Raw genomic sequence first — 57671 nt, 5'->3', positions numbered from 1 at the left:
TACAGGGGTAGCTAGTGCGGCCAAAGGAGGTGATTTTTTCTCAGGAGACAGCTACAGCATGATGGAGCTAGGGAACGGGACTTTTGCAGTCTCCTTAAGCGATGGCATGGGAAACGGAGAGCGCGCGCAGCAAGAGAGCAGTGCAGCACTTAACATTTTGGAGGAATTACTGCAATCGGGTATGGACGAAAAATTGGCGATCAAGTCGGTTAACTCTGTCCTGATGCTGCGATCACCTGAGGAAATGTATGCTACGGTCGATATGGCGCTGATTGATCAGTATACGGCCCAGACAACCTTTATGAAAATTGGGTCTACGCCAAGCTTTATTAAAAGAGGAGAGGAGGTCATTCCCGTATCTGCCAGCAATTTGCCGATTGGCATTATACAGGATATTGAAATTGATTTGGTATCCCTGCAGCTCCAGCCGGGTGATATTCTCATTATGATTACAGACGGTATATACGACTCACCGGGTTATGCGGTTAATAAGGAAATATGGATGAAACGCATGATTCAGGAAATTGAAAGCGAAGATCCTCAGCAGTTGGCCGACTGTTTACTAGAAAGGGTTATTCGATACCAACAAAATCAAATCTATGACGATATGACAGTAGTCGTTAGTAAAATAGATCACTTCCGCCCAGAATGGGCAACTCTCCATGTACCTGGCATGAGGTGGTTGGAACGTCCACGGACGGTGAGCTAATCCGACATTGCCCGGGAAATTCCTTATTCGTTTTTTAAAAATCCGCATCCTTCGTTTGAATTGTTCCGGATTAGGCAAAGATAGAATCTATCGGAATAGATTAAGAGGAAGCGGAGGTCAAAAAACGATGAAGCAAATTTTGATCATTACAGACGGGTGCTCAAATGTAGGTGTTAGTCCAGTCATGGCGGCTGCCCAAGCTCTACGGGAAGGTATTACAGTGAATGTCGCCGGAGTCATAGATTATGGAACTATTGGCGAGCTTGGCAGCGCGGAGATTCAAGAAATTGCTAAAGCAGGGGGAGGGTTTAGCCAAATCGTTGGGACGAAGCAGTTGGCACAGACCATGCAGATGATGACGCGCAAAACGGTGGTTCAAACCATTCAGCAGGCGGTTAATAGAGAGTTAACGCACATTTTGGGCGAGGGTGGCGCCAAACATATCGGTGAACTTCCTCCGGCAAAACGAGCCCAAGTAGTTGAGGTGATGGACGAGCTGACAGAAACAAGCACCCTGGAGATTGCCTTGCTCATTGATGCAAGTGCGAGCATGAAGCCCAAGCTGCCTGCTGTAGAGGACAGCATTCGCGATTTGCTGCTCAGCTTGCAGTCGAGAAGCGGACACAGCCGTCTATCGGTATTTCATTTTCCGGGCGGCAAAATGGGAGAAGACGCAGTCATGGATATCGGTTGGACCTCTGAGCTTAACCAGATCAAATCGATATTTGGACGCTTGCGGATGAAAGGGGCGACGCCGACAGGTCCTGCCATTTTACAAGTGATTGATTATTACCGATATGTTACACTAGGGGAACAGAAAGATCTGGAAGAATCCTATGGCAAAGGAGAAGGGATGCTCGGTGACTACGTCGTCTGATCCCGTTCTTGCACCCGGAACGGTCATCAAGGGCAAGTGGAAGCGGAGCAGCTATGTCATCCAGCGCTTGCTGGGCCGGGGAGCGAACGGAACTGTATATTTGGTAAAAGAAGCACAGGCCGATCGGCAATTTGCTCTGAAAATGGGGAAGAACACGCTTGATCTGCAATCGGAGATTAATGTGCTGACCACATTGCAGTCTCAGGGCACTCAGGCCGCCCTCCAGCGAAATGGAAATCCTTCCTTTTTGTTTGAGGTGGATGATGTAGTGTTACGCAGCGGAGAGATACCCTTTTATGTTATGCGGTACGTTAAGGGTGATCCACTTCATCGCTTTGTGGCAGCCAAAGGGCCGGAATGGTATGGCGTGGCTGGAACCGGTATACTGAATCGTCTGGCGGATCTCCATCAGGCAGGGTGGGTGTTTGGCGACCTGAAGCCGCAGAATATTTTGGTCAATGCCTATGGAGAGGCTGAATTAATTGACTACGGTGGGGTGTCTCTTGCTGGCCGGAGTGTTAAACAATTTACAGAATGGTATGACAGGGGATTTTGGAATGCTGGCAGCCGAAATGCCGATTCCCAGTATGACCTGTTTGCCTTCGCTCTTCTAACGATTCATATATTGGAGAGCGAATCGTTAAAGGCGGCTGCCAGCAGGCTGCCACAGTTGCGTAATACGGCAGAATTGACGGTCATCATTCGCCGCAGCCGTGTATTACGCCCCTATGCCGAATGGCTACTGGGTGCAGTGCGTGGAGAATATTCCGATACTCGTGCAGCGGCCCGATCTTGGTCACGTTTGGCTTCCGCACATGTCAGGCAATCGTCGGTCAAAAGAGGGAATCCACGCTGGCTGGGATATGCTTTCACGGTATCGCTTTTGCTGCTTGCCGGAGCGCTCTGGATTGCGTTAAGGTAGCAGCATGACTTACATAAGATAACAGATGATCATCATTTTTACGGTCGGAAGAAAAGAGGGTCGGGAATGGGAACAACAAAACCGACCGGTGTTGTACAGGAAGTGCTCGCCTTGGCGCGAGATCATTCACTGTGGAGCCCCGGAGACTGCATTGTGGTTGCTGTATCCGGTGGGCCGGATTCGGTGGCCCTTTTGCACATTTTACATGAAATATCCGTTATACATATGCCTTTACAACTCGTCTGCGCTCACGTTCATCATGGATTCAGACCAGAGGAATCGGATGCGGAGGCTGAAGTGGTACGCAATATTGCCCGAAAGCTTGAACTTCCATTTGAAATGACTCGGGTCGATGTACCCGCTTATATGAAGGAGAGTGGTAAGGGACCACAGGAAGCAGCACGCGAGCTGCGCTACAGCTTTTTACATGATATGGCTACAAAGTGGGAAGCACAGCATATTGCAATGGCTCACCATGGCGACGATCAAGCCGAAACGGTTCTCTTGCACTTGCTGCGTGGTAGCGGCCCAGCAGGTTTGGCGGGTATGCGTTTGGCACGCAATGAAAAAAATGTGCAACTCATTCGCCCGCTGCTACGTATGTACAAGGCTGACCTGATTGAGTTTTGTAACTTGTATGGTCTTTCCTACGTGATAGACAGCACTAATTTATCGTCCAAATACCGCCGTAACGCCATCCGCATGGATGTGCTTCCTTTTTTGGGGCAATATAATGAGCGACTGACACCATCTCTGAACCGGCTGGCCGAAACGATGGCTGACGAAAATGACTTTATGGAGGCATCTACGCTGTCAGTATACGAGAAAATGGTGAGCTTGGATAATGGCAGGTACATGTTTCCCATCGCTTCATACCGTAAGCTACCCGTTGCTTTACAACGGAGGTTGATTAAACTAATATTAAATTATCTGCCTTCGGACAGTGAAAATTTTGATTTTCGTAAAATTGAGACCGTTCGACTAAGACTTCTCCAAGAGGCATCGTCTACATGGAGTTTGGATTTGGGAGGCGGTGCGGTTGGAGTCCGCGAATATGACCAAGCGGTTTTGTTTGACCGTACGCAAGTCGTTATGGGCGAATGGTGCTATGGACTAAGTGTATTGCCTATTTCCGGTGAGCTAGAGTTGCCTGAGGCAGGTGGTATACTTCGGTGGCGAAGGGCTTCCTATTTGGATGGGGATCATCCGGCCAATAAGGAGGAAGCGTGGTTCGACGCAGATCAATTGAGTCTGCCTTTGACTGTACGCTCGCGATTACCTGGAGATACCATGTATGTAATGGGATTAAACGGAAGAAAAAAGGTTAAAGATATTTTTATTAATGAAAAAATACCTCCTTCAATGCGTTCCGTTATTCCCATCGTCTGCGACCACTCTGGAGCTATTCTCTGGATTCCGGGCGTACGACGTTCTGTACATGCCGCGGTGCAAGAGCACACGTCTTCGGTTATATATATGTCATGGCAAAGACGAGAGAGTCCGGGGCACCGGTAATTGCACAGGAACGGCTTTCATAGTATAAACTTAGGAGGTTTACACCGTTGCAAAATGATATTCAGGAAATATTGATCAGCGAAGAAGAAATTCAGAGTAAAATTAAGGAATTGGGTGCACAGCTCAGCGTAAAATATGAAGGGAAAAATCCATTGGTGATTTGCGTACTGAAAGGTGCGTTTATCTTTATGGCTGATTTGGTTAAATCCATTACAGTGCCATTGGAGCTTGATTTCATGGCTGTATCAAGTTATGGAGCGTCCACAAAATCCTCAGGTATCATCAAAATCATTAAGGATTTGGACGCATCTGTGGAAGGACGCGACGTTCTGATTGTCGAAGATATTATCGACAGCGGCCTGACGCTGACACATTTGATTGAACTGCTCAAGAATCGTAATGCCAATTCGGTATGTGTCGTAACCTTGTTCGACAAGCCTGCACGCCGGACGGTTAATCTTGAAGCAGATTATACTGGATTTACGCTTCCAGATGCGTTTGTTGTCGGCTATGGTCTGGACTATGCCGAGCACTACCGGAACCTCCCATACATAGGGATTTTGAAGCCGGAAATCTATACCAGCTAATCTCAGCCTCCAGTCCTAGGACTAAATAAGGCCCTTTGTTGAGAAGGACTTACAGGCTATGGTAAAATAACTTAAGTGTCTCGAGAGGAGGTAGGGGATGAATCGGTTCATCCGGAATTCTGGTTTTTATTTGATTCTTTTTTTAGTTGTGGTGGGTATCGTTCAGTTTGTTAGTAACAGTAACGAAGCCTCCGATCTCCCTAGATATGACCAATTACGGCAAGAGGTTAAAGCTAATAACATCTCTAAAGTAACGGTCCAATTTGACGGTTACGCCTATCTTGTAACCGGTGCATATAAGAAGCAGCCGGCTAATGCTAAATCGACCAATTTTTCCGTATATGTTCCACCAACGGATCAAGCACTAAGTGAACTGGTAAATGCCAGCGAAACGAACGGGTTTGAATATGTACAGAAGAAAATGGAAGGCGAAAGCATCTGGCTGACGTTTTTGACTTCTATCATTCCTTTGGTGATCATGTTCCTGTTGTTCTTCTTCCTGTTTAATCAGGCACAGGGCGGTGGCGGCAAAGTTATGAACTTCGGCAAGAGCAAAGCCCGTCTGTATAACGAAGAGAAGAAGAAGGTTACGTTCGAGGACGTGGCAGGGGCTGACGAAGAGAAGCAGGAGCTTGTCGAAGTCGTAGAATTCTTGAAGGACCCACGCAAGTTTGCAGCTGTGGGCGCTCGTATTCCGAAAGGTGTTCTGTTAGTGGGCCCTCCAGGTACGGGTAAAACACTCTTGGCAAGAGCTGTTGCAGGCGAGGCTGGAGTACCGTTTTTCAGTATCTCAGGTTCTGATTTTGTAGAAATGTTCGTCGGGGTCGGTGCTTCCCGTGTTCGTGATTTGTTCGAGAACGCTAAGAAGAACGCACCTTGTATCATTTTCATTGATGAGATTGATGCCGTTGGACGTCAACGTGGCGCTGGATTGGGTGGCGGACATGATGAACGTGAGCAGACGCTCAACCAATTGCTCGTAGAGATGGATGGATTCGGCGCAAACGAAGGTATTATCATCGTAGCTGCTACAAACCGTCCGGATATTCTCGACCCGGCGTTGCTTCGTCCAGGACGTTTTGACCGTCAAATTACGGTTGACCGTCCAGATGTTAAAGGCCGTGAAGCAGTATTGTATGTACATGCTCGCAACAAGCCGTTAACGAAGGATGTTAAATTGGACGTAATTGCGAAACGTACAACAGGCTTTACAGGCGCTGATCTCGAAAATCTGTTGAACGAAGCTGCCTTGTTGGCGGCTCGTCGTAACCGCAGGGATATTTCGATGCGAGAAGTAGATGAAGCAATCGACCGTGTTATCGTAGGTACAGAAAAACGCAGCCGCGTAATCAGTGACCGCGAGAAACGAATTGTTGCTTATCATGAAGCAGGCCATACGATTATTGGTTTCTTCTTGGAAAATGCCGACATGGTTCACAAGGTAACGATTATTCCACGTGGACGTGCAGGCGGATATGTCATCATGCTTCCGAAGGAAGACCGCATGCTGACAACTAAGCAGGAATTGCTGGACAAAATCACTGGATTGTTGGGTGGACGCGTATCCGAGGAACTGTTCATTGGTGAGATCGGAACAGGAGCCTATAGCGACTTCCAACAAGCAACAAGCATCGCACGTAGCATGATCGTAGAATATGGTATGAGTGAGAAACTTGGTCCGATGCAGTTCGGTACTTCACAAGGCCAAGTATTCCTTGGACGCGATATCGGTCATGAGCAGAACTACAGTGATCAGATCGCTTATCAGATTGACCAGGAGATGAATCGTTTCATCACTGAATCTTATGAGCGTGCTAGAGAACTCCTGACCAAGTATTCCAAAGAGGTTCATTTGATTGCTCAAACCTTGCTGGTAGAAGAAACCTTGGAACTTGAACAAATCAAACGTTTGATTGAGACAGGTTCTTTGGATGGTGGCACGACTGAAGGAGAAGGAACACCGGAAAACGGTGAGCCTGTGATCGACAACATTGGAGACGTCCGTGTACGTATTCAAGGTAAGGATGAAGAGCCTAAGAATACAACAGATCAACCGAATGATATCCCTAATCTGCAAAAGCCAGAGGATGATAACAATTCGGGCAACTCCGGTGGTACTCCACCGACAACAACCTAATCATTCAATGGATAGTTGAATAAGCTTATATGCAAGCTCCGGGGAACCAGGTATTATTGGTTTTCCGGAGCTTTTTAAATGGAAGATTATTGCTAACGTGATTTGACAGACACCGGAACGTTGTGTACATTTATTGTTAAATAAACGGCTGTCGTCTTCTTAGCTTATAAAAGCCAACAGCTGCTGCAATCGACTTTCTATTATTTTGAACATATACGTGAGCGCATACTGTAGAACCTATGGTGTGCGCTATTCTTCTGTGAAATCAGGTGAAGTCATGATTCCAAGATATCTAGTTGATTTTGATGTAGCGGAATTGACCCGATTGGAAGCCGACGTGTTAATTATCGGCTCGGGCATTGCGGGCTTATATACAGCCATTAAGGCTGCAGAGAATCGGAAAGTGTTGCTGATCACCAAGAAGACTTTGATGGAAAGCAACACACGTTATGCTCAAGGCGGCATTGCTGCTGTCACATCGGATGAGGATACACCTGCTTATCATATGCAGGACACCCTGATTGCTGGTGCAGGTTTGTGCGAACCAGAGGCGGTCAGAACGCTTGTCCATGAAGGTCCAGGTGGTATTCAAGAGTTAATACGTATGGGAACGGCTTTTGATCGTGTGGATGGTGAACTAGCATTGACACGGGAAGGAGCGCATAGCCATCGGCGTATTTTGCATGCGAATGGGGACGCTACGGGTTATGAAATTGTTCGTGCGTTGTCAAAGCAGGTTGCTGCTCATCCCGGTATCGAAGTGTGGGAAGAGTGCATGGTCGTCGACCTGCTGACTGAGCATGGTGAGTGTATTGGGGCCCTCGTCCAAAAGCCAGGTGGGGAAAGGTCGTATATCACTGCTAATGCAACGATTTTGTGCTCAGGAGGTAGCGGGCAATTATACCGTTATACGACTAACCCGGATATTGCAACCGGGGATGGTATTGCTATGGCGTATCGTGCTGGGGCGATTGTCCGGGATATGGAATTCATACAGTTTCATCCTACGGCGTTGTGCCATCCGGGCGCTCCAAGGTTTCTAATTTCCGAAGCTGTACGGGGAGAAGGAGCCGTGTTACGCAATATTCACGGAGAACGCTTCATGGACAAGTATGATTCACGGCAGGAGCTTGCACCCAGAGATATCGTAGCTCGTGCTATCATTCATGAGATGGAACGCACCCAAGCTGCGTTTGTATACTTGGATATTACGCATGAGCCGCCTGAGCGGGTGAAGCGACGTTTTCCAACCATTTATCGGACATGTCTGTCATTTGGTTTGGATATGACGACAGACTGGATTCCCATTGCGCCTGCTGCCCATTATATGATGGGTGGTGTTCAGACCAATTTACACGGGGAAAGCTCCATTGCGCGTTTATTCGCCTGCGGGGAGACCTCTTCTACAGGTGTTCACGGAGCTAATCGTCTTGCGAGCAATTCATTATCTGAAGCTATTGTATTCGCCAGTAGGATTATTGAGCGACTGCATTCATTGCCACCGCTGGTCGGCCATACGTTGATATCTTATAGCGATAACCGCACAGAGTTCCCGGCTTCATCCGTCACGGAGCAACGGCTTAAGCTGCAAGAAGCAATGGTTCGTTATGCTGGAGTTCGTCGGCACGGCGAGGGGCTGCAAGCAGCATTAGATGAGCTGCAAGGGCAAATGCCTATTTTCGGGGCTGTGATCGCTAGCCGGGAAGAGATCGAATTTGCCAATTTGCTCACATGTGCTTTATTAGTAACAGATTGTGCGTTACTGCGTGAGGAGAGCCGGGGAGCGCATTATCGCGAGGATTTTCCTGAGACAGATGATAGCGCCTGGCGAAAGCATGTCCAGCAGCGACGTGATCAAGGGATAACGGAGGAGTACGTTCATGACATCTAACAGCGAGCTTTATGGAGAGTTTAGTGGATATCAGGAGGAACTGACGGCACAAATTCGCAGCTGGCTGCGAGAAGATACGGGCTCTGGCGATGTGACCACGCGCTGGACGATTGAGCAGGGCCACCAATCCAAGGCTGTCATTCATGCCAAGGAGAGCGGCGTAGTTGCGGGTTTACCCGTGGCTGCCCTTGTATTTCAGGTAGTGGACCCTTCCTTGTCGTTTACTCCGCTGGTGACCGATGGACAGTGGATTGAAAAGGGAAGCGTTTTGGCTGAAGTGAATGGAAGTACCCATGCGATTTTGACTGGAGAGCGACTGGCGTTAAATTTGCTACAACGAATGTCTGGCATTGCCACGCGGACTCGAGCTTTTATAGAACAATTGCATGGTTTGTCCACCCGCTTGGTGGATACACGCAAAACAACACCGGGACATCGGCTGCTGGAGAAGTATGCTGTTCGTGTAGGCGGTGGCTCGAATCATCGCTTTGGCCTGTACGATGCTGTTATGATTAAGGATAATCATATTAAGGGCGCAGGTGGGATTGAACAAGCTGTGAGTCGAGCGCGCGCTAATATACCGCATACGATGACGATTGAAGTAGAGACGGAAAACATGAAACAAGTGCAGGAAGCCCTGGAAGCTGGGGCGGATATCATTATGCTGGATAACATGTCTGCCCCAGATATGAAGGAAGCCGTTCGGTTCATTCGGGAACGGGCACCACATGTCAAAACAGAAGCCTCGGGCAATGTATCGCTGGATACAGTGCGTGAGATGGCTGAGAGTGGCGTAGATGTGATTTCTGTAGGCAGGCTGACATACTCTTTTCATAGTCTGGATATCAGCCTTGACCTTAACGCAAAGAAAGATAGGTGACACCCATTGATTCTTGTAGTGGATGTAGGTAATACCAATATTGTTCTGGGGATGTACGAAGGGCGGGAGCTGTTGCACCATTACCGGATAAGCACCTCCAGACAGGCAACCGCAGATGAATACGGCGTACTCATACATAATCTTTTTAGTATGGGTGGCGTATTAAAGGATGACATCCAAGGAGTTATTATTTCCTCTGTCGTTCCGCCATTGGTCCGTGTATTAGAAGAAATGTGCGATAAATACATAGGCAAAACGCCGTTAATCGTCGGACCGGGAATCAAGACCGGTCTTAACCTGCGTTATGAGAATCCGCGTGAAGTAGGTGCGGATCGGATCGTGAACGCTGTTGCGGCTGTCGAACGGTTCGGCGGGCCGCTGGTTGTGGTGGATTTTGGAACCGCGACGACGTTTGATTGTATTGACGATAAGGGAAACTACCTGGGTGGTGTAATTGTACCGGGTATCGGGATTTCGACAGAGGCACTGTATCAACGGGCTTCCAAGCTGCCCCGCATCGAGTTGGAGAAACCCAAAAAGGTTATTGGTCGTAATACGGTTCATGCCATGCAAGCTGGGATTATCTTCGGTTATGCTGGGCAAGTGGATGGCATTGTGAGGCGCATTAAGGAAGAAATGCAGGCGGAGCCTACGGTTATTGCTACCGGAGGTCTTGCAGAGCTAATCGCATCAGAGACAGAGAGCATTCAGAAAGTGTTGCCGATGTTGACGCTCGAAGGATTACGTATCATTTACCAACGTAACGCTGAATAAAAAAGTGGATATAAGCTGCCGCTGCGTCCAACCGATGATCTTATCGGTTTGGATTAGCGGCGTTTTTCGTCTATACTGAAATATGTTACGTTTTTGAACAATTCGCGTGATCTGTCGATGCAGGTTGTTTATATAGTAGGAAATTATGCTTCAATGATGAGCAATACTAACGAAAATAAGCAGCATAGCTGTCCTGGAGAATAGGGGAGGATATCAATATGGAAAATAAGCAGGATCGACTTATTCGTGGCACAGCCATGGATGGGAGGGTTAGAGCTTTTGCTGTTCGGACAACTCAATTGGTAGAGGAATTGCGGAGAAGACATGATACGTATCCAACGGCTACCGCTGCTTTGGGGCGAACCCTCACAGCAGGAGCTATTATGGGTTCTATGCTAAAAGGCAAAGAGCGATTAACCATTCAAGTTAAAGGTGATGGACCGATTGGGCAAATCGTCGTTGATGCCAATGCTGTAGGGGAAGTGCGAGGTTATGTTACTGAACCACATGTGCATTTGCCGAGCAATAGTATGGGCAAACTGGATGTAGCGGGTGCTGTAGGTACAGAGGGGTTCATTCATATCATCAAGGATTTGGGGTTAAAAGAACCGTATCGCGGCAGTACTCCGATTATTTCCGGTGAACTGGGTGAGGACTTTACCTATTATTTTGCCAAATCGGAGCAGACCCCGTCAGCGGTGGGCTTGGGTGTGCTGGTAGATACTGATAACTCGGTTATTGTGGCCGGTGGATTTATTATTCAATTGCTTCCAGGCTTGAATGATGATGAGATAACTGCGATCGAAAATGCAGTCAGCTCCATTCCGCCCGTTACCGCTTTGCTGGATCAAGGGTTGGAACTTGATGAAATGCTGCGCTGGATGTTGCCGGACGTTCGGATTCTCGATGAATTGGATATCCATTTTCAATGTGAGTGTTCACGTGAGCGCGTGGAAAAAACATTGATCAGTTTGGGAGAAAGCGAATTAGAGCAGTTAATTGAGGAAGAAGGACAGGCTGAGGTCGTATGTCACTTTTGTAATGAGGCTTATCAGTTTAATAAAGATGAGCTGCAAAATCTGTTAGATCAAGCCAAAGCCTAACCGGATGGGCGGTGCAAGCGATGACTACACGGGAAAAGGGATTATGGACAGCTGTCATTATTCTGACCGTTAGCGTCGCCGCCTTGGGTGGTCTTATCATGCTTCGGGGGCTGTCAAAGCCGGGTGATGTAAGCAAGGATGACGGCGATCATACTGTGGCGGAGATGGGTCAGGAAGGCATATCGGAGGAACAGTGGGTAGCGGAACTGAAAAAGCGATATGGAACCAATACGCTGTTGCAAATGTTGAATCGTAAAGCCGTGCAGGCTGAAACCAAGCGTCTCGGTATCAAGATCACCCAAGAGGACTTACAGCAGGTGCTGGAGCAGGATAGTAAAGGGTATGACTCAGATCATACCTACTTTGATGAAATGCAGCGACAGTTTGGCTTAGATCCGGTTGACTTGCGGAATGAAGCGGAATACCGGATTGGTTTGGAGAAAATAGCTACGCAGGGTATTCAAGTTCAGGAAGCTGAGATTGACGAGTATTGGGAGCAGCATCCCGAGGAATTTGCCGTCGGTAAGCAGATCCAATTGGCAGCTCTTTATGTGGATAATGCGGAGGAGGCAGAAGCGCTGCTAGACCGGGTTAAGCAGGGGGAGAGCTTCGATGTGCTGATTCAAGAGCATTCACGTAAGCCTTTCGACAAAGATAGCAGTGGACAGCTGGGATGGGTGGATGAATATGATCCATTTCAACCGGAGGCGATTATGAAGGCGGCGAGAGAGCTAAGCTCTGGGGATGTTGCGGGTCCAATCTCTGCTAACGATGGCTATGCTGTCATTTATGTACAGGATGTCCGGTTGAAGAATTCTCCGGATAAGCAGCAGATCCGGCAGCAAATTCGTCGATCTCTTGCGCTTGCACAAGCCGCTCCTTTGGAAGAGGTTGAGAAGAGTCTGCGTGATAAGTATGGAGCGCGTATTTTATCTGAAAAGAATGCATCCTCCGCTTCTCTGTAACGTAGTGAAAGAATATTGGTTTGAAGGAAGCGCGATGCTGATAACGCGGGTTGACAGCATCGCAGCTTACTCACTTGTATTGACATTGGAATTGAAGATTGTTATTATTAGCGTATAAAACCCACTATTTTTATCGGAAATTAAATGAACGGTACAAAATTAAAGTGATTGACTAAGATTGATCTACAATATGATTTCGCATTTTTTAATATATCATCTACAGTCAGGGAGGAATTATCATGGCTAAAGTTGTTAATAACATCACCGAACTTATCGGGGAAACCCCCCTCGTTCGCCTCAACCGGATCGTACCGGAAGATAGCGCTGAAATCTATTTGAAACTGGAATATCAGAACCCAGGCTCCAGTGTAAAAGACCGTATTGCGATTAGTATGGTAGAAGAAGCTGAACGTGAAGGTCTGCTTAAGCCAGGCGGTACCATTATTGAAGCAACTAGCGGTAATACAGGAATCGGCTTGGCTATGGTTGCTGCTGCGAAGGGCTATAAGGCAGTCATCGTTATGCCAGAAACGATGAGCATAGAGCGTCGTAATTTGTTGCGCGCTTATGGAGCCGAACTTGTGTTAACACCAGGATCAGAAGGCATGAACGGGTCCGTTAAGAAAATGGAAGAATTGCTGAGTGAAAATCCGGATTATTTTGCTGCTGAGCAGTTCAAGAACAAAGCTAATATCAAAATTCACCGTGAAACGACCGGTCCTGAGATTGTGGAAGCCATTCATTCCATTGGCGGAACTCTGGACGCTTTTATAGCGGGAATAGGTACTGGCGGAACCATTTCTGGAGCCGGTGAAGTGCTTAAGAAAGAATTCCCTGATATTAAAGTTGTGGCCGTAGAACCTGCCTCTTCCCCGCTGTTAGCAGGCGGTAAGCCAGGACCCCACAAGATCCAAGGGTTGGGTGCCAACTTTATTCCTGAAATTTTAAACCGTGATATCTATGATGAAATTATTCATGTAGAAAACGACGAAGCTTTCGAGGTAGCACGTAGAGTGGCCAAGGAAGAGGGCATTTTGTCCGGTATTTCATCTGGCGCGGCTGTCCATGCGGCTTTGAAACTTGCTAAGCAATTGGGCAAGGGTAAACGGATCGTTGTCATTATTCCAAGTAATGGAGAACGTTACCTGAGTACACCACTGTACAATTTCGAGCTGTAATTATGTCGTAATTGTGTATACTATACGTAAGGATTCCCTCATTTCCCTGTTGCAGGGGAGTGGGGGTTTCTTTTTAAGGAGAGAATGTAGACTTATTGAAAAGTAGGGAAGGGGAAGCACACACGGATGAAATCGACAGCTAGAGTGACGGAGGCGCAGTGGCAGGTTTGGCAGGAGGAAGGCTGGAGCATACTTCCCTATATCGCTGAGTACCCATTACCCGTGGGAGGGCTACCGTCATCGTGGCGGAAGGCTTGGGAGGATTCGTCGCCATATGCCTTTTTGCTGGAGAGCGCTAAAGGTGGGAGGTACACCTATCTGGCCTTAAATCCGGTTGCTGTATTGGAAGGCAAGGGAGAACATGCAGTTTGGACTGACTTGCAAAGTGGGAAGCATGGAGATATACATGGTCAACCTTTGAAAGTCATGAACAACTGGATCGCTCCTTACCGTGCACCGCGTGTACCTGGCATGCCCTTTTTCTCTGGAGGATTTGCGGGTTATCTTGGATACGATGTAGCTCGTTCGTTGGAGCGTTTGCCATCTCAAGCTGCAGACGATACGGGCATACCTGATTATGTATGGATGAGGGTGAATGAGTTATGGATTTATGATCACGAAAAATCCTGCATATATTGTGCTGTTCATATGCCCAATCCTGCCCGCTCCGGTGAATTCAGTAGCCAGACTGATTTGGCTAATGAGCTTATGGTGGATGAGACCATATCGATACTTGGCAAACTTTATGCCGAAGCGGTCCAACGTGCAGAACGCATGCTGACTCAGTGGAAGAACATCATACATGCGGGAGAGACTGATCCAGCTCATCCTCGCCGTTGTGCTCGGCTGTCCGAAAAAGGATTAGAGGCTGCTCATCAAGAATCTGAAGGTTGGACAGCGGCATTCAGCCAACAAGATTTTGAACAGGCCGTAAGACGTGTGCAGGAATATATTGCCCAAGGGGATGTATTCCAGGTTAACTTGTCGATTCGTCAGCAACGTACGCTTGCAGCCCTTCCTGAGAATATATATGAATGGCTTCGTCTGCTGAATCCATCCCCTTATATGGGTATGCTGCGTATGCCGGATTTACGGATCGTCAGTGGATCGCCAGAATTGTTGGTGAAGCTGGAGGATGGACGTGTGAGCGCCCGACCTATTGCAGGTACGAGAAGAAGGGGGCTAACACCGGATGAAGATGCCACTATGGCAGCAGAGCTTCTATCAAGCGAAAAAGAACGCGCCGAGCATATTATGCTCGTCGATCTGGAGCGTAACGATATCGGACGGATTGCCGAATACGGATCGGTGCATGTACCTGAACTGCTGACTGTCGAGTATTATTCGCACGTTATGCATTTGGTTTCTCAGGTGGAGGGGAAGTTAGCCTCAGGTCGTACAGCTATAGATGTAATTGCGGCTACTTTTCCAGGCGGAACCATTACCGGGGCACCCAAGGTGCGCACGATGGAAATCATCGAAGAATTAGAGCCTGTCCGGCGGGGGCCTTATACTGGGTCCCTTGGATGGATTGACTATAACGGTAATATGGAATTAAATATTATAATAAGAACACTAGCTGTTAAAGGCAGCACTGCCTATTTACAGACAGGTGCGGGGATCGTCATTGATTCAGACCCGTACAGGGAATATCGGGAATGTCGGAACAAGGCCAAAGCTGTCATGAAGGCGGTACAATGTGGTGAAGAAGAAGCCGCTTTGAGCAGAAGCGGTATCACAGGAGGGTGAGTCGTATGATTTTGGTGATTGATAATTATGATTCGTTTACGTACAATCTTGTTCAGTATTTGGGTGAACTTGGCGAAGAAGTAACCGTAAAACGGAACGATGAGATTGATGTGAAAGGCATAGAAGAGCTGGCACCAGAGCATATTTTGATCTCGCCGGGTCCATGCACGCCGAATGAGGCGGGGATATCACTGGATGTGATCAGCCATTTTAAAGGTCGCATTCCGATTTTTGGCGTTTGCCTCGGCCATCAGGCCATCGGACAGGCTTTTGGCGGTAAGGTTATCCGGGCTGAACGACTCATGCACGGTAAAACCTCACCGATTCTTCATCACAATACGTCAGTATTTGAAGGCTTGCCTTCTCCGTTCACAGCAACCCGGTATCACTCATTGCTGGTAGAGCGCGAGAGTCTACCTGAGTGTCTAGAGATTACCGCTGAAACCGCAGAAGGTGAAATTATGGGTTTGCGGCATAAAGAATTTTCCGTAGAAGGAGTTCAGTTCCATCCAGAATCCATTATTACGGATTACGGGCATCAGCTGTTACGCAATTTCCTAAAACGCAAGGTAGGCGTCTGATTCATGAAATATATCGGAGTCAACGGCGTCCTCACGGAAGCCGCAAAAGCCGTGGTTCACGTAAGTGATCACGGCTTTTTATACGGAATGGGTTTGTTTGAAACATTCCGCACCTACAAGGGTGCCCCATTCTTGCTGGATCGGCATCTGCATCGACTACAGGAAGGCTGCCGAATGCTTGGCATTCCTTTTCAACCTGATGAGGAGCAGCTTACGAAACACATTCAGCATCTGATGGTGGCAAATGGGTTGGATGAAGCCTACATCCGCTACACCGTATCAGCGGGTGAAGAGGTGCTAGGATTGCCGACGGGTGACTATACGCGTCCCAACCATATTTTGTTTGCCAAACCGTTGCCCTCTACCAATACACAAATCGGGCAATCGACTTCCCCATCGGCGCTTCAGTTGTTGCGAATCCCCAGAAACACTCCAGAGGGTGAGGTTCGCTTAAAGTCGCTGCATTATATGAATAATATTCTTGCGAAACGGGAACTTCAGCAGTATGCCGAAGCTGTCCGTTATAAGGCTGAAGGAATGATGCTTACGGCCAATGGTTTCCTGGCAGAGGGAATGGTCAGCAATCTGTTCTTTGTGCGGAATAATACGCTGTATACACCTGACTTGTCTACAGGGATTCTGCCAGGCATTACGCGTGAATTCATTTTGGAGCTGGCGCATCTGCGAGACATTCCTTGTGAGCAGGGCCTGTACCGCTGGGACGAGTTGAAACAGGCTGATGAAATTTTTATGACCAACTCTATACAAGAAATACGGCCCGTGGATTTGTTGTTGGAGCCGGGAGGAACAACGAATCATTTTTCGGTTCCCTTGACGCAGCCCAGGTCCATAACAGCTTTGCTGTTGCACGATTATAGACAGAAAGCAGGGATCAAGTGAACATACCGACCCTTTATCAACGTAGTTACCGAATGGGGGATGCCGAGCTTACACTCGGACATTCCACACAGATCATGGGTATACTGAATGTGACCCCGGATTCATTTTCCGATGGAGGATTACATTATAACCCGGAGATTGCTGTTTTACATGCATTGAAGCTGGTGGAAGATGGAGCCGATATCATTGACATTGGCGGGGAGTCTACCCGTCCCGGTCATGATCCAGTAGGTGTGGAAGAGGAGCTGGCTCGGGTCATTCCGGTCGTTCAGGCCATCCATCGTATCGCACCGCACATTCCATTATCTGTAGATACTTACAAAGCTGAAGTAGCCAGAAAGGCACTCGAAGCTGGCGCACATATCATTAATGATGTGTGGGGGTTTAAGGCAGACCCTGATATGGCACGTGTAGCTTCGGAATTCGATTGCCCGGTCATTTTGATGCATAATCGTCATGACCGTAACTATAGTGATTTAGTTTCTGATATGCTGTCCGATTTAAAAGAGAGTATCCGATTAGCGCTGGATGCGGGGGTACGTGAGGAACAGATCATTTTAGACCCAGGTATCGGTTTTGCCAAGGATTACGATGAAAATATTCATGCCATGACTTCTCTCGATAGATTGGGTCAGCTGGGCTTTCCGCTGTTATTGGCTACGTCGCGCAAAAGATTTATTCGTACAGCACTGGATTTGCCTGTGAATGATGTGGTGGAGGGCACGGCGGCTACTGTTGCTTTTGGCATTGCTCAAGGGTGCCAGATTGTGCGTGTACACGATGTGGCGCAAATCAAGCGCACCGTACGTATGTGTGATGCGATGGTGTACGGGTCTAAAAATGCACTGAGTTATGGTGGTTAGGAGACGCTTCATGAATGATTTGATCCTGTGATCGCTGTTGCAACGGGATTCTTTTGAATTGGTAAAACATATGACTGTAGGAATCCCGTTGAGTATATGCTTACGATGTAGCTTTTCCTTGAAAAGCTTTGGAGGCGAGCGCTACGCTTCTCCGGATTCAAATCCTTCATTCCGCTACAACGCACCATAAAGTCACTGTATTTTTTAGAGAGAAATTAATGTAAGAAGAACGGAAAAAATAGTAGAACGAAAACGAAGTGGACGGAATGGTGCTGTACAAGCGAAGCGGTCGCCTTTGTGCCAGGATTCCAACCATTTTATCCTAATATAAGGAAATCTGGGCACAACAGCGATGGGAAGTACCATCCGACCGCGTAGTGGTGCCGCGTGTACACCTTTAGTTGAGCTTATTTAGAAAAATCTAATAAATAACAGGGGGCCTACCCACAATGGATAAAATGAAATTGCATCGTATGGAGTATTACGGATATCATGGCGTTTTTCCAGAGGAACGTAAGCTGGGACAACGTTACTATATTGATTTGGAACTGGAGCTTGATCTGCGTGAAGCGGGTGAGCAGGATGCTTTGGACAAAACGGTTAATTACGCCGAGGTGCATTACACCGTTAAAGATATTGTAGAAAAGGAGTCTTACCAATTGATTGAAGCTTTGGGCGAACGTATTGCATCTTCCCTACTGGACACTTATACTAGTGTCAATGCACTGACTGTCAAAGTCACGAAGCCGCATCCGCCATTTGATATTCATTTTCAAGGCGTGACGGTTGAGCTTTATCGCGCAAGAAAGTAGGAACGATACATGAATGCACATTCGACCTCTGAGGCATCAGAGGCTTATATTGCTTTAGGGGCTAATTTGGGGGAGCGCGAGCATACCCTGTATGAAGCCATTACGGCGCTGGACGAACATCCGGGTATCCGGGTAATACGGTGCTCCAGCCTGTACGAAACAGAGCCTGTTGGGTATCTGGATCAACCTTCTTTTTTGAACATGACGGTAGCCCTATCTACAACACTTGCTCCAGAGGAGCTTCTGGTATATATGCTGGAGGTGGAGAGTCGTCTGGGGAGAGTAAGACATATTCCTAATGGTCCACGAACCATTGATCTGGACTTGTTATGGATGGGAGCGGCACAACTGGCTACACCGGATTTGGAGCTTCCTCACCCTCGCATGTTGGAGCGTGCTTTTGTACTGGTTCCCTTGGCTGACATCGTTCCGAACCAAGATCCGTCCGGTCTGTACAGTATCGTGCATACTGCATTGAATTCTGTGGATGGAAAGGACGGCATACAGCTTTGGAAAACATGCAGCTGGCGCAACGACTCCGCGCCTTTCGGAAACTAAAAGGGTTCACACAGCAGGAGTTGGCAGAGCGTACCGGTATATCTTTGACTGTATTAGGTGCTGTGGAGCGAGGCAATCGTACAATAGACTTAGACATGCTGAACATTATCGCCCAAACGCTAGAAATTGAAGTCCGGGAACTGACGGAATGACGATAAATAATGATACAAAAGAAAGAATAAAGGGGTGAACAGATATGTTGAAAATCGGCGGTATTGAAATGAAAAACCAAGTCGTTCTGGCTCCGATGGCAGGCGTGTGCAACCCTGCTTTTCGCCTGATCGCCAAGGAATTCGGTACAGGCTTGGTATGTGCAGAGATGGTTAGTGATAAGGCGATCATTCACGGCAACAAGCGTACACGTGAGATGCTGTTTGTAGATGAGCGCGAGAAGCCGCTTAGCTTGCAAATTTTCGGAGGCGACCGTGAAACTCTGGTGGAAGCAGCGAAGGTCGTAGATCAGGAAACGAATGCAGATATTATTGATATCAATATGGGTTGCCCGGTTCCCAAAGTGACCAAATGTGATGCAGGTGCTCGTTGGCTGCTCGATCCAAACAAGATTTATGAAATGGTATCGGCGGTAGTGGAATCAGTAAACAAGCCGGTTACTGTGAAAATGCGTATTGGTTGGGATAGTGAGCATATTTATGCCGTAGAGAACGCTCGCGCTGTTGAACGTGCCGGAGGACAGGCCGTTAGCGTACATGGCCGTACACGGGAGCAACTGTATACGGGACTTGCGAATTGGGATATTATAAAAGAAGTTAAAGAAGCAGTTTCCATTCCTGTAATTGGAAATGGCGATGTGGCATCACCGGAAGATGCTCGCCGTATGCTGGATTTGACCAATTGTGATGGCGTTATGATCGGACGCGGTGCTCTGGGGAATCCGTGGATGCTCTATCGTACGATTGAGTACTTGCAAACAGGTGAGCTGTTGCCCGATCCTGCACCGGAAGAAAAAATTCGTATTGCCATTCTGCATATGGATCGTCTGGTTGCTTTGAAGGGTGAAGCAGTAGCTGTTCGTGAAATGCGCAAGCATCTGGCTTGGTACCTCAAGGGGCTTAAAGGTTCAGCACGTATTAAGGATGTCATTATGGAAGAAACAAAGCGCGACGATATGGTACGTATTTTGGATCAATTTGTATCTCAATTGCACATGGTAGAAAACGATGAGCCTTTTACAAGTGCTGCATCTCCTGCTGCTGTTGCGCAATAAGGAAGATGTTCCTGCCTGTGCGCGCGATTGACTTTTCCAATTGCTTGCCCTATAATCGTTCAGTATAAAATCTTGATGTATGCTACAAATTGTGTGCAGCTCTCAAGACAACAGCAGGAAATGTTCTCATTCCCTCAGAGTGGCATATTATGTTTTGAAGGCGTGCATTCCGATGCACTTTTAAACTTTTCCCATGACAGGAGAATCGGTTAAGATGAGCGATAAAGAAGTCATTCTGACACAGGAAGGTCTTAGGAAGCTCGAAGATGAGCTTGAGAACTTAAAGTCTGTCAAACGCCGCGAAGTGGCTGAACGGATTAAGGTAGCCATCGGATACGGAGATATTAGTGAAAACTCCGAATATGAGGATGCGAAGAATGAGCAGGCCTTTATTGAAGGCCGTGTAATTACGTTGGAAAAGATGCTACGCAATGCCCGCATTATCAATAGTGATGAAATTGACACCGATGTTGTGGGAGTAGGCGCAACTGTGACTGTTGAAGATTTGGAATTCGGAGATATTACAGAGTATGCTATCGTAGGTTCTGCCGAATCTGACCCGCTACAGAACAAGATTTCGAATGAAAGTCCGGTTGGCAAGGCAATTCTCGGTAAGAAAAAGGGAACTGTTGTGGATGTCACCGTTCCAGCAGGCGTTATTCAATATAAAATCGTGGATATCAAGAAATAAGACACGGACTTTGGAATTTAATGTAAAAGCTTCCTTGTGGAAGCTTTTTTTCTCTACACCCGGACGGACCCCGGCCCGTCTATTCATATTGAAGGAGCTGATTTAGCACCATGTCGGATGAAACTACTAACCAGGAAACACAAGAAAACCGCGAGGAATTAAGTGAATTATTGCAAATTCGTCGTGCCAAATTGGACGAGCTTCGCTCATTGGGCATTGATCCTTTTGGACGCAAATACATACGCACGGCTGAAGCGGGCGTACTACTGAGCAAGTATGACAGTTTGACTAAGGAAGAACTGGAAGAAAAGAATATTGAAGTTAGCATAGCAGGCCGCATTATGGCTAAACGTGTTATGGGAAAAGCCAGCTTTGCTCATATACAGGATCTTAGCGGACGTATTCAAATTTATGTTCGTCAAGACACAGTACCTGAATCCAAATATAAAGCATTTGGCATTTTGGATCTGGGCGATATTGTTGGTGTTAAGGGTGTGCTCTTTAAGACCAAAACAGGCGAAACGACAATCAAAGTGCTGGATATTGAGGTCTTGTCCAAATCCTTGTATCCATTACCAGAGAAATATCATGGTCTGAAAGATGTTGAATTGCGTTACCGTCAGCGCTATGTCGATCTGGTTATGAACCCTGAAGTACAAAAAACGTTCATTACACGGTCCCGTATTATTCAATCCATGCGTCGTTATCTCGATTCGCTCGGCTATTTGGAAGTTGAAACCCCAACATTACATTCCATTGCTGGCGGAGCGGCAGCGAAGCCATTTGTTACGCACCATAATGCATTGGACATGCAGCTTTATATGCGTATTGCTATTGAACTCCATTTGAAACGACTAATTGTCGGCGGAATGGAGAAAGTATATGAGATCGGTCGTGTTTACCGTAATGAAGGTATTTCGACCCGCCATAACCCTGAGTTTACGATGATTGAGCTGTATGAAGCGTATGCTGATTATAAAGATATCATGAAATTGACGGAAAACATGGTTGCACATATTGCGCAAGAAGTACTGGGCACACAGCACATTCAATATCAAGGCCAGGAAGTGGATCTGACGCCGCAATGGCGCAGAGTCTCCATGGTTGATGCTGTTAAAGAAGTAACAGGCGTAGACTTTAGCGTGCAGATGAGTAATGAAGAAGCTCATTGCCTTGCGAAAGAGCATAAAGTTCCGGTTGAACCGCACATGACCTTTGGCCATATCCTGAATGCATTCTTTGAGCAGTTCGTAGAAGAAACGCTCATTCAGCCGACCTTTATTACGGGACATCCGGTTGAAATCTCGCCGTTGGCCAAGAAAAACGAACAAGATCCGCGGTTTACGGATCGCTTCGAGCTGTTCGTGGTCGCTCGTGAGCATGCGAATGCGTTTACTGAGCTGAATGATCCAATCGACCAGCGCCAACGTTTTGAAGCTCAATTGCTGGAACGTGAGCACGGTAACGATGAGGCTCATGAAATGGATGATGACTTTATCCGCGCCTTGGAATACGGTATGCCGCCAACAGGCGGATTGGGCATCGGCATCGATCGTTTGGTCATGTTGCTGACAGATGCGCCTTCCATTCGCGATGTGCTGCTTTTCCCGCATATGCGTAACCGTACAGTAGAATAACATAACATTATGAATATAGAGGATCAGCCGGGTTTCCCGTGTCTTGTTCCTCTTTTTCATAAGAACGGATGGAGAGAATACTCTAATGAAACGCAGCGTCAAGCTTAGTCGGTTCGCATCGCCTCCTTTTATATTGGTCATTGGATATTTATTGATTATTGCATTGGGTACTTTGCTACTGATGCTTCCTGTTGCCAATCATAGTGGTCATGCTCCGCATTGGATTGATTCGCTTTTTACGTCCGTCTCAGCCGCTTGTGTCACAGGACTGGTCGTCGTTGACGTCGATTCAACGTATACGATGTTTGGCGAAACCGTCATTTTGGTGCTGATGCAGCTAGGCGGGCTGGGGTTTATGACCTTAGCGACCTTGTTTGCGCTGTTATTGGGGCGGCGATTATCGCTGAAGGATCGGTTGCTGCTTAAGGAGGCTATTAATGCCGATAGCATGGAAGGGATCGTGCGTATTATTCGCAAGGTGCTGATCTTTTCTTTTACCATTGAGGCGATAGCTGCCGTTGTCTTGGCTTTGCGGTGGATGCGAGAAATGCCTGTCGGACAAGCGATCTATTATGGAATATTCCATTCCGTATCCCTCTTTAATAACGGGGGATTCGATCTGTTCGGGACTAGCTTCCAACAGTACGCTGGAGATTTTGTTTTCAATATGATTGCATCTGTGCTCGTTATATCAGGAGGCTTGGGTTTCCTTGTACTTAGCGATTTGTTCGATTTTCGCCGTACCCGGAGACTATCTCTACACTCCAAAATGGTGCTAAGCGTGTCGGGAGCGCTCATTGTGATTGGTGCGCTGGTTATATTTATTTTTGAGTTTACCAATGCACGAACCTTGGGTGCGATGAACTGGGAAGGCAAAGTATATGGAGCTGTCTTTCAATCGGTCTCCACGAGATCATCAGGTACGAGCACAGTCGATATCAGCGGGTTAAGGCAGGCAAGTCAGTTTTTTATTATGTTGCTGATGATTATCGGCGCTTCCCCGGGCTCCACGGGAGGAGGCATCAAAACGACTACATTTCTGCTTATGGTAGGTGCGCTAATCGCCGTCATGCGAGGACAGAAGGAAATTGTGTTTTTCCGTCATAGGGTCCCCAAAGATATCATGATGCGGGCGCTTACCATTATTGTACTAGCCCTATTTATATTCTCGATTGTGGTTATACTGCTCTTAATGACAGAGGATGCCCCATTTCTCTCCCTTGCATTTGAGGCTGCTTCCGCAATCGGAACGGTAGGCTTGTCCGTAGGAGTGACGCCAGGATTGTCTGATGCAGGCAAGCTGATTATTTGTGTGACCATGTTTATTGGTCGGATTGGTCCTCTTACGATTGCCTATGCCATTCGTCCCCGCTCGACCAAGACATTGTACCGTCGTCCCGAAGGGCATATTGTAATTGGATAGTGTATCGGTGAAAAAAGATGTACCCGTGCTGATTAGCATAGGTACATCTTTTTTCATTTCAGATCATCATAATTCTTTATGGGTAGCATATCATGAAAAATGCCCATTTTGAGAACAAGACGAAATAGTTTGAACAGATACTGTTTTTTGCAGAAAAAACGGCTATTTGTTTCCTTTTATGTAATTATAGACAAAATACTAGGAATATTATGTATAATATTGTATGATAGTGGGCATGAAAGGGGGATAGTTGAGGTGAATACCAATTTCTAATTTGAAAGGAATCATCTATTATGTATTTATTTATTATTAGTGCCGAAGTTTTATTTTGGGTTTTTGTTGTTGCAGGCTTGATCGCAAGGTATATGTTTGGCTTGAAGAAGTTAGGCGGCCTTCTTTTACTATTTACCCCCATTATTGATATCCTGCTACTAATTGCGGTGTTTATCACGGTGAAAAGTGGCATGGAGATTACGACTGCTACTGGCTTGGCGGCCTGTTATTTTGGTATTACAGTAGCATTTGGTCATAGGTTAATTAAGTGGGCGGATGTACGGTTCTCCCATTGGTTTGGTAAGGGACCCAAGCCTGAACGCAAGTATGGTGCTGCTCATGCAAAAGAGGAACGGATAGGTTGGTTGCTTCACCTTTTGGGCTGGGCTATAGGTAATGCTTTGTTGCTCGCCATCATTGTGTATGTTGATGATCCACAGCGTACGGCGTCTTTGGAGGGCATTATGCAAACATGGGCGATCGTTCTGGTAATCGACTTTGTTGTCTCCTTTAGCTATACTTTAGCTCCCAAAAAACAAAAGCGTAGTCTATAAAGGTTAAGGTTTTACACTTAGATGATATCTGGCTGGTCACTCAGGATGTTCAAATCGGGAGAGTCATTGTTGGTGAAAATGAAGTGGTTACTTCCGGTAGTGGGGTGAGTCTGTCATCGGAATGTAAATATTTACAAAAATATGCGGATTTTATGTTTAACTTACTTTGACAGTCACCTTATTTTCGCCTCGCTATCTTTTTTCACACACATGTATCCCTTTCGATTTGAACACAGACCAACAGAAGCAACACAATTATTTTTTGTGAGATGACAGACAGCATACATGATGTGTTACACAAATTTTAAAATAAATTTTGTGATTTGCCTAAAACGTCGCCTATCTAAGTTTGGCAATTAACGCGATAATATTCCAGGAAAGATTACATATGTCTATAAATGTAGACATACGCAATTAAGTTGTTATTTTGTTTAATAATGTAAAAAAGAAAGGTGGTTTCTGTGGCAGTACTACTGAGCGGTAAGAACATTTTGATTATGGGCGTGGCTAATAACAGGAGTATTGCTTGGGGGACAGCTCAATCTTTAGCTGCTGAAGGAGCACAACTCATTTTTACTTACGAAAATGAGAGGGTTGCAGAGCGGGTACTAAAGCTTGCTGAAACCATTCCGGGAGCACTGGTCTGTCCTTGCGATGTACAAAGCAATGAAGAGCTTGATGCATTGGCGGATTTTCTAAAAGAAAAAGTAGGCGTGTTGCATGGTTATTTTCACAGTGTCGCCTATGCTAAGGCTGAGGATTTGGATGGCTTGTTCGTTGACACTTCTCGCGAGGGATTCGCCGTTGCACAAGAAATCAGCGCCTATTCCTTGGCTGCTGTATCCCGTCGAGTGTACCCACTGATGACAGAGGGTGGGAGTATCGTCACCATGACGTATATTGGCGCAGAACGAGCGATCAAAAATTACAATGTTATGGGTGTGGCGAAGGCTTCACTGGAAGCCAGCATGCGCTATCTGTCGAATGATCTGGGCACATATGGCATTCGTGTAAATGCGATTTCCGCTGGTCCGATACGGACTTTGGCTGCCTATGGCATTAAGGATTTTAACACAATGCTCAAACATATTGAAGAAACTACGCCCCTACGCAAGACGGTTGATACGTCTGAAGTCGGAGATACGGCGTTATTCCTATTTTCCCATTTATCGAGAGGCATTACGGGTGAAGTTATCCATGTAGATGCTGGATACCATATTACGGGGATGTAAGGAGGGAACGTTGTGCTTATTACGCATACGGATTGCCGGATTATCTCACCTGAAGGAATTATGACCAGGGAGCGTCTGGAGCGAGACGTTACGATCTTCTCCCGGATGTTGACTCTCAGAGGCATTCCCGAAGACGGTAGAGTGATTCTGAAAGCGGCCAATTCTTATTGGTTTGTTGTGTCTCTGTTCTCCCTGTGCAATATCGCTGTTTCGGTGACTGTGGTGGACGAGCAGACGGTGCTCGATGAGGTGGCCCAAATCTATGATGAAGCGGGTGCCTGTTGTATTCTTACGGATTCCGATTTAGAACTTCCTCATGCTCTCGTTATTCTGATTCAAGATTTGATTCAAGAAGAAACAGCACATCCGGATTGGGTGGGAGAGCCAAAGCTTGAAGCCCTCGACTTTAACAAGTGGTGCGAGAGGCCAGATGCGCTCATTCTGTATTCTTCAGGTACGACGGGAAAACCCAAGGGAATCGTGAAAGCTGGTTCAGCTTTTATGGAGAATATCAGGCATTCCATACACGCCATGAACTACCTACCGTCTGACCATATGCTCCCCGTTGTGCCATTCTCTCATTTTTATGGAATCTCACTTATCTTCTCCTGGTGGTTAACCTCATGTTCTCTCATCATCTGCAATCCAAAAAACCTCTGGAGCGTCATTGCAAGTATTACGAAAGACCGGGCGACGGTCGTAGATGCTAACCCCTCTGCTTTTTACACCTTGTTGCGTATGCTAAACCGAAAACCCGAACAACTGGAAATGGTCAAGGAAGCCCCGGTGCGCATGTGGTGCGTAGGCGGTTCTCCACTTACCCAAGACCTTGAAGAGAAATTTAACAACATATTTGGACAGCCCCTGCTGAATGGTTACGGTCTTTCTGAACTGGGCAACGTTACGCTGGGGACGCTAGAGTGTCCGAAGGGTTGTGGACTACCATTACCTGGTGTGGATTTGAAAATACTAGATTCTACAGGCAAACAGCAGACGGACGGTGTCGTAGGCGAAGTGTGGATACGCAGTGCTGGATGCATGGAAGGTTATCTGAATCGTCCAGACCTGACGCAATCCGTTCTACAGGACGGTTGGTTCAAGACGGGGGATCTGGGCTATCTGGATGACGGAATGCTGTATGTCATTGGACGCAGCGGCAAGACGGTCAACCGGATGGGCTATATGGTATCTCCGGTCTATATTGAGGACCGGATTGGTTCGTTAGGTTACCGATCCTGCGTGATCACCTTGGAGGATGAGGCTAAAGGGACATTACTTGTTGCCTTCATCGAAGGCGAATCCTTGCAAGCCTTGTCTGTACTCCGCAAAGAAATAAATCGTGTGCTCCCTTCATACATGTTTCCCGATCTTTTGCTTCCGCTCGACCACTTTCCTTTAAATCGCAATGGAAAGGTGGATCGTTTGGAGATGGAGCGTATTGCCCTGGAAAAAGTTGCTTCTCGCAAGGTATAGCAAGATATTTACCAAAACCGCATATAGGAAAGGGAGAATGTGCCATGAATATAAATCCAGAATTGGCAGAAAACACACTGTTTTTGGAAAGGCATGAATCTATTCTGAAATGCCTCAATTATTTGATTGAAAATCGGCAGGAAGTGATGGATATTCTCACGCAATTTTCATCCTATCGGGCCGCCAATGCAGAAATTGACTCCACGATCCTCACACTTCAAGGTGCTCTGCAAGAAGTGCAGACCTATCAGCCAAGTCGGCAACGATCTATGGCTGTATTCATGCCTTCCAACGTCATTTTATACTCCTATGCATTATACCTTTTGATTCCGTCCCTGTACGTTGAAAATATAGACTTTCGCCCTTCTTCTCACGTAAATGAGTACGTCAACATGCTGCATGAAAAGCTTCAGGCTGTACATGGATTACCCATCTATATTCGCAAAGTTAGCCAGAAGGTGTTCATGGAGAATTCCGTGATGCCAGCTGATATTGTGGTGTTCACCGGGAGCTATACCAATGCGGAGAAGATCAAAAAACAGATTCGAAAAGATCAGCTCTACATTTTTTACGGACAAGGGCTAAATCCTTTCATCATCGGGCCTGATGCAGATCTGGAGCTGGCGGTTACCGATGTGATCCGAATGAGATTGTTCAACTCTGGACAGGACTGCCTAGGCCCCGACATCATTCTGGTACATCAAGATGTGAGTGAGCATTTCAAGGATCTGCTGATTCAACAGCTTGACCAACTCGTGTTTGGAGCCAACGATGACCCGAATGCAAACTATACCCCTATATTCTATAAAGACACGCTATATTCGGTTTCTGAATATTTTAACACGAACGATAAGTTTATTATTTACGGCGGCGGCATTGATTTCCGTACGAAAAAAATGGAGCCAACGGTTGTATATAGTGAATTGGATCAGAATCTGGAGATTATTGAGTATTTTTCGCCAGTCTTCAATGTAGTTAGCTACCAAAACGACGAGCAACTGATCAAGCGTATCTCCTCCAGTTATTTCAGTGAACGTGCAATGGGTTGCAGCTTATACGGATCGGAGCACCTGACTGACGTTCTACGAAAGAAGCACACATTGACCATTAATCAGACGCTTGAGGATGTGGATCAAGGCAATAAGCCTTTTGGTGGCTACGGCACGATGTCGAACTATATTTTTTACGATTTCAAGCTCATTTCAAAGCCAATCTTGATTTCAGAAATTGTCGCAGAATATTTGTCGGAAAAGAGGAGTTTGGTATGACTGCGAGCTTTTTTCCCTGGGATGCCATCATTGGCTACTTAAAGTCTGCTGGGGTTCAGCATCTCTTTGGATTACCAAGTGATGACCTCAAAATCGTATCGTCACTCCCCTCATCCGGTATGGATTTTATTCTGTGCAAAGATCAACGTAATGCTGTGTTCATGGCAGCAGGTTATGCGCTCACCACCAACCAGATGTCCGTATGTGTTGTGGGTAAAGGGCCTGCGCTCAGTAATACACTTACAGGGCTGCTGGAAGCCAAGAACCTGGGCGCTCCGATCCTGCTTCTGGCGCTTGGTACCGGAGGAGATAAGCTGGGTACCCGATCCTTTCAGGAAGCCGATCAAATCTCACTTGTGAAGCCGCTTGTAAAATGGGCTTATCGTGTCGAGCATGTAGATCGGCTTGTATGGGCGATGGAGCGGGCTGCCTTTTTGGCCATCAATGGAGCACCGGGTCCTGTCTATATCGAACTCCCTGAAAACCTGATGGACCAGCCTGTGCCAACAGGGCTTCAGTTTACCCCACCAGAAAAGCTGTCGTGCTCTCCGTCTCGTCGGGAGTTGGATGCGGCTTGGGCGATTATAAAGACGGCGCGCAGGCCGCTCATTCTAGTCGGAGGGGGAATGAAGTCAGGTACAGGTGATGTGATTGAGCGGTTCGCTCACCAACATGGAGCGGCCTTGTTCGCAACTGCCTCGGGACGGGGTGTAGTGGATGAAGAACACGAACTTTTCTGCGGTGTTGCCGGACTCTATACGGATCTCAGTCTAAGACAAATCTGGAAGGAATCTGATGTGGTGATCACACTGGGCAGCCGCTTGGAAGAAACGGCTACGTTCGAGTGGGATATTCTGCTACAGGATACACCTTTGATTCAAGTCAATGTAAATCTGGAGGATTTTGCACACGAATACAGGGGTATCAAAGTGCTTGGTGATGGATATGCAGCAGTGGAGCAATGGCATGATCGGCTAGGGCAGAAGCCTGATGGAGTGTGGCTTGAAACAATCAGGAGCTGTAAAGAGAAGGCTTTTTCTCATAGGGCTATCTATCTGGAGGAATTGCAAAAGGCTCCTGGGATCCACGTTCCTGAGCTGTTGGACATGATTCAGACGGAGTTCCCCGAAAATCTGGTGCTTCTTCAAGAGAATGGATTGCAGGATATGTGGTCCTATTTTTATCCATATTTCCGCTTTGCCCAAGGCTCTCTTTCGATTGTTCCTAGTGATCAAACAAGCCTAGGATTCGGTGCGGCTGCTGCTCTGGGAGCAAGTGTGGCAACGCAACGTCCAGTAGTGGCACTTGTAGGTGACGGTGCGTTCAATCTCTTCTGTTCGGATTTTATGACGGCGGTGGAGTATCAAATACCATTAATCTATGTCGTACTCAATAATGGTGGGTATGGTTGGTTACAGAATCAGATGAATTATAAGCATCTCACAGGGCAGTCCCTCCCGTTTGTTTCTGAGGCGGCCAAGACAGGAATTCAAATTCCCCAGTATGAGTTTGTAGAGAGCCTCGCAATTCGGAGTAAGGGAGAGGCACGGGAACAGCTTCAGCTTGCTTGGCAAAAGTATCAGGAGAACAAGCTTGTGGTCGTCGAGATATATGCTGATCTTGCGGATGTGCATGAAAAAATCAGCCATGTGTATGGCGACTTTCCTCTCTACGAGCAACAGGCTTCCAAGAATTAATTTCAACGAAGGACGTGGATACAGTGAGAAGACGTGTTGTAGTGACTGGACAGGGAGTCGTAACGCCGGTTGGGCTTAATCTTACGGATTTCTGGAATTCACTGTTGAAAGGAAAAAGCGGAATTGGACCGGTCACTGTTTTCGATACAGCGGACATTCCGACAAAGATCGGTGCACAGGTTACGGGCTTTGACCCATTGCAATATATGAGTAAGAAGGAAGCTAATAAAGTGGCACAGTTCACTCAGTTTGCTTTGGCGGCTGCCCGGCAGGCGGTGGAGCAATCCAAATTAGTGATTGATGAGCGGAATGCAAGTCGCGTGGGGGTTATTGTCGGCTCTGGAGCAGGCGGCCTCGACGTTATAGAGGAGAACTATGGGAAATTAACAAAGCTTGGTCCCAAAAGAGTTTCTCCTTATTTTGTTTCCTCGATGATGATTAATTCAGCACCTGGTGAAATCTCCATTGCTATTGGGGCCAAGGGGCCTTCGTTTGCTGTGGTTACAGCTTGTGCTACAGGAAGCAATGCCATCGGTGAGGCATTACGTACGATCCAGTACGGCACGGCTGATGTCGTGGTTGCCGGTGGAGCAGAAGCCAATTTTAGTCAGCTTGATCTGGCATCATTTGCGAATATTCATGCTCTCTCCAGACGTAATGAAGAGCCGCAGAAGGCTAGTCGTCCGTTTGATGTGGATCGTGATGGATTCGTCATCGGTGGAGGAGCAGGAGTCTTGGTGCTGGAGGAGTTGGAGTATGCTTTGAACCGCGGAGCCACCATTCTGGCCGAAGTTGTGGGTTACGGATGCACAACGGATGCGTATCATATCACGGCTCCAGATCCCTCTGGCTCCGGCCCGGCAGAAGCGATCAACATCGCACTGCAGGATGGCGGCTTAACACCGCAGGAAATCGACTATGTCAATGCCCACGGTACGAGTACGCCATTTAATGATCGTATGGAGATTAATGCTATTCAAAAAGTGTTCGGGGAGCATGCCCCCCTTTTGGCGATATCGTCTATTAAATCCATGACTGGCCATTTAATGGGCGGTGCAGGGGCAGTCGAATTAATTGCGACTGTGCAGAGCATGATTCACAGCAAAATACCACCGACACTCAATTGTGACAATCCGGAAGCTCCTGAATTGAACTTTGTGCCGCATGTATATCAGGAACGCGAGGTCCGCGCAGCGATTAGCAATTCATTTGGTTTCGGAGGGCACAACGTCTGCCTTGCTGTTCGCAAGTGGGAAGGGGAATAAGCCTGTGAGCGAAGAGCTAATCCATATCCCGGATGTGCTTCCTCACCGGTACCCTTTTCTTCTGTTGGATGGCGTGACCGGGTACGAAACGTCGCAGTGGGCGAAGGGATACAAGCTTGTCACCTGGAGTGAGTGGTTCATTACAGACAGTAATCCATACATGCCTCCTATGTTGATTGTGGAGTCGCTTGCACAATTGGCGGCATTCGTGGCGGTTGATAAAAAAGGGATTTCATACCTGACCAATCTCAATGGGATTCGGTTCCATAGCTTGGCGAAGCCTGGGGACCGAATTGATCTCTACTTTGAAGTGATCAAGCGTCGACGGGGCTATATTCTGGGAAGTGGTCGTGCTTCCGTAGGGGATCGATTGGTAGTTGAGGCGGAAGAAATTGTTTCACTGGATCAATGACGGGGTGGAAGCGCACGTTAAACTTTCCTTTTGTCCTCCTGACTGCCAGGTGCAGCGGGGGGATATTCACATCATGGAATAGGAGTGAATGAGATGAATGACATGCAGTTATATGATTTAACAAATGCGCAGAAGCGTATATGGTATACCGAATTACTCTACCCAGATACGTCAGTGTCACAGCTTTCCGGTACAGCTAAGATGAAGGGGCATATCCATATCGCTGCCTTCATGCAGTCTATTAATTTGATTATCAAACAGTATGATGCGTTCCGTATTCGTATTACCTCAGTGGATGGAGTGCCTCAACAGTATGTCGTTCCTTATGAAGAAAGACAGTTGGAGTGCCTGGATCTTTCCCACTATGAAAGTATATCTGAGGTGGAAGCCTTACTTGAGCAACACAAAAGCAAACCCTTGCCCCTGCTGGATTCTGAGCTATTCCAGTTTTTAATTGTGAAGATTAGCGAGGAAGAGTATTGGATTAATATCAAGATGCACCATATTATTTCTGACGGAATATCAATGGTGGTCTATGGCAATCAGCTGACAGCGTTTTACATGGAGTTAATTCAAGGAAAAGAACCGAAGCTGGGCGACGATTGCTCGTATATTCAATATATTGCGGATGAAAATGCATACGAACTTTCTGACAGATACCAGAAGGATAAGGCATACTGGCTGAATCAATTTTCTGATTTGCCTGAGCTTACGGGTTGGAAGTCATATAATCCATTGTCTTTAAGCACCCACGCTGTTCGGGAGCATTTTACTGTACCAGAAGTGCTGTATCACGAGCTGCAGGCATTTTGCCAACAGAACAGAATTTCCTTGTTCCAGTTCTTCATGGGTGCGATGTATATCTACATACACAAAATGACGAATCAGCCGGATGTGGTGATTGGAACTTCGTTCGCTAACCGGGGGAACAAAAAAGAGAAGCAAAAGATAGGTATGTTCGTCAGCACCGCTGCTGCCAGAACATACGTCAAAAAGGATATGGATGTGCTGAGCTTCGTGCAGGATGTAGCCAGAGATCAGATGTCAATCCTGCGGCATCAGAAGTATCCATACAATCAGTTAATTCAGGATCTTAGAGAAATGCATGGCAACAAGGATATTCAGCGGCTTTTTGGCGTTTCAATGGAATATCGTCTTATCAATTGGGTTGATTTGGATGATGTGCGTATTTTGACAGATTATGATTTCTGCGGGGATGAAGTGAACGATTTCGTACTTCATATCGTAGAGATCCTGGATGAAGGCGAACTGGTACTGGATGTCGATTATCGGACGGAGCTGTTTGAACGCAGCGAAGTTAAGGACATGGTTTCCCAGTTGCTTACGATCGCCGAGCAGATCATTCATTCACCTCAGCTTTCTATCGCAGAGGTAAACTTATTGGGCGAACCCGAAGAGCAATCCATTTTGGCTCTTTCGGAAGGCGCTGCAGTCGATTATCCACGTGAGAAGACCATCCATGGCTTATTCGAAGAACAAGCCGAGCGCACGCCAGATCACGTAGCCGTTCAGATGGACGAGCAGAGCATTACATACCTAGCTCTAAACGAGCAGGCTAACCAGCTTGCGAGATATTTGCGCTCCGAGGGAGTAGGGGCAGATACGCTCGTAGGGATTATGGCTGACCGTTCCTTGGAGATGGTCATCGGGATGTTGGCCATTTTGAAAGCAGGGGGTGCCTATGTACCGATTGACCCCGATTATCCGGAAGAGCGTATCCATTATATGCTGGAGGATTCAGGTGTCCGTCTGTTGCTCACCCAAAGTCATCTGTGGGAGAGTACCACTTTTGACGGAAAGCTTGTGAGTCTGGACGATTCTGTAACGTATACAGGAGATGCCTCCAATCTGGAGAGCATTTCGGGACCAAACCATCTGGCCTATGTCATCTACACGTCGGGTACAACCGGCAAGCCGAAGGGCACGCTGATTGAGCACAAAAATGTAGTTCGACTGCTCTTTAACGATAAAAATTTATTTGATTTCACCTCTCAGGATACGTGGACGCTATTCCATTCGTTCTGCTTCGATTTCTCCGTTTGGGAGATGTACGGAGCGCTTCTTTATGGAGGGAAATTGGTGATTGTTCCATCTCTCACAGCCAAAAGCCCAGCAGCTTTCCTGGAGTTGTTGAAAGATAACCAAGTCACCATTTTAAATCAGACGCCGACGTATTTTTATCAGGTGCTACAGGAAGAACTAACGCACTCTTCGACAGAGCTTGGCCTTAGAAAAATCATTTTTGGTGGAGAGGCTTTAAGTCCATCTCTTCTGAGAAACTGGCGGGTCAAGTATCCTGATGTGCAGCTGATTAATATGTACGGAATTACGGAAACAACGGTCCATGTCACCTACAAGGAAATCACGGAACATGAGATTGAAGCGGGGAAAAGCAATATTGGCAGAACGATCCCCACACTTAGCGCTTACATTCTCGATGAGCAAAGACGCTTGCAGCCTGTTGGGGTTCCGGGAGAGCTATACATTGCGGGGGACGGTCTTGCCCGTGGGTATTTGAATCGGCCGGATTTGACGTCTGAGAAATTCGTTGAACATCCGTATCGGGCGGGAGAGCGGCTGTACCGAACGGGGGATCTTGCTCGTTGGTTGCCTGATGGCAATATTGAATATTTGGGGCGGATCGACCATCAGGTCAAAATTCGCGGCTATCGAATTGAGCTTGGCGAGGTAGAAGCCCAAATTCTCAAGGCTCCGAACGTACGGGAAACGATTGTCCTCGCACGGGAAGACGAACAGGGCCAAAAATTGCTGTGCGCCTACTATGTAGCCTCCAGTGATCTTTCGCCGGGGGAATTGCGGTCTCAGCTGGCAGCGGAACTCCCCGCTTACATGATTCCTTCTTATTTTGTCCGGCTGGAGCAAATGCCGCTTACGCCAAATGGCAAACTGGATCGCCGTGCGTTGCCGGCTCCTGAAAGCAGCGTACAATCCGGCGAGGCTTATTTGGCTCCGAGAACTGCTGTGGAAGCTCAGATGGTACTCATTTGGCAAGATATCTTGGGTGTTACCCGCGTTGGTGTCAGGGATAATTTCTTTGAAATTGGGGGTCACTCCTTGCGGGCAACAGTGCTCGTTTCACGGATTCACAAAGAATTGGGATGTAGCATTTCGCTGCGTGAGGTGTTTCAGTCACCTACAGTCGAATCCTTGGCGCAACTTGTGAAGAAACACATTCCAACCATGTACGAATCCATCCCACAGGCGGCGGAAAGCGAAGCTTACCCAGTGTCCTCAGCGCAAAAGCGGTTATACGTGCTGAGACAGATGGACGGGGGAGAGCTCAGCTACAATATGCCAGGGGTCTTCACGGTGGATGGACCGTTGGATCGCACGCGGCTGGAGTCTGCGTTCCAGGCACTGATCCAGCGCCATGAATCCCTGAGAACCGGCTTTTATATGCAGGATGGAGAGCTTGTTCAGCGTGTGCATAGGAATGTGCCGTTCGTGTTGAACTACACAGAGGCTTCGGTGGAGGAGACGGATACGCTCATTCACAGCTTTATTCGTGCCTTTGATCTGAGTCAGGCTCCATTACTGCGTGTTAGCTTGGTGAAGCTCCAGGAGGAGCGTCATCTGTTGCTGTTTGATATGCATCACATCATTTCAGATGGGGTTTCTATTCAAATATTGATAGAGGAACTTACTCATTTGTATCAAGGAGAACAGCTACCAGAGCTGCACATCCAGTACAAGGATTATGCCGTATGGCAACGGGAACAGTCAGAGAACCAATGGCAAGATTTTGAGAAATATTGGCTGCAAGCCTTTGAAGGAGAGTTGCCAGTATTGGATCTGCCTACAGACTTCCAACGACCTTCGGTTCGAAGCTTCGAGGGAAGCCGAATTGATTTTACATTGGATGAGTCTGGAAATAAGGCGATACAAGAGCTTGCATCCCGTACAGGTACTACACTGTATATGGTATTGCTGGCTGCTTATTCGGTACTACTGCACAAATATACAGGACAGGAGGACATCGTCGTAGGTTCTCCAGTAGCCGGAAGGCCGCAGGCTGAGCTTGAGGGTATCATCGGAATGTTTGTCAACACACTGGCCTTGCGCAGCTACCCGGCAGGAGATAAAACCTTTCAGGATTATCTTCTGGAAATCAAGGAAACAGCGCTCAAGGCGTTTGAGCATCAGGATTACCCTTTTGAAAAATTGGTCGAAAAGCTGGGCGTAGGACGTGATGTCAGCCGCAATCCGCTCTTTGACACCCTATTGGTATTACAAAATACCGAGCAGGAAGAGCAGGAAATGGACGGAGTGCACTTTACTCCTTACTTGATGGACACCGTCACAGCCAAATTTGACCTGTCCCTCAATGTAGAGGAGAAGGGCTCAAAATTAGCCTTTGGCCTCGAGTATAGTACGGCTTTATATCGCCGTGAAAGTGTAGAGCGACTTGCAACGCACTTGCTCCGGATTCTGCACGCAGTCTCGGCCAATCCCCAGTTGCAACTGGCCGAGATAGAAATGATCACACCGGAGGAGAAAGTACAGATCGTTGAAGTATTTAACGCGACATCGACTCCTTATCCAAGCCACAAGACCATTCATGAGCTGTTCGCAGAACAAGTCAAGCGTACACCGGAGCAGACGGCGCTTGTATTCGGCGATGTCCAGCTAACGTACCTTGAATTGGAAGACAAGGCGAGCCGATTGGCCCAAACACTGCGTCGTTTGGGAACGTTAAGGGAGCAGCCTGTGGCCGTGATGGGTGGACGAAGCATCGAAATGGTCATTGGTATGCTCGCGGTGCTTCAAGCGGGTGGAGCCTATGTGCCTATTGATCCTGATTACCCGGAAGATCGGGTGCGTTATATGCTTAATGATTCGGACGCCAAGCTATTATTGGTGCAAAAGAGCGAGCTTATAAATGTAGACTACGGTATACCGATTGTCGATCTTAGCAGTGAAGAGGCTTATGCAGCTGAACCTGCCCAGCCGGAGACTGCTCAGGGATCGCAGGGGCTTGCTTATGTCATCTATACATCGGGTACGACGGGTAGACCGAAGGGCGTTATGGTGGAACACCGGAACGTGGTTCGCCTGGTCAAAGAGACCAACTATGTGGAGCTGAATGAATCTACGCGGATTTTGCAAACGGGAGCAGTGGCCTTTGATGCTTCTACATTCGAGATATGGGGAGCTTTGCTTAACGGTGGACAGCTCTATTTCGTAGAGAATGACGACATTCTGATTGCCGATAGGCTCAAAGCAGCTATTGCCAAGTACGGGATTACGACATTGTGGCTTACTTCACCGCTTTTCAATCAGCTTTCCCTGCAGGATGAGTACCTGTTCAGAGGGCTCAAAGCATTACTAGTCGGCGGTGACGTACTGTCCATATCTCATATGAATCGTGTAATCGAGGCTAATCCTGATCTTGTCCCTATCAATGGCTATGGTCCGACAGAGAATACGACCTTCTCCACCACCTACGAGATTCCAGGCCGTGCCGAAGGGGTCGTACCGATTGGTCGCCCAATTAGTAATTCGACCGCTTATGTGGTCAATGGATCGCTGCAATTACAGCCTATTGGTGCTTGGGGTGAACTCATTGTCGGCGGTGAAGGTGTAGCGCGCGGATATCTCAATCGTCCTGATCTCACAGCAGAGAAATTTGTCCCTAGTCCTGTGAAGGACGGAGAACCCTGCTACAGAACTGGGGATTTGGTACGCTGGCTTCCAGATGGGAATTTGGAGTTTAAAGGAAGAATTGATGAGCAGGTCAAAATACGTGGTTACCGCATCGAACTCCCTGAAATCGAGGCCCAACTGGCCAAGGTGGAGTCAGTAATCGACGCCGTAGTGGTCGTTCGCGCGGATGAGCTTGGAGAGAAGCAGCTTTGCGCTTATTATGTGGCGGATCGTGCGCTCACGGCAGGCGAACTACGCCTTGCCCTATCGCAGGTACTTCCGGGCTATATGATGCCATCCTATTTTATTCAGATGGATCGTATGCCATTAACGTCAAACGGAAAAGTGGACCGCAGGTCTCTGCCGGCTCCGCAAGTAGGTGCGCATACAGGACGGAAGTATACAGCTCCTCGTACACCGGCCGAAGAAGCTTTGGCGTCTGTCTGGCAAGGGGTGCTGGGTGCCGAACAGGTGGGTATCCATGACAATTTCTTTGAATTGGGTGGAGATTCCATCAAGGCCATTCAGGTGTCGTCACGGTTACTGCAGGCCGGCTATCGGTTAGAGATGAAGCAACTGTTCAAATCGCCAACCATTGCCGAGCTAGGCGCGGAAATACAGACGGCTGTGCACATGGCTGAACAGGGAGTTGTGCGTGGAGCGACTCGCTTGACTCCAGTCCAACAGTGGTTCTTTGGCCGGAAGCAGTCAGAGCCTCATCACTTCAATCAAGCGGTTATGCTGTATCGTGAACAGGGGTTTGAGGAAAAGGCCTTGCATCAGGTGCTGAGAAAACTTGCTGAGCATCATGACGCCCTTCGTATGGTTTTCCGTCAGACAGAGCATGGCTACGAAGCTTGGAATCGTGATCTTGAAGAAGGAGAGCTTTATAGCCTGTTCACCGCTGATTTACGGAAAGAATCCGATCCAGTTGCAGCTATTACCTCGCTGTCGGATGACATTCAGCGCAGTATCAATCTGGCAGAAGGTCCACTGCTGAAGTTAGGACTTTTCCATTGTCAGGATGGAGACCACCTTCTGATCGTGATCCACCATTTGGTGGTAGATGGAGTATCCTGGCGGATTTTGTTCGAGGACATCGCAGCAGGCTATGAGCAGGTGATTCAAGGCCAAGCACTGACACTCCCGCAGAAGACGGATTCCTTCCGTGACTGGGGTGACGCCCTTGCTCGTTATTCGGAAGGCCCTGAAATGGAGACTCATCGGGCGTATTGGAGAGAGCTGAAGGATCAGCCACTCGAACAGTTGCCGAAGGATGAGGCTGTGGAAAGCCTTCTTTTACAGGATAGCAAAGTAGTAACAGCACAATGGACTATAGAAGAAACCGACCAATTGTTGAGAAAAGCCCACCGTGCTTATCAAACAGAGACGAATGATTTGCTATTGACTGCTCTAGGCATGGCGATATCCAAGTGGTCTGGGATCGAAAAGGTTGCTGTGAATCTGGAAGGGCACGGTCGTGAGCCGATTATACCGAATATTGACATCACCCGTACCGTCGGCTGGTTTACAAGTCAATATCCGGTGATTTTAGACTTGGGGGATAACTCGGAAGTGGCCTCCTTGATCAAGTCTGTGAAAGAAGGGTTGCGCCGAATTCCGAACAAAGGTATTGGCTACGGGTTGCTTAAAACGATGGCAAGTCAGTTGGATGAAGACAGCTTCAGCTTGCAACCTGAGATTTCTTTTAACTACCTGGGGCAATTTGATCAGGATTTGCAAGGAGGCTCATTGCAGATCTCTCCTTATCCGACCGGAAGCGCGCAAAGCTTGTTGGAGGAACCGGCCTATACGCTAGATATCAATGGCATGGTGACGGACGGAGCCCTGACTCTGACGATGACTTATAACGGAAAACAGTATAAGTCATCTACGATGGAACAGCTCGCTGGATATATTGAAGAAAGCCTGCGGGAGCTTCTCCAGCATTGCGTAACCCAAGAAAAAACCGTATTGACACCAAGCGACGTGCTTGCGAAAGGTCTAAGCATTGCCGACCTGGAGGAGCTTTCTAAGCAAACGAGCCACATTGGCGATATTGAGAATGTATATAGTCTGACGCCGATGCAGAAGGGCATGCTGTTCCATGATATGTTTGAGCCGCGTACAGGCGCTTATTTTGAGCAGGCTGCTTTTGACTTTAAAGGTAGCTTTGATCCGAACGCCTTCGGACACAGTCTGGATGCAGTGGTGGAGCGTCATGCCATCCTGCGCACGAACTTTTACAGCGGATGGGGCAGCGAGCCTTTGCAGGTTGTATTTCGGCACAGAGGCGCTAAATTGGTGTACGAAGACCTGCGGGAGATGAATGCATCGCAGCGTGAGGCTTACCTGAAGACATTTGGTGCTAAGGACAAAGCACGGGGCTTTAACCTGGCTGAAGACGAGCTTCTTCGTGTATCGATTTTACAAACAGATGAAGAGAGCTTCCGTCTCTTATGGAGCTTTCACCACATCGTCATGGATGGGTGGTGTGTTCCGTTAATTACGCAGGAGGTATTTGAACACTATTTTGCCCTTCTGGAAGGAAGAGAGCCGCAGCTGGCAGAGGTTCATCCGTACAGTCGATATATCGAATGGCTGGAACAGCAGGATGAAGCAGCTGCGTCCAACTATTGGAGCCGATATCTGGCCGGTTACGAGCAGCAGACGCTTTTACCTCAAGTCGGTGGAGCAAGTAAGGGAGAAGGCTATGTAGCAGAAAAGCTGAATTATCCTCTCAGCAAGGAATTAACTGAGCGCCTTGAAAAGGTGGCCAGGGATGCTCATGTCACGATGAACATATTGCTGCAGTCCCTCTGGGGCATTGCACTTCAACGCTATAACGGTAGCCGGGATGTCGTGTACGGAAGTGTAGTATCAGGCAGACCAGCAGAAATTCCGGGCATTGATCGGATGATTGGTTTGTTCATCAATACGATTCCTGTTCGTGTGAAGACAGAGGAGAATCTCCCCTTCACGGTTCTGATGAAGCAGCAGCAGGAACAATATATGGCTTCTCATATGTATGATACCTACCCGTTGTTTGAAATTCAGGCTCAGACGGATCAGAAGCAGGATCTCATCTCTCATATTATGGTGTTTGAGAATTATCCTGTGGAAGAGGAAGTAGAGCGTCTGGGTGGTGGCGAGGCTGCCTTTGAGATTGAGGAAGCGGAGCTTCTTGAACAAACGAATTACGATTTTAACTTAATTGTTCTACCGGGCAAAGAGATGAGATTGTTGTTCCAATACAATGCGCTCGTCTATGATCCAGCCACGATCGAGCAAATCAAGGGCCACTTGTTCCACCTGATGGAACAAATTGTGGAGAATCCTGCAATTTCCGTGGATGCTCTAGAATTAGTCACGCCGCAGGAGAAAGAACAGATTCTGAACGTATGGGGAAATACACCATGTATTTACGAGCAATGTAACACGTTCCACGGGCTGTTGGAGGAACAGGCGGGACGAACGCCAGACGCGACTGCCCTTTTGTTTGGGGACGAGATGCTGACCTACGCCGAGCTCAATGCAAAAGCCAATGGACTGGCGAGAAGGCTCCGTACTCAGGGAATCAAGACGGGAGATCTGGTGGGACTGATTGCTGCACGGTCGCTCGAAATGATCGTTGCGATCTACGGCATTATGAAAGCCGGGGGTGCCTATGTTCCAATCGATCCAGAGTATCCGAAAGAACGAATCAGTTACATGCTTGAAGATTCCGGGGCGAAGCTGATCCTTACACAGGCCCATCTCTTGGAGCATCTCGGATGGACGGAAAATGTTTTGCTGCTGGATGAATCATCGACCTATGATGCCGACACCTCGAATTTGGAGGCTACTGCCGGCCCGGATGATCTGGCTTACGTGATCTACACTTCAGGTACGACGGGTCAGCCTAAGGGCGTATTAGTCGAGCATCGGGGACTACCCAATCTTTCGGACGTATACGGGACACACTTCGAAGTTACACCGCAGGATCGGATCGTTCAGTTTGCAAGCCTGTCGTTTGATGCATCGGTTTCGGAAATTTTAACGGCGCTGAGCCACGGGGCTGTTCTGTGCATCCCTTCTCCACAAGATATTTTAGATCATGCCCTGTTCGAGCAGTTCATGAACGATAAGGGGATTACGGTAGCGACTTTGCCACCCGCTTACGCTATCCACCTTGATCCAGAGCGTTTGCCAACACTGCGGTGCTTGCTAACCGCTGGATCGGCCGCATCGATCGAGTTGATCGAAGAGTGGAGGAAGCATGTACGTTACTCTAATGGCTATGGCCCAACAGAGGACTCCGTATGCACCACAATCTGGTCTGTCCCGGACAGTGAGGGGGCAACGGATATTGTATCTATTGGACGACCTATTGCTAACCATAGTGTGTACATCTTGGATGACCATTTTAGATTGCAACCTGTCGGTGTAGCTGGAGAGCTATGCATTTCGGGTATCGGGTTAGCGCGGGGGTATCATAACCAGCCTGAGTTAATGGACGAGAAGTTTGTGGACAATCCATTTGCTCCAGGAGAGCGTATGTATCGGACGGGTGACTTGGTTCGCTGGTTACCGAATGGAACCATCGAGTACTTAGGTCGAATAGATCACCAAGTCAAAATCCGCGGCTACCGTATCGAGCTAGGCGAGGTAGAAGCACAAATGCTCAGAGTGCCGTCCGTTCAGGAAGTCGTGGCCATGGCTGTAGAGGGCAATGATGGCTACAAAGATCTAGTCGCTTACTTCGTAGCCGCTCAGAAACTTGAGGTATCCGAACTTCGGGCCGTCCTGTCGGAGATGTTACCTGGATATATGATCCCTTCCCGCTTCATACAAATGGACGATATGCCTCTGACGTCGAACGGAAAAATCGATCGAAAAGCGCTGCAGGGCGAGCGTGGATGGGCAGTTGCTTCATCTGAGGCTCCAAAGACACCTGTAGAAATGCAATTAGCCCAAATCTGGCAAGAGGTGCTAGGTGTAGAGAATGCGGGAGTGAAGGATAATTTCTTCCATTTTGGAGGTCATTCACTGCGTGCAGCCCTGCTAGTCTCACGAATTCGCAAGGAAATGAATCGAGAGATTAGTCTGAGAGCAGTGTTCGAGTCTCCTACTATTGAAGGATTGGCCCGTGCTATTGAGGGCTATACACCGCTGAATTTCGAAGAAATTCCTACAGCGGGAGCGAGAGAGCATTATCCATTGTCCTCTGCCCAAAAACGACTGTTTATTCTAAGTCAGCTGGAAGGTGGAGAGCTGAGCTACAATATGCCAGGTATTCTTACCGTTGAGGGAGCTTTGGATCGGGAACGACTAGAGCAGGCATTCCGTCGTCTGATTCATCGTCATGGTTCGCTGCGTACTCGTTTTGTGACCGTGAACGGTGAACCTGTACAGCAGCTCCTGACGGATGTTCCGTTTGCTGTGGAATATGCGGAGTTGAGCGAGGAAGAGGCAGGAGCTACCCTTCAGCAGTTCGTCCGTCCTTTTGATCTGGGTGTAGCTCCATTGCTGCGGGTCGGCCTTATTCGAATTGCACATGAGCGCCATTTACTATTGTTTGACATGCACCATATTGTCTCAGATGGGGTTTCTATGAATATTCTCATAGAAGAGTTTCTCCGCTTCTACCAAGAGGAGGACGTACTTCCTGAGCTACAGATCCAGTACACAGACTATGCGGTATGGCAGCAAGAGCAGCTCGGAAGCGAGCGTCTTAAGGCCCAGGAGGCTTACTGGCTGGATGCTTTCCGCGGAAGCTTGCCAGTGCTGGATTTGCCAGGAGATGAAGTTCGTCCTGCGGTGCGAAGCTTTGCGGGCGATCGAATCGACTTCCAAATTGATTCTTCTCTGAGTGCTTCACTTCAGGAGCTGGCTACCCGAACGGGTTCCACTCTGTTCATGGTACTGCTGGCAGCCTATACAGCGCTCTTGCACAAGTACACAGGTCAGGAAGATGTCATCGTCGGTTCACCTGTGGCAGGAAGATCCCATGCGACACTCGAAGGCCTCATCGGTATGTTCGTCGGCACAGTGGCACTTCGTACTTATCCAGAAGGAGAGAAGCCTTTCGAGGCTTATCTGCAGGAAGTGAGGGAAACAGCGCTGCGGGCCTATGAAAACCAGGATTACCCGTTCGAGGAGCTGGTAGAAAAGCTGGAGCTTCAGCGTGATTTGAGCCGTAACCCACTATTTGATACCATGTTTGTCCTGCAAAATATCGATCAGGGAGAACAAGAAATAGAAGGATTGCGCTTCACTCCTTACGATAATGTACATCCGGCTGCCAAGTTCGATCTTACGTTGACCGTGAGTGAAGAAGCAGACGGGGCATTGAACTGCACGCTTGAGTATGCGACTGCGATCTACAAGCAAGAGACTGCTGATCGGATGGCAGGCCACTTTGTACAGCTTATTCGGGAAGCCATCGCCAATCCGGCACTGCCGTTGTCATCCCTTGATATCGTGACACCTCAGGAAAAATCAAGGCTGATGAAAGCGCCGGACGAAGCCAAGGCAGATTATCCTCGTGACAAGACGATCCATGCGCTGTTCGAGGAGCAGGCCGCACGTACTCCGAATGCAGTGGCAGTCGTATGTGAAGATGCAACCCTGTCCTACATCGAGCTGAACGAGCGGGCCAATGGACTTGCCCGAACGCTGAGGGAACGTGGTTTGCAACCAGACGGTTTGGCTGGAATCATGGCGGATCGTTCCCTTGAAATGGTGGTCGGAATTTTAGCCATCTTGAAAGCAGGCGGGGCCTATGTCCCTGTAGATCCTGAATATCCAGAAGACCGCATTCGCTTTATGCTTGAGGATTCAGGAGCCAAGCTACTGCTGACACAAGCGCATCTGGAGCAACGGGTCTCCTTCGCCGGGGATATCGTAAGTCTGGACAAAACGGCTTCCTACAAGGAGGATGTCTCAAACCTGGAGTCTGCAGCCGGACCGGGGAATCTTGCCTACGTCATCTACACATCGGGTACGACAGGCAAGCCAAAGGGAACACTGATTGAGCATAAAAATGTAGTTCGCTTGCTCTTTAATGATAAAAATATGTTTGACTTTGGTCCTCAGGATACGTGGACACTGTTCCATTCATTCTGTTTTGACTTCTCTGTATGGGAAATGTACGGAGCATTGCTGAACGGAGGACGGTTGGTCATCGTTCCATCGCTTACCGCGAAGAATCCAGATCGTTTCTTACAATTGCTTAAGGATCAGAAGGTCACCGTTTTGAACCAGACACCGACTTACTTCTACCAGTTGCTACAGGAAGAGCTCGGTCATCAGGCGGCAGAACTGAGCCTCCGTATGATTATCTTCGGTGGAGAGGCATTAGCTCCGGCCCTGCTCAAGGACTGGAGAACGAAGTATCCGCAAGTGCAGCTCATTAACATGTACGGCATTACCGAAACGACCGTGCATGTAACCTACAAGGAAATTACAGAGTTGGAAATTGAACAGGGCCGCAGCAATATCGGCACCACGATTCCGACGCTGCGAGCGTACATTTTGGATGAACAACGCCGTCCACAGCCGATGGGCATTCCAGGTGAACTCTATGTGGCGGGCGTAGGTCTGGCGCGAGGTTATCTGAACCGACCGGAATTGACGGAAGAGAAGTTTGTCGCTCATCCGTTCGAAGCAGGCGAGCGTATGTACCGCTCGGGTGACTTGGCACGCTGGTTGCCGGATGGCAGCATGGAGTATTTGGGACGGATTGACCATCAGGTAAAAATCCGTGGTTACCGTATTGAGCTAGGCGAAGTGGAAGCGAAGCTGCTCCATGCTCCGTCTGTAAGAGAGGCCGTTGTGCTCGCCCAAGAGGATGGAAGTGGACAAAAAGTGCTTGTCGGCTATTTCACAGCCGATCAGATGCTGACGGTAGGAGAGTTGAGAAAAGCCTTGGCTGCCGAACTGCCGGCTTATATGATTCCATCTTACTTTATGCAATTGGAACAGCTGCCTTTGACACCAAATGGCAAACTGGATCGCAAAGCGCTTCCGGCTCCGGAGGCCAATGTGCAGACTGGAGCGGTTTATGAACCGCCAAGGACGAAGGCTGAGGAAGCTTTGGCTTCCGTATGGCAAGGTGTGCTGGGAGCACAGCAGGTCGGCATCCACGATCATTTCTTCGACCTGGGTGGTGACTCCATCAAGGCGATTCAAGTGTCCTCGAGATTGTTCCAAGCTGGATATAAATTAGAGATGAAGGATCTCTTCAAATATCCGACAATTGCCGAGCTCAGCCCGTATCTTCAGGCAGCCGGACGTACAGCGGAACAGGGCGAAATTAAAGGTGCAGCAGAGTTAATGCCAATTCAGCGCTGGTTCTTTGAACGCCATACAGCGGAGCCGCACCATTATAATCATGCCGTCATGCTCTATCGGAAAGACGGCTTTGATGAGGCTGCACTCCGATTGACAATGGACCAAATTGCGATCCATCATGACGCGCTGCGCATGGTTTTCCGGCCTACAGAAGCTGGATACGCAGCTTGGAATCGGGGAACGGATGAAGGCGAGCTCTACACATTGGACATTGCTGATATGCGGCAGGCGGAAGACCAGACAGCTGCGGTTCAGGCCCAAGCCAATGCCATTCAGGCAAGCTTTGACTTGGAAGGTGGCCCACTGTTCAAGCTAGGCCTGTTCCATTGTGAAGATGGCGATCATTTGTTGATTGTCATTCATCACCTCTTGGTTGACGGTGTGTCCTGGCGCATCCTGTTTGAAGACATTGCAACAGGATACGAGCAGGCGTTGAATGGACAAACGATTGTTCTTCCGCAAAAGACCGATTCGTATCTTGTATGGTCCGAGCAAGCGGCGAAGTATGCAGCAGGTCCTGCCCTGGACGAGGAGCGTTCATACTGGCAGCAGATTGAGGAGACGCTTCTGGCTCCACTGCCCAAGGATAAGGATCAGGAGCCAGGCACCGTTCGGGATACCGAGTCGGTTACGGTAACGTGGTCTGCTGAAGAAACAGAGCTGCTGTTGCGACAAGCAAACCGGGCTTATCATACGGAGACGAATGATTTACTCTTGACTGCTCTGGGAGCAGCTATTCAGCGCTGGACAGGCATGGAGCAGGTTCTGGTTAACCTTGAAGGACATGGACGGGAAATGATCATACCAGATCTGGATATTACCCGTACCGTGGGCTGGTTCACAACTCAGTACCCTGTTCTGCTGAACCTGCAAGATGGGCAGGAAGTATCTACCCGGATCAAGCGCATCAAGGAGAATTTGCGAGAGGTTCCGCACAAAGGTATCGGCTACGGTCTGCTGAAATATATGGCACCGGAAAAAGACACTCGATTCAGCGTAGAACCAGAAGTTTCCTTCAACTACCTTGGACAGTTTGACCAGGATTTGGAGGGGAATGCTCTTAGCTTGTCTACACATTCAGTCGGTAAGGCGCTCAGCGATCTCACACCACAGCAATATGCTCTGGATGTGAATGGCATGATTGCTGAAGGACAGCTATCACTGACGATTACGTACAGCAACAGGCAGTATCGTAACGAGACGGTGAGTCATTTTGCTGAATTATTACAGTCAAGCCTTAGTGAGGTCATCCGGCATTGTGTAGCTCAGGAGTGTTCACAGCTTACACCTAGTGATGTTCTGTTCCAAGGATTAACATTGGAGCAGCTTGATCGACTTACGGCGCAGACGGCTCATATCGGAGAGATTGAGGATGTGTACAAGCTGACGGCAATGCAGAAGGGCATGCTGTTTCACAGCCTGCTGGAGCCGGATTCCTCTTCATACTTCGAACAGGCAACGTTTGAGATGCGTGGCAGCTTCGATGTAGATATCTTCTTCGAGAGCTTCCAGGCTTTGGTGCAACGACATGCCATACTACGTACCGGCTTTTACAACAACATTGCGGATGTACCGCTGCAAGTTGTCTTTAAGCAACGGTTAATCCCTCTGCACTACGTAGATTTGCGCGACGCATCTATGCAGGAACAAGAAGCCCGGATCAAGGCTTATATTGCTGAAGATATGGTTAAGGGGTTCAGCTTGTCAGATGATCCGCTGATGCGAGTGACCGTCTTGCAGAAGGATCAAAGCTGTCTTGTATTGTGGAGCTTCCACCATATTGTTATGGATGGCTGGTGTATCCCGATCATTACACAGGAGCTGTTCGATTATTATTCTGCCAAGAAACAGCAATTACAGCCTGTCCTGCCGCCAGCTCAGCCCTATAGCCGTTATATCGAGTGGCTTGATGCACAGGATGATCAAGAAGCTTCAACATATTGGAGCCAATATCTCGAAGATTATGACGGGAATACCGTATTGCCGGAAGGTAAAACGAAATCTCAAGCCAAAGAAGCGGGCTATGTCCTAAAAGAGCATGTTCTCCATCTGGGTGCATTTTTGACCGGTAAAATGGATGTTGTCGCGAAGCGCAATCACGTGACCGTCAACACACTCATGCAGACAGCTTGGGGACTGATTCTTCAACGTTATAATGCCAGCTCGGATGTCGTTTTCGGCGGCGTTGTGTCGGGTAGACCGGCTGAGATTGCAGGGATCGAGAATATGGTGGGTCTGTTTATTAATACAGTACCTATCCGTGTACAGTCATCCAAAGACGAGGCCTTCGTCGAGGTAATGAAACGTACACAGGCACATTCGTTGGCTGGTCGTGCCTACGACACCTATCCGTTGTATGAGATTCAGGGGAAAACAAGCCAAAAGCAAGACCTGATTTCTCATATTATGATCTTTGAAAATTACCCGCTTGACGAGCAGGTGGAGCAATCGGGTAATCAAACAGAGGACAATCTTGAAGTCGCCAACTTCACCATGTTTGAGCAAACTAACTATGACTTTAACCTGGTGGTCATTCCAGGCGAAGACATTAAGGTCTGCATTCGCTACAATGCTTCGGTCTACGAGCAAGAAAGCATTGTGCGAATCGGAGGACATTTATTGCAAATGCTCGATCAGGTAGCTACTCATCCGCAAGCGACGATACAGGAACTGGAGATTGTAACATCTGAGGAACGGACAAACCTGCTTGACTGGGGTGGCAAGGCTCATGTCTACCCAAGTGATCAGGGCCTGCATACCTTGTTTGAGGAACAGGTGGCCCGTACGCCGGATAAGATCGCGGCAATAAGCGGCGACATCCAGATCACATATCGGGAGCTGAACGAGCAGGCGAACAGACTAGCTTCCACCTTGATAGCCCAAGGACTACGGAGTGAACAAGTAGTGGGGCTGTTGGCGGATCGGTCAGTGGAACTGCTGGTTGCCATCATGGGGGTACTCAAAGCGGGTGGAGCCTATGTACCGATTGATCCTGAATATCCGCAGGAGCGGATTCAGTATATTCTGAAGGACTCTGGCGCTGAGATTCTGCTCACACAGAGCCACCTGACGAAACTAGCTTCCTTTGAGGGAATGGTTATGGAGTTGGATTCTCCGCACATCTACGGAGACGGAGTGAATAATCCTAATATTCCTGTGAGAGGAAACGATTTGGTGTATCTAATCTATACTTCGGGTACAACAGGAAATCCGAAGGGAACCATGATTAACCATAAAGGAATCGTGAACTACATCTGGTGGGCAAATAAAGTCTATTGTGCAGGGCAACCAACGGACTTCCCACTGTATTCGTCCATTTCGTTTGACTTGACGATGACATCAATGTTTACTCCGTTAATAAATGGAGGAATAGTACGGATTTATGATGGTATAGATAAAGCGGAGGTTGTTCAGCATATTTTGCGCGAAAATGCGGTGGATATTCTCAAGCTGACGCCGACGCATCTCAGTCTGATTAAAGATATGACCATCCCGGTAGAGAGTCGCATTCAGCAGCTTATTGTGGGTGGAGAGAATCTGACCACACATTTGTCAAAAACGATTACCGACCTCTTTGGTGGCAATATCAAAATCTACAATGAATACGGTCCAACCGAAACCGTCGTCGGTTGCATGATTCACCTGTATGATCCTGCGAAGGATACACGGGAATCCGTACCGATTGGTTTGCCGTCAGACAATATATACATTCATATCCTGGATGAACAGCTTCGTCTCGTACCGTTAGGTGTGGAGGGCGAAATGTACATCGCCGGGGACGGGGTAGCCCGTGGATACCTGAACCGTCCGGATCTTACCGCAGAAAAATTCATTAGGAATCCGTTCGCTGCGGAAGGAAATATGTATCGCACCGGAGATTTGGCTCGTCGCCTTCCTAATGGAGACATTGAGTACATTGGGCGTATTGACCATCAAGTCAAAATACGGGGCTATCGTATTGAGCTTGGTGAGATTGAGGCCAAGTTGCTGGATATGCCCCTTGTCGAGGAAGCTCTCGTTGTTGCGTGGGCAGACGCCAATGGACAGAAGTCTCTGTGTGCTTACTTTGTAGCGGATCGCGAAATGTCTGTCAGCGAGCTGAGAAACGAACTGTCTGCCGGACTGCCTGCATATATGATTCCGTCTTACTTCGTACAACTGGACGTGATGCCTCTGACACCGAATGGCAAACTGGATCGCAAGGCACTGCCTGAACCGAACTCGGGTATAAAGGCGGGAGCAGACTTTACCGCTCCGCGGACGGATGTGGAGAACATTTTGGCTTCAATCTGGCAAGGTGTACTTGGCGTGCCGCTTGTCGGCATTCATGATAATTTCTTTGAACTTGGAGGTGACTCGATCAAATCCATTCAAGTATCCTCAAGGCTTCTTCAAGCAGGCTACAAGCTTGAAATGAAGGATTTGTTCGGTTATCCGACAATTGCAGAGTTGGCGCAGCGCGTTAGTGTGGTCAGCCGAATTGCGGACCAAAGCGAGGTACACGGATCGGTAAGACTGGGACCTGCTCAGCACAGATTCTTCGATGAACAGTCAATGGATCTGCATCACTTTAATCAGTCGGTCATGTTGTACCGACGGGATGGCTTCAATACCGATGCGCTCGCCGAGGTTGTTCGGACAATTGCAGAGCATCATGATGCTTTACGACTGGTGTTCCGCCAAGGAGAGCAGGGATTGGAGGCCTGGAACCGGAGCGTAGGTGAGGGTGAACTCTATAGCCTCCAAATCCACGACCTGCGGGATGAGACAGACCCGGCTTCAGCAATAGAAGCGGGTGCGGAAGCCATTCAGCGCAGCATCTCTCTGGAGGATGGACCTCTCTTTAGACTGGGTCTGTTCCGCTGTGCGGAAGGCGAACATCTGTTGATCGTTATTCATCATCTGGCTGTGGATGGCGTATCCTGGCGTATCCTCTTTGAGGACCTGCAGGAAGGCTACGAGCAGGCAGCACGTGGAGAAGCAGTCAAGCTTCCGCAGAAGACGGATTCGTACCGTGCATGGGTTGAGGGAATCACACAATTTGCTAACAGCCCGGCGGCTGAACAAGAACTCAGCTATTGGGCAGAGGTAGAAGGAGATGGCTTTGTCCCTCTTCCCAAAGACAAGGTAGATGGCGCACTTCTCATCAAGGATAGCGAGGCTATCACGGTCAGATGGTCACCAGAAGAGACAGAGCAGTTCCTGAAAGAAGCGAACCGTACTTACAATACGGAGGTCAACGATCTGCTCCTGACAGCCCTTGGTATGGCTGTTCACGAGTGGACGGGAATCGAACGTGTAGGCATCCTTCTGGAGGGACATGGGCGGGAGCCTGTTGTACCGGAACTGGATATTACTCGCACAATAGGCTGGTTTACAAGTCAATACCCTGTCGCCCTTGAGATGGACGGGGAATTGGAGATCGGGGCCAGAATCAAGCATGTAAAGGAAGGCTTGCGTCGTATCCCGAACAAAGGTGTCGGATATGGGATTTTGAAATATTTAAGCGACAGTCCCGATACCTCCTCCTTCTCGGCTGAACCGGAGATTACGTTCAACTACTTGGGTCAGTTCGATCAGGATCTTGCAGGAGGGACGATGGAAGTATCGCCTTACTCCGTAGGACCTGAGGTCAGTGAGCAGATGGTGCAGCATCAGGCATTGAACATTAATGGACTGATTGCCGAAGGGCAGCTTCAACTCTCGGTCAGCTATAACCATCATCAGTTCCACCGGGAGTCCGTGGCTAAGTTTGTTGGCATTCTGAAGAACTGTCTTAGTGAAGTCATTGGACATTGCGTAAGTAAGGAAAGAACAGAACTAACACCAAGCGATGTACTCCTCAAAGATATCAGCTTGGAAAAGATTGAGGAGTTAGAAGAGCAGACACGGCATATCGGTAGTATTGAGAATATGTATAAACTGACGCCGATGCAAAAGGGGATGTTGTTCCACAGCTTGCTGGAGGCTCATTCAGAGGTCTACTTTGAGCAGGCCACATTTGAAATTCAGGGAGTGTTCTATCCTGAGGTTTTCAAACGCAGCTTACAGCAACTGATGAAACGGCATGCCATATTGAGAACGAATTTCCATGCTGGATGGGGCGATTTCCCTATACAGATTGTGTTCAAAGAAAGAGCATGCGATTTCGTATACGAGGATTTGCATGAGCTGGATTCCGCTGAAATAGAAGCGCGTCTTGCAGCTTATGTTGCCCAAGACAAAGCAAGAGGCTTTGATCTTGCGAATGAAGCCTTGCTGCGTGTTGCTATTCTACGTACTGCAAAAGAGCATTACCATCTGTTGTGGAGCTCTCATCACATCATTTTGGATGGCTGGTGTATGCCACTTGTGCTCCAGGAAGTGTTTGAAACATACGGAGCTCTACGTGAGCAAAGGGAACCTGAGCTTCCTGTAGCAGCATCGTACAGCCAGTACATTCAATGGTTGGAGAAACAAGGCGAGGAAGAGGCATCCTCTTACTGGAGAGGGTACCTGAAAGGCTACGAGCAGCAGACGAAGCTGCCACAAGCCATCACACAGCCATTGGCAAAAGCAGAGGCCTATGTGTCGGAGAAGCTGGTATTCACGTTGGATGCGGAACTGACCGATCGCCTGGAACAGGTGGCCAAACAGCATCAGGTGACAATGAATACGCTGATGCAAGCAGCCTGGGGAATCGTGCTGCAGCGCTACAATAGAAGCCAGGATATCGTCTTCGGAAGTGTGGTATCGGGAAGACCTGCCGAGATTCCGGGTATCGAAAGCATGATCGGTCTCTTCATTAATACAGTTCCAGTTCGGGTTCAGGCCGAGGGAAGCGATACGTTCTCCCATGTGATGAAAAGACAGCAGGAATTATATTTGGCAGGACATGCTTATGATTCCTATCCGCTCTATGAGATTCAAGCACAGAGCGAACAAAAGCAAGATTTGATTTCTCATATTATGGTGTTCGAAAATTACCCGGTAGAAGAGCATCTGGAAGAGAAAATTGCCAGTGAAGAGGCTGAATACAAAATTACAGATGTTCAGATGTTTGAACAGACGAATTATGATTTTAACCTTATTGTGCTGCCGGGACGTAGTCTGGAGTTCTTGTATCGATATAATGCTCGCGTCTATGACCGGGAGAGCGTGGAACGGATTCAAGGACACTTGACGAGAATTCTGACAAGCGTATCTGTACAACCTGCTATCCGTATTGATGAGCTGGAACTGATCACGCCAGAAGAGAAATCACAAATAATAGAGGTGTGGGGAGATACAGTAGCTCCTTATCCGCGTGAGCAGACCCTCCACGGCATATTTGAGGAAAAAGCTGCGCTCACACCGGATCGTACAGCACTTGTTTACGGAGAAACGAAGCTTACCTATGGAGAACTTCATCAGCAGGCGAACCGTCTTGCACGTACACTGCGTGCCCAAGGGGTCAGACCGGACCAACCAGTTGGCATCATGGTCGAGCGCTCGCTTGAGATGATCATTGGTATCCATGCCATTCTAAAAGCTGGTGGGGCCTATGTACCGATTGATCCGGAGTTCCCAGAAGACCGTATTCGCCACATGCTGGAGGATTCGGGGGCGAAGCTTCTGCTGACGAAGAACCATCTTAAAGATCGGTTCCCGTTCACTGGCACGATCCTGGCACTTGATGATCCGCAGGCGTACCATGAGGATAGCTCGAATCTGGAGCCAATTGCGGGGCCGGAGCATCTGGCGTATATCATTTACACGTCAGGTTCAACCGGCAAGCCGAAAGGTGTAATGATTGAACACCGCTCTGCCGTCCATACGCTGAGTCAGCTGGAAGCTGAATATCCGATGTTGGCAGGCGACCGTTTCCTGCTCAAAACGACATTCACCTTTGACTTCTCTGTGCCAGAGCTGTTCTGCTGGTTCTTTGGACAGGGGACTCTCGTGATCCTGCCACAAGGCGTGGACAAAGACCCGATGGCACTGCTGGAGGCTGTGGATACGAACCGAATCACGCATCTTAATTTGGTGCCATCGATGCTCAGTGTGCTCGTTCAATACTTGAAAGAAAGCGGCACCCAAGGATTCCTTACTCTGAAATACCTGTTTGCCTGCGGCGAGACGCTGCCTGCCAAACTTGTAGAAGAGTACTATAAAGTATCTCCACACGCAGTACTGGAGAATATCTATGGTCCTACCGAAGCGGCCGTATATGCGACCCGATATACAACTAGCCCTGAGACTGCGGCTCTAACGCATGTGCCGATCGGCAAACCGTACGCTAACGTCCAAGTATGGATGATGGACAGCGCTTCTCAGGTATCACCTGTGGGGGTACCGGGAGAACTCTGCATTGCAGGCGAAGGGGTAGCGCGGGGGTATTTCAACCAGCCGGACCTGACGGCAGAGAAGTTCATTCCTCACCCGTACAAACCGGGAGCACGGATTTACCGAACGGGCGATTTGGCCCGATGGCTGCCAGACGGGAATATTGAGTATTTGGGACGGATCGATCACCAGGTAAAAATCCGGGGTTACCGCATTGAGCTGGGAGAAGTGGAGGCACAAATTCTGAGGGTGCCATCGGTGCAGGAAGCGGTTGTTCTAGCACTGGCTGACTCCAGCGGAAGTACTCAGCTTTGCGCATACTTTGTGGCCGAGGAAGGGCTCGCAGCGGGCGTATTACGCGAAGCACTGGGCAGCGAGCTGCCAAGCTATATGATTCCGTCTGCTTTCGTACAGCTCGCACAAATGCCGCTGAATCCGAATGGCAAATTGGATCGCAAAGCGCTACCGGCACCAGAAATCCTTCTGCGGAGCACAGCGGAGTATATCGCGCCACGTACGCAGACAGAAGTCGAGCTCGCTCAGATTTGGTCCGAGGTGCTCGGCGTACAGGAAATCGGGATCAGAGATCATTTCTTTGACCTTGGGGGCCATTCCCTGAAAGTATTGGGCTTGATCCAAAGGATCTCGTCTAATATGGGCGTCCATCTCCCACTCCAGGCCGTGTTTAATCTGCCGACTGTGGAAGAAATGGCGCATGAAATTTTCAAGCTGCAGGCAACAACTACTGCCGACGAACAAGAAATGGAAATTATCCACTTCCCAGGGAAAGGAACGCTTAAAGTATTTTGCTTCCCTCCTCGGGTAGGTCACTCTCTGGGGTACTATGAGATGGCCAAGGAGCTGGATGGGCTTTGCGAGGTGTACGGGATGGAATTTATCGGCGATCGTTTTCAGGGCCAAGATATGCTGGATCGATACATCGATGCCATCGTGAACATTCAAGCCGAGGGCCCATATGTATTCCTTGGATACTCACTTGGAGGAAATCTCGCCTTCGAGGTAGCTAAAGCTATGGAAAGCCGAGGCTACCATGTTGGTGACATTATTATGGTAGATGCTATGAGAAAGATGTCCAAGGATGAATCGACACCTGAGGAGCTTGAAGAGATTGTCGAGACGGTGCTGGATAGCATTAGGGAGCAGTACAAAGTATTCCTCGCCGATCCAGCCGACAGGGAGCGAGTCATGGACAAAATGTTGGTGTACTCCACCTACCGCGATGAGCTTATTAACGCAGGTGAAGTTCATGCGAATATCCATGCTCTGATTGCGGAGGATGATAGTATTGGTCCAGATACATCATTAGATAAATTGTTATGGCAACAGGCGACGCATGGTCAATACAAAGAATACGAAGTCATCGGAACGCATGATGTGCTGCTTGATTCCGGTTTTGTCGGGGAAAATGCTAAAGTACTGAAACAAATACTTGGTAAAATTGCAGAAGCCTCATCTAAAAACAAGCCTATTCTGTCCTAAGATCAATCAACGAGAATAGTATAGGGTAGCAAAGACGCCCGGATTCCTTTATATAGAAGGAACTCGGGGCGTCTTTTGTTTTTTTATGCTGTCCTTAACATATAAAGTCCCTAATTGTCTGCGTATGCTCTAGACATGGTTGACTGAAAATGACTGGTGTCGGTGATGAGTTCACGGATGACCTGGATGACAAGCTCCGGTTGATCATGGATGATCATATGCTCGCTCTTCTTGGCAACAATAAATTTGCTGTTTGTAGAGATGTTAAGCATCTCGCGCTGTCCCATTTGCCAGCTTTGTTCGATCTGATCATTTCCGCGCTTACTAATACCGAACTGAGTCAAATCTTGTTGAACGCCCCGGGCAATTACACGTACAGGGAGGTTGCCCAGATGCTGTCCCCGTATGGCATCTTCGGTAGTGCTTGCTAGATCACCTTCCTCCGCAACAGATCGAAAGTACTTAGAAGAAGCGACAATATTCACAAAAGAGTTTCTATCTTGATATTCGACTCGACCCGTTAGCATAAAATTGGGAAACAGGCGAAATGCTCCTGACTTTTCTAGGAGAATGGATATTAACGGGGAGGGATTGACCTTAGGTCGTTCTTTGGCATAGATCTCATTTGTCCGGCGAGCGTCATTCTCAGGCCTGGCATCCACCAGAACCAATCCTGCCACTTCGTCTTTGTAGGTCTGCGCGTACAGTCTTGAGTACATCCCTCCGAGAGAATGGCCTACCAGGATATAAGGAGCTTGGATGTCTGCGTTTTTTAAGGCGAGATGAAGCTCCCGAACGATGTTTTCCCCGGTTCGTGGAGTAGCAGCCTCCTCGCTCCAGGCATAGCCTGCCCGGTCATAGGATACAACAGTGGCGAATGATGACAGCTTTTCAGGAATATCCCTCCAGGACAGGCTACTTTCCCCACTCCCTGATTCAAGCAATATTGTCGGAGAGCCGTTACCGAGTTTACGAATATGAAGTCGATAGCCCCCGGCATCGACTAATTCCCCCGGAGGCGGGTATTGTGATTTATCCTTTTTGGATGCAATCCACTCATACACAAATCCAGAGATCACGAAAAGTAGTAAGCAAGAGATGATAAGAAACACAATTCTCGTCCATGTTCGCCTTCGTTGTTTCATTAGAAAATCTACTCCTCTATATAGCTATAATTAATCATTACCTAAAGTTGCGTGCAACAAAGCTGCATCGTATGGTTTGTTGCTAGCTCCTTATCTTTTTTACCCATCCTTTCTTTGTCAAACCATCAATATTAAAGAAAAAACAGAATATGCACTTGAGTTGTAATAGCAACACACATGTCCGAGATAGGTGAATGAATGGATCTCACGGCGTTCTTAGATGCGGTAACTAAGTCCATTGGGCAAAAGTACAGGAGTACACAGGATCTCATTACAACAATACAAATAGTAAAAACAATTCATTAAAAAAGGGTTGCATTTAAATATTCAGAGTGGTATACTCTAATTCCGGCCAAGAAATACAATAGCGAGCGAGTGTTACAAAAAAAAGATTTTAAAAAATGCTTGCAAAGTTGGTTCGGACATGATATGATATAAGAGTTGATGAAGCGATAAACTTAATCAACAGAAAAGAATGTTTGATCTTTGAAAACTGAACAACGAGTGAGTAAAACGATTTTGTTCGCAAAATCAAACAAGAGATATTTTTTA

At 48.1% G+C, this 57671-nt stretch carries 32 protein-coding genes (1 of these 32 running past the window's edge); 31 read left to right on the top strand and 1 reads right to left on the bottom strand.

All coding sequences use genetic code 11. The features are described 5' to 3' along the window. The 31 genes from spoIIE to G9G53_RS23830 all read left to right on the top strand — a co-directional run. Positions 1–709, top strand: partial view of a stage II sporulation protein E gene (gene spoIIE / locus G9G53_RS23980; RefSeq protein WP_029514623.1) — the 3' end only. It extends 1799 nt beyond the left edge of the window; only the last 709 of its 2508 coding nucleotides appear in the window; the start codon falls outside the window, past its left edge; it ends in the stop codon at positions 707–709. Positions 710–836: 127 nt separating this feature from the next. After that, positions 837–1586, top strand: coding sequence for a VWA domain-containing protein (locus tag G9G53_RS23975; RefSeq protein WP_029514624.1), 750 nt, complete (start codon positions 837–839; stop codon positions 1584–1586). Beyond that, a complete protein-coding gene (locus tag G9G53_RS23970) occupies positions 1570–2508 on the top strand; it encodes a protein kinase domain-containing protein (RefSeq protein WP_023986445.1) in 939 nt (312 codons plus the stop codon). Before G9G53_RS23975 ends, G9G53_RS23970 begins: the two co-directional genes overlap by 17 nt. A 66-nt stretch (positions 2509–2574) precedes the next feature. Next, positions 2575–4023, top strand: a complete 1449-nt coding sequence (gene tilS, locus G9G53_RS23965; protein ID WP_165150730.1) for a tRNA lysidine(34) synthetase TilS — start codon at positions 2575–2577, stop codon at positions 4021–4023. A gap of 47 nt (positions 4024–4070) precedes the next feature. Beyond that, complete coding sequence (hpt, locus tag G9G53_RS23960) at positions 4071–4610, top strand: hypoxanthine phosphoribosyltransferase (RefSeq protein ID WP_023986447.1); 540 nt, start codon at positions 4071–4073, stop codon at positions 4608–4610. A gap of 97 nt (positions 4611–4707) precedes the next feature. After that, positions 4708–6747 carry an ATP-dependent zinc metalloprotease FtsH gene (gene ftsH / locus G9G53_RS23955; protein ID WP_029514626.1) on the top strand — a complete coding sequence of 680 codons (2040 nt, stop codon included), beginning with the start codon at positions 4708–4710 and terminating at the stop codon, positions 6745–6747. A gap of 277 nt (positions 6748–7024) precedes the next feature. After that, the gene (gene nadB, locus G9G53_RS23950; protein ID WP_029514627.1) at positions 7025–8638 is read left to right on the top strand and encodes an L-aspartate oxidase; all 1614 of its coding nucleotides are present in this window, start codon (positions 7025–7027) and stop codon (positions 8636–8638) included. Beyond that, on the top strand, positions 8628–9518 hold the full coding sequence (nadC, locus tag G9G53_RS23945; protein ID WP_029514628.1) for a carboxylating nicotinate-nucleotide diphosphorylase: 891 nt from the start codon (positions 8628–8630) through the stop codon (positions 9516–9518). The genes nadB and nadC overlap by 11 nt, the downstream gene beginning before the upstream one ends. 6 nt (positions 9519–9524) lie before the next feature. Then, positions 9525–10292, top strand: a complete 768-nt coding sequence (locus tag G9G53_RS23940; protein WP_013308148.1) for a type III pantothenate kinase — start codon at positions 9525–9527, stop codon at positions 10290–10292. 218 nt (positions 10293–10510) lie between these two features. Next, entirely contained in the window at positions 10511–11395 is an 885-nt protein-coding gene (gene hslO, locus G9G53_RS23935; protein ID WP_025718327.1) for an Hsp33 family molecular chaperone HslO, read from the top strand. Between the two features lie 20 nt (positions 11396–11415). Beyond that, positions 11416–12360, top strand: a complete 945-nt coding sequence (locus G9G53_RS23930) for a peptidyl-prolyl cis-trans isomerase (protein WP_165150718.1) — start codon at positions 11416–11418, stop codon at positions 12358–12360. Positions 12361–12599: 239 nt separating this feature from the next. After that, positions 12600–13538 (top strand): cysteine synthase A, encoded by a 939-nt coding sequence (cysK, locus tag G9G53_RS23925; RefSeq protein WP_029514630.1) that lies wholly within the window; start codon positions 12600–12602, stop codon positions 13536–13538. A gap of 126 nt (positions 13539–13664) precedes the next feature. Next, a complete protein-coding gene (locus tag G9G53_RS23920) occupies positions 13665–15287 on the top strand; it encodes an anthranilate synthase component I family protein (protein WP_029514631.1) in 1623 nt (540 codons plus the stop codon). A gap of 5 nt (positions 15288–15292) precedes the next feature. Then, positions 15293–15868: an aminodeoxychorismate/anthranilate synthase component II gene (gene pabA / locus G9G53_RS23915; RefSeq protein WP_165150716.1), complete on the top strand. Its 576-nt coding sequence runs from the start codon at positions 15293–15295 to the stop codon at positions 15866–15868. A 3-nt stretch (positions 15869–15871) separates the two neighbouring features. Next, on the top strand, positions 15872–16768 hold the full coding sequence (locus G9G53_RS23910; protein ID WP_029514633.1) for an aminotransferase class IV: 897 nt from the start codon (positions 15872–15874) through the stop codon (positions 16766–16768). Further along, a complete protein-coding gene (gene folP, locus G9G53_RS23905) occupies positions 16765–17631 on the top strand; it encodes a dihydropteroate synthase (RefSeq protein WP_165150714.1) in 867 nt (288 codons plus the stop codon). Before G9G53_RS23910 ends, folP begins: the two co-directional genes overlap by 4 nt. A gap of 449 nt (positions 17632–18080) precedes the next feature. Next, positions 18081–18443, top strand: coding sequence for a dihydroneopterin aldolase (gene folB, locus G9G53_RS23900; protein WP_013368705.1), 363 nt, complete (start codon positions 18081–18083; stop codon positions 18441–18443). Positions 18444–18452: 9 nt separating this feature from the next. Next, positions 18453–19001: a 2-amino-4-hydroxy-6-hydroxymethyldihydropteridine diphosphokinase gene (gene folK / locus G9G53_RS23895; RefSeq protein WP_029514636.1), complete on the top strand. Its 549-nt coding sequence runs from the start codon at positions 18453–18455 to the stop codon at positions 18999–19001. After that, entirely contained in the window at positions 18953–19153 is a 201-nt protein-coding gene (locus G9G53_RS23890; RefSeq protein ID WP_185156379.1) for a helix-turn-helix domain-containing protein, read from the top strand. Before folK ends, G9G53_RS23890 begins: the two co-directional genes overlap by 49 nt. A gap of 44 nt (positions 19154–19197) precedes the next feature. Further along, positions 19198–20226, top strand: coding sequence for a tRNA dihydrouridine synthase DusB (gene dusB, locus G9G53_RS23885; protein ID WP_165150712.1), 1029 nt, complete (start codon positions 19198–19200; stop codon positions 20224–20226). 214 nt (positions 20227–20440) lie between these two features. Beyond that, positions 20441–20917 (top strand): transcription elongation factor GreA, encoded by a 477-nt coding sequence (gene greA / locus G9G53_RS23880; protein ID WP_013308160.1) that lies wholly within the window; start codon positions 20441–20443, stop codon positions 20915–20917. A 110-nt stretch (positions 20918–21027) separates the two neighbouring features. Continuing rightward, positions 21028–22554 carry a lysine--tRNA ligase gene (gene lysS / locus G9G53_RS23875; protein ID WP_165150710.1) on the top strand — a complete coding sequence of 509 codons (1527 nt, stop codon included), beginning with the start codon at positions 21028–21030 and terminating at the stop codon, positions 22552–22554. Between the two features lie 85 nt (positions 22555–22639). Then, a complete protein-coding gene (locus tag G9G53_RS23870; RefSeq protein ID WP_165150708.1) occupies positions 22640–23977 on the top strand; it encodes a TrkH family potassium uptake protein in 1338 nt (445 codons plus the stop codon). Between the two features lie 293 nt (positions 23978–24270). Then, positions 24271–24804 carry a hypothetical protein gene (locus G9G53_RS23865; protein ID WP_165150706.1) on the top strand — a complete coding sequence of 178 codons (534 nt, stop codon included), beginning with the start codon at positions 24271–24273 and terminating at the stop codon, positions 24802–24804. A gap of 461 nt (positions 24805–25265) precedes the next feature. Then, positions 25266–26036 carry an enoyl-ACP reductase FabI gene (fabI, locus tag G9G53_RS23860; protein WP_029514642.1) on the top strand — a complete coding sequence of 257 codons (771 nt, stop codon included), beginning with the start codon at positions 25266–25268 and terminating at the stop codon, positions 26034–26036. Between the two features lie 12 nt (positions 26037–26048). Further along, positions 26049–27509, top strand: a complete 1461-nt coding sequence (locus G9G53_RS23855; protein WP_165150704.1) for a class I adenylate-forming enzyme family protein — start codon at positions 26049–26051, stop codon at positions 27507–27509. A gap of 44 nt (positions 27510–27553) precedes the next feature. Next, positions 27554–28777, top strand: a complete 1224-nt coding sequence (locus G9G53_RS23850) for an aldehyde dehydrogenase family protein (RefSeq protein WP_029514644.1) — start codon at positions 27554–27556, stop codon at positions 28775–28777. Further along, positions 28774–30474 carry a thiamine pyrophosphate-binding protein gene (locus G9G53_RS23845; RefSeq protein WP_165150702.1) on the top strand — a complete coding sequence of 567 codons (1701 nt, stop codon included), beginning with the start codon at positions 28774–28776 and terminating at the stop codon, positions 30472–30474. The genes G9G53_RS23850 and G9G53_RS23845 overlap by 4 nt, the downstream gene beginning before the upstream one ends. Positions 30475–30497: 23 nt before the next feature. Then, complete coding sequence (gene fabF, locus G9G53_RS23840; RefSeq protein WP_165150700.1) at positions 30498–31739, top strand: beta-ketoacyl-ACP synthase II; 1242 nt, start codon at positions 30498–30500, stop codon at positions 31737–31739. 19 nt (positions 31740–31758) lie between these two features. Continuing rightward, a complete protein-coding gene (locus tag G9G53_RS23835) occupies positions 31759–32151 on the top strand; it encodes a 3-hydroxyacyl-ACP dehydratase FabZ family protein (RefSeq protein WP_029514647.1) in 393 nt (130 codons plus the stop codon). 93 nt (positions 32152–32244) lie between these two features. Further along, positions 32245–55974, top strand: coding sequence for a non-ribosomal peptide synthase/polyketide synthase (locus tag G9G53_RS23830; protein WP_165150698.1), 23730 nt, complete (start codon positions 32245–32247; stop codon positions 55972–55974). A gap of 110 nt (positions 55975–56084) precedes the next feature. Here the strand turns inward: G9G53_RS23830 and G9G53_RS23825 are convergent, their stop codons facing one another. Beyond that, on the bottom strand, positions 56085–57119 hold the full coding sequence (locus G9G53_RS23825) for an alpha/beta hydrolase (RefSeq protein WP_165150688.1): 1035 nt from the start codon (positions 57117–57119) through the stop codon (positions 56085–56087). Positions 57120–57671: the final 552 nt, after the last annotated feature.

Source organism: Paenibacillus sp. EKM206P (genome assembly GCF_011066155.1).
In the GTDB taxonomy this organism is placed as follows: Bacteria; Bacillota; Bacilli; order Paenibacillales; family Paenibacillaceae; genus Paenibacillus; species Paenibacillus polymyxa_D.
This window is presented reverse-complemented; position numbering and strand designations above follow the sequence as displayed.

Excerpts from the sequence above, each read along its gene's own strand:
- G9G53_RS23975 (WP_029514624.1), top strand. The coding sequence starts at position 837 with ATGAAGCAAATTTTGATCATTACAGACGGGTGCTCAAATGTAGGTGTT.
- tilS (WP_165150730.1), top strand. The coding sequence starts at position 2,575 with ATGGGAACAACAAAACCGACCGGTGTTGTACAGGAAGTGCTCGCCTTG.
- ftsH (WP_029514626.1), top strand. The coding sequence starts at position 4,708 with ATGAATCGGTTCATCCGGAATTCTGGTTTTTATTTGATTCTTTTTTTA.
- nadB (WP_029514627.1), top strand. The coding sequence starts at position 7,025 with ATGATTCCAAGATATCTAGTTGATTTTGATGTAGCGGAATTGACCCGA.
- nadC (WP_029514628.1), top strand. The coding sequence starts at position 8,628 with ATGACATCTAACAGCGAGCTTTATGGAGAGTTTAGTGGATATCAGGAG.
- hslO (WP_025718327.1), top strand. The coding sequence starts at position 10,511 with ATGGAAAATAAGCAGGATCGACTTATTCGTGGCACAGCCATGGATGGG.
- G9G53_RS23930 (WP_165150718.1), top strand. The coding sequence starts at position 11,416 with ATGACTACACGGGAAAAGGGATTATGGACAGCTGTCATTATTCTGACC.
- cysK (WP_029514630.1), top strand. The coding sequence starts at position 12,600 with ATGGCTAAAGTTGTTAATAACATCACCGAACTTATCGGGGAAACCCCC.
- G9G53_RS23920 (WP_029514631.1), top strand. The coding sequence starts at position 13,665 with ATGAAATCGACAGCTAGAGTGACGGAGGCGCAGTGGCAGGTTTGGCAG.
- pabA (WP_165150716.1), top strand. The coding sequence starts at position 15,293 with ATGATTTTGGTGATTGATAATTATGATTCGTTTACGTACAATCTTGTT.
- G9G53_RS23910 (WP_029514633.1), top strand. The coding sequence starts at position 15,872 with ATGAAATATATCGGAGTCAACGGCGTCCTCACGGAAGCCGCAAAAGCC.
- folB (WP_013368705.1), top strand. The coding sequence starts at position 18,081 with ATGGATAAAATGAAATTGCATCGTATGGAGTATTACGGATATCATGGC.
- folK (WP_029514636.1), top strand. The coding sequence starts at position 18,453 with ATGAATGCACATTCGACCTCTGAGGCATCAGAGGCTTATATTGCTTTA.
- dusB (WP_165150712.1), top strand. The coding sequence starts at position 19,198 with ATGTTGAAAATCGGCGGTATTGAAATGAAAAACCAAGTCGTTCTGGCT.
- greA (WP_013308160.1), top strand. The coding sequence starts at position 20,441 with ATGAGCGATAAAGAAGTCATTCTGACACAGGAAGGTCTTAGGAAGCTC.
- lysS (WP_165150710.1), top strand. The coding sequence starts at position 21,028 with ATGTCGGATGAAACTACTAACCAGGAAACACAAGAAAACCGCGAGGAA.
- G9G53_RS23870 (WP_165150708.1), top strand. The coding sequence starts at position 22,640 with ATGAAACGCAGCGTCAAGCTTAGTCGGTTCGCATCGCCTCCTTTTATA.
- G9G53_RS23865 (WP_165150706.1), top strand. The coding sequence starts at position 24,271 with ATGTATTTATTTATTATTAGTGCCGAAGTTTTATTTTGGGTTTTTGTT.
- G9G53_RS23850 (WP_029514644.1), top strand. The coding sequence starts at position 27,554 with ATGAATATAAATCCAGAATTGGCAGAAAACACACTGTTTTTGGAAAGG.
- G9G53_RS23845 (WP_165150702.1), top strand. The coding sequence starts at position 28,774 with ATGACTGCGAGCTTTTTTCCCTGGGATGCCATCATTGGCTACTTAAAG.
- G9G53_RS23830 (WP_165150698.1), top strand. The coding sequence starts at position 32,245 with ATGAATGACATGCAGTTATATGATTTAACAAATGCGCAGAAGCGTATA.
- G9G53_RS23825 (WP_165150688.1), bottom strand. The coding sequence starts at position 57,119 with ATGAAACAACGAAGGCGAACATGGACGAGAATTGTGTTTCTTATCATC.